At 75.6% G+C, this 56,246-nt stretch carries 52 protein-coding genes (2 of these 52 cut by a window edge); 24 read left to right on the top strand and 28 right to left on the bottom strand.

Translation table 11 applies throughout. From position 1 onward, the window contains the following. The 3 genes in view from WCD74_RS02100 to WCD74_RS02090 are tightly spaced (each overlapping or abutting the next) and all read left to right on the top strand, a layout consistent with a single transcriptional unit that may run on beyond the window. Positions 1–166, top strand: partial view of a GDP-L-fucose synthase family protein gene (locus WCD74_RS02100; protein ID WP_337693161.1) — the end only. The gene continues 785 nt to the left of window position 1, outside the view; only the last 166 of its 951 coding nucleotides appear in the window; its start codon lies beyond the left edge, outside the window; the stop codon is at positions 164–166. Then, positions 166–1,140, top strand: coding sequence for a GDP-mannose 4,6-dehydratase (gene gmd, locus WCD74_RS02095; RefSeq protein ID WP_337693160.1), 975 nt, complete (start codon positions 166–168; stop codon positions 1,138–1,140). Before WCD74_RS02100 ends, gmd begins: the two co-directional genes overlap by 1 nt. Further along, positions 1,137–2,417, top strand: coding sequence for a lipopolysaccharide biosynthesis protein (locus WCD74_RS02090; RefSeq protein ID WP_337693159.1), 1,281 nt, complete (start codon positions 1,137–1,139; stop codon positions 2,415–2,417). The genes gmd and WCD74_RS02090 overlap by 4 nt, the downstream gene beginning before the upstream one ends. A 286-nt stretch (positions 2,418–2,703) precedes the next feature. Here the strand turns inward: WCD74_RS02090 and WCD74_RS02085 are convergent, their stop codons facing one another. From WCD74_RS02085 to WCD74_RS02075, 3 genes are all read right to left on the bottom strand, one after another. Further along, positions 2,704–4,902 (bottom strand): cellulose synthase operon protein YhjQ/BcsQ, encoded by a 2,199-nt coding sequence (locus WCD74_RS02085; RefSeq protein WP_337693158.1) that lies wholly within the window; start codon positions 4,900–4,902, stop codon positions 2,704–2,706. Next, positions 4,899–6,308, bottom strand: coding sequence for a hypothetical protein (locus tag WCD74_RS02080; RefSeq protein WP_337693157.1), 1,410 nt, complete (start codon positions 6,306–6,308; stop codon positions 4,899–4,901). Before WCD74_RS02080 ends, WCD74_RS02085 begins: the two co-directional genes overlap by 4 nt. A 69-nt stretch (positions 6,309–6,377) precedes the next feature. Continuing rightward, positions 6,378–7,343 carry a glycosyltransferase family protein gene (locus WCD74_RS02075; RefSeq protein ID WP_337693156.1) on the bottom strand — a complete coding sequence of 322 codons (966 nt, stop codon included), beginning with the start codon at positions 7,341–7,343 and terminating at the stop codon, positions 6,378–6,380. 163 nt (positions 7,344–7,506) lie between these two features. Between WCD74_RS02075 and WCD74_RS02070 the strand changes: the two genes are divergently transcribed. After that, entirely contained in the window at positions 7,507–8,652 is a 1,146-nt protein-coding gene (locus tag WCD74_RS02070; protein WP_337693155.1) for a glycosyltransferase, read from the top strand. A gap of 3 nt (positions 8,653–8,655) precedes the next feature. Here the strand turns inward: WCD74_RS02070 and WCD74_RS02065 are convergent, their stop codons facing one another. Then, a complete protein-coding gene (locus WCD74_RS02065; protein ID WP_337693154.1) occupies positions 8,656–9,894 on the bottom strand; it encodes a right-handed parallel beta-helix repeat-containing protein in 1,239 nt (412 codons plus the stop codon). 17 nt (positions 9,895–9,911) lie between these two features. Beyond that, a complete protein-coding gene (locus WCD74_RS02060) occupies positions 9,912–11,213 on the bottom strand; it encodes a sugar transferase (RefSeq protein WP_337693153.1) in 1,302 nt (433 codons plus the stop codon). Positions 11,214–11,679: 466 nt separating this feature from the next. On the opposite strand from WCD74_RS02060, the gene WCD74_RS02055 reads away from it, so the two are divergent. Both WCD74_RS02055 and WCD74_RS02050 read left to right on the top strand, forming a co-directional pair. Continuing rightward, positions 11,680–14,715, top strand: coding sequence for a helix-turn-helix transcriptional regulator (locus WCD74_RS02055; protein ID WP_337693152.1), 3,036 nt, complete (start codon positions 11,680–11,682; stop codon positions 14,713–14,715). An 83-nt stretch (positions 14,716–14,798) separates the two neighbouring features. After that, entirely contained in the window at positions 14,799–16,322 is a 1,524-nt protein-coding gene (locus WCD74_RS02050; protein WP_337693151.1) for a DUF4397 domain-containing protein, read from the top strand. Here the strand turns inward: WCD74_RS02050 and WCD74_RS02045 are convergent. Continuing rightward, positions 16,283–17,188, bottom strand: coding sequence for a glycosyltransferase family 2 protein (locus tag WCD74_RS02045; RefSeq protein ID WP_337693150.1), 906 nt, complete (start codon positions 17,186–17,188; stop codon positions 16,283–16,285). The genes WCD74_RS02050 and WCD74_RS02045 overlap by 40 nt on opposite strands. Before the next feature lie 263 nt (positions 17,189–17,451). Here WCD74_RS02045 and WCD74_RS02040 point away from each other — a divergent pair, with 263 nt between their 5' ends. Beyond that, positions 17,452–18,723, top strand: a complete 1,272-nt coding sequence (locus WCD74_RS02040; protein ID WP_337693149.1) for a glycosyltransferase family 4 protein — start codon at positions 17,452–17,454, stop codon at positions 18,721–18,723. Here WCD74_RS02040 and WCD74_RS02035 read toward each other — a convergent pair. The 3 genes from WCD74_RS02035 to WCD74_RS02025 all read right to left on the bottom strand — a co-directional run bounded on the left by WCD74_RS02035 (position 18,703) and on the right by WCD74_RS02025 (position 21,855). Next, positions 18,703–19,605, bottom strand: coding sequence for a helix-turn-helix domain-containing protein (locus tag WCD74_RS02035; protein WP_337693148.1), 903 nt, complete (start codon positions 19,603–19,605; stop codon positions 18,703–18,705). The genes WCD74_RS02040 and WCD74_RS02035 overlap by 21 nt on opposite strands. Positions 19,606–19,825: 220 nt before the next feature. Further along, positions 19,826–20,875 carry a cellulase family glycosylhydrolase gene (locus tag WCD74_RS02030; RefSeq protein WP_337693147.1) on the bottom strand — a complete coding sequence of 350 codons (1,050 nt, stop codon included), beginning with the start codon at positions 20,873–20,875 and terminating at the stop codon, positions 19,826–19,828. Between the two features lie 128 nt (positions 20,876–21,003). Then, positions 21,004–21,855: a hypothetical protein gene (locus WCD74_RS02025; RefSeq protein WP_337693146.1), complete on the bottom strand. Its 852-nt coding sequence runs from the start codon at positions 21,853–21,855 to the stop codon at positions 21,004–21,006. Between the two features lie 131 nt (positions 21,856–21,986). Between WCD74_RS02025 and WCD74_RS02020 the strand changes: the two genes are divergently transcribed. Together WCD74_RS02020 and WCD74_RS02015 are read left to right on the top strand one after the other, a co-directional pair. Further along, positions 21,987–25,130, top strand: a complete 3,144-nt coding sequence (locus tag WCD74_RS02020) for an ATP-binding protein (protein ID WP_337693145.1) — start codon at positions 21,987–21,989, stop codon at positions 25,128–25,130. Between the two features lie 369 nt (positions 25,131–25,499). Beyond that, positions 25,500–26,240 (top strand): hypothetical protein, encoded by a 741-nt coding sequence (locus WCD74_RS02015; protein ID WP_337693144.1) that lies wholly within the window; start codon positions 25,500–25,502, stop codon positions 26,238–26,240. Positions 26,241–26,530: 290 nt separating this feature from the next. On the opposite strand, the gene WCD74_RS02010 is transcribed toward WCD74_RS02015, so the two are convergent. Then, a complete protein-coding gene (locus tag WCD74_RS02010; RefSeq protein WP_337693143.1) occupies positions 26,531–27,238 on the bottom strand; it encodes a hypothetical protein in 708 nt (235 codons plus the stop codon). Positions 27,239–27,421: 183 nt separating this feature from the next. On the opposite strand from WCD74_RS02010, the gene WCD74_RS02005 reads away from it, so the two are divergent. The 5 genes from WCD74_RS02005 to WCD74_RS01985 all read left to right on the top strand — a co-directional run bounded on the left by WCD74_RS02005 (position 27,422) and on the right by WCD74_RS01985 (position 32,565). Beyond that, positions 27,422–28,861, top strand: a complete 1,440-nt coding sequence (locus WCD74_RS02005) for a sugar transferase (protein ID WP_337693142.1) — start codon at positions 27,422–27,424, stop codon at positions 28,859–28,861. A gap of 9 nt (positions 28,862–28,870) precedes the next feature. Then, positions 28,871–30,490, top strand: a complete 1,620-nt coding sequence (locus WCD74_RS02000) for a hypothetical protein (RefSeq protein ID WP_337693141.1) — start codon at positions 28,871–28,873, stop codon at positions 30,488–30,490. Between the two features lie 31 nt (positions 30,491–30,521). Beyond that, positions 30,522–31,097, top strand: coding sequence for a hypothetical protein (locus WCD74_RS01995; RefSeq protein WP_337693140.1), 576 nt, complete (start codon positions 30,522–30,524; stop codon positions 31,095–31,097). A 155-nt stretch (positions 31,098–31,252) separates the two neighbouring features. Continuing rightward, on the top strand, positions 31,253–31,909 hold the full coding sequence (locus tag WCD74_RS01990; RefSeq protein WP_337693139.1) for a hypothetical protein: 657 nt from the start codon (positions 31,253–31,255) through the stop codon (positions 31,907–31,909). A gap of 56 nt (positions 31,910–31,965) precedes the next feature. Then, positions 31,966–32,565 carry an Rv1733c family protein gene (locus tag WCD74_RS01985; protein WP_337693138.1) on the top strand — a complete coding sequence of 200 codons (600 nt, stop codon included), beginning with the start codon at positions 31,966–31,968 and terminating at the stop codon, positions 32,563–32,565. Here WCD74_RS01985 and WCD74_RS01980 read toward each other — a convergent pair. The 5 genes from WCD74_RS01980 to WCD74_RS01960 form a co-directional block, all read right to left on the bottom strand. Beyond that, entirely contained in the window at positions 32,562–34,634 is a 2,073-nt protein-coding gene (locus tag WCD74_RS01980) for a xanthine dehydrogenase family protein molybdopterin-binding subunit (protein ID WP_337693137.1), read from the bottom strand. The two genes, WCD74_RS01985 and WCD74_RS01980, sit on opposite strands and share 4 nt — an antisense overlap. Continuing rightward, a complete protein-coding gene (locus WCD74_RS01975; RefSeq protein WP_337693136.1) occupies positions 34,631–35,635 on the bottom strand; it encodes an FAD binding domain-containing protein in 1,005 nt (334 codons plus the stop codon). The genes WCD74_RS01980 and WCD74_RS01975 overlap by 4 nt, the downstream gene beginning before the upstream one ends. Further along, positions 35,632–36,135 carry a 2Fe-2S iron-sulfur cluster-binding protein gene (locus WCD74_RS01970; RefSeq protein WP_337693135.1) on the bottom strand — a complete coding sequence of 168 codons (504 nt, stop codon included), beginning with the start codon at positions 36,133–36,135 and terminating at the stop codon, positions 35,632–35,634. The genes WCD74_RS01975 and WCD74_RS01970 overlap by 4 nt, the downstream gene beginning before the upstream one ends. A gap of 105 nt (positions 36,136–36,240) precedes the next feature. After that, positions 36,241–36,924 carry a DUF4190 domain-containing protein gene (locus tag WCD74_RS01965; RefSeq protein ID WP_337693134.1) on the bottom strand — a complete coding sequence of 228 codons (684 nt, stop codon included), beginning with the start codon at positions 36,922–36,924 and terminating at the stop codon, positions 36,241–36,243. 371 nt (positions 36,925–37,295) lie between these two features. After that, positions 37,296–37,787, bottom strand: coding sequence for a thermonuclease family protein (locus WCD74_RS01960; RefSeq protein WP_337693133.1), 492 nt, complete (start codon positions 37,785–37,787; stop codon positions 37,296–37,298). A 220-nt stretch (positions 37,788–38,007) separates the two neighbouring features. Between WCD74_RS01960 and WCD74_RS01955 the strand changes: the two genes are divergently transcribed. Both WCD74_RS01955 and WCD74_RS01950 read left to right on the top strand, forming a co-directional pair. After that, positions 38,008–38,151 carry a hypothetical protein gene (locus WCD74_RS01955; protein WP_337693132.1) on the top strand — a complete coding sequence of 48 codons (144 nt, stop codon included), beginning with the start codon at positions 38,008–38,010 and terminating at the stop codon, positions 38,149–38,151. Beyond that, positions 38,148–38,735: a hypothetical protein gene (locus tag WCD74_RS01950; protein WP_337693131.1), complete on the top strand. Its 588-nt coding sequence runs from the start codon at positions 38,148–38,150 to the stop codon at positions 38,733–38,735. Before WCD74_RS01955 ends, WCD74_RS01950 begins: the two co-directional genes overlap by 4 nt. 4 nt (positions 38,736–38,739) lie before the next feature. Here the strand turns inward: WCD74_RS01950 and WCD74_RS01945 are convergent, their stop codons facing one another. Continuing rightward, the gene (locus WCD74_RS01945) at positions 38,740–39,330 is read right to left on the bottom strand and encodes a hypothetical protein (RefSeq protein ID WP_337693130.1); all 591 of its coding nucleotides are present in this window, start codon (positions 39,328–39,330) and stop codon (positions 38,740–38,742) included. A 105-nt stretch (positions 39,331–39,435) separates the two neighbouring features. Between WCD74_RS01945 and WCD74_RS01940 the strand changes: the two genes are divergently transcribed. Together WCD74_RS01940 and WCD74_RS01935 are read left to right on the top strand one after the other, a co-directional pair. Beyond that, positions 39,436–40,317 carry an SDR family oxidoreductase gene (locus WCD74_RS01940; RefSeq protein WP_337693129.1) on the top strand — a complete coding sequence of 294 codons (882 nt, stop codon included), beginning with the start codon at positions 39,436–39,438 and terminating at the stop codon, positions 40,315–40,317. 142 nt (positions 40,318–40,459) lie between these two features. Continuing rightward, the gene (locus WCD74_RS01935) at positions 40,460–41,920 is read left to right on the top strand and encodes a DICT sensory domain-containing protein (RefSeq protein WP_337693128.1); all 1,461 of its coding nucleotides are present in this window, start codon (positions 40,460–40,462) and stop codon (positions 41,918–41,920) included. A gap of 17 nt (positions 41,921–41,937) precedes the next feature. On the opposite strand, the gene WCD74_RS01930 is transcribed toward WCD74_RS01935, so the two are convergent. Further along, a complete protein-coding gene (locus WCD74_RS01930; protein WP_337693127.1) occupies positions 41,938–42,159 on the bottom strand; it encodes a hypothetical protein in 222 nt (73 codons plus the stop codon). Positions 42,160–42,222: 63 nt separating this feature from the next. On the opposite strand from WCD74_RS01930, the gene WCD74_RS01925 reads away from it, so the two are divergent. Further along, complete coding sequence (locus WCD74_RS01925) at positions 42,223–42,720, top strand: hypothetical protein (protein ID WP_337693126.1); 498 nt, start codon at positions 42,223–42,225, stop codon at positions 42,718–42,720. Between the two features lie 3 nt (positions 42,721–42,723). Here WCD74_RS01925 and WCD74_RS01920 read toward each other — a convergent pair whose 3' ends face one another. The 4 genes from WCD74_RS01920 to WCD74_RS01905 form a co-directional block, all read right to left on the bottom strand. Then, positions 42,724–43,212 carry an Asp23/Gls24 family envelope stress response protein gene (locus tag WCD74_RS01920; RefSeq protein WP_373696019.1) on the bottom strand — a complete coding sequence of 163 codons (489 nt, stop codon included), beginning with the start codon at positions 43,210–43,212 and terminating at the stop codon, positions 42,724–42,726. A gap of 131 nt (positions 43,213–43,343) precedes the next feature. Further along, positions 43,344–43,934, bottom strand: a complete 591-nt coding sequence (locus WCD74_RS01915) for a TetR/AcrR family transcriptional regulator (protein ID WP_337693125.1) — start codon at positions 43,932–43,934, stop codon at positions 43,344–43,346. 14 nt (positions 43,935–43,948) lie between these two features. Next, positions 43,949–44,158, bottom strand: coding sequence for a hypothetical protein (locus WCD74_RS01910; protein ID WP_337693124.1), 210 nt, complete (start codon positions 44,156–44,158; stop codon positions 43,949–43,951). Between the two features lie 89 nt (positions 44,159–44,247). Further along, entirely contained in the window at positions 44,248–44,571 is a 324-nt protein-coding gene (locus WCD74_RS01905; RefSeq protein ID WP_337693123.1) for a hypothetical protein, read from the bottom strand. A gap of 100 nt (positions 44,572–44,671) precedes the next feature. Here WCD74_RS01905 and WCD74_RS01900 point away from each other — a divergent pair, with 100 nt between their 5' ends. Further along, positions 44,672–47,812: an ATP-binding protein gene (locus WCD74_RS01900; RefSeq protein WP_337693122.1), complete on the top strand. Its 3,141-nt coding sequence runs from the start codon at positions 44,672–44,674 to the stop codon at positions 47,810–47,812. Between the two features lie 22 nt (positions 47,813–47,834). Here WCD74_RS01900 and WCD74_RS01895 read toward each other — a convergent pair whose 3' ends face one another. Further along, positions 47,835–48,692 (bottom strand): LLM class flavin-dependent oxidoreductase, encoded by an 858-nt coding sequence (locus WCD74_RS01895; protein ID WP_337693121.1) that lies wholly within the window; start codon positions 48,690–48,692, stop codon positions 47,835–47,837. Positions 48,693–48,714: 22 nt separating this feature from the next. Next, positions 48,715–49,686 (bottom strand): aldo/keto reductase, encoded by a 972-nt coding sequence (locus tag WCD74_RS01890; protein WP_337693120.1) that lies wholly within the window; start codon positions 49,684–49,686, stop codon positions 48,715–48,717. An 85-nt stretch (positions 49,687–49,771) separates the two neighbouring features. On the opposite strand from WCD74_RS01890, the gene WCD74_RS01885 reads away from it, so the two are divergent. Then, the gene (locus WCD74_RS01885) at positions 49,772–50,605 is read left to right on the top strand and encodes a helix-turn-helix transcriptional regulator (RefSeq protein WP_337693119.1); all 834 of its coding nucleotides are present in this window, start codon (positions 49,772–49,774) and stop codon (positions 50,603–50,605) included. A 61-nt stretch (positions 50,606–50,666) separates the two neighbouring features. Here WCD74_RS01885 and WCD74_RS01880 read toward each other — a convergent pair whose 3' ends face one another. Then, positions 50,667–51,770 (bottom strand): FAD-dependent oxidoreductase, encoded by a 1,104-nt coding sequence (locus WCD74_RS01880; RefSeq protein ID WP_337693118.1) that lies wholly within the window; start codon positions 51,768–51,770, stop codon positions 50,667–50,669. 79 nt (positions 51,771–51,849) lie between these two features. On the opposite strand from WCD74_RS01880, the gene WCD74_RS01875 reads away from it, so the two are divergent. Continuing rightward, the gene (locus tag WCD74_RS01875; RefSeq protein WP_337693117.1) at positions 51,850–52,527 is read left to right on the top strand and encodes a TetR/AcrR family transcriptional regulator; all 678 of its coding nucleotides are present in this window, start codon (positions 51,850–51,852) and stop codon (positions 52,525–52,527) included. Between the two features lie 81 nt (positions 52,528–52,608). Here WCD74_RS01875 and WCD74_RS01870 read toward each other — a convergent pair whose 3' ends face one another. After that, positions 52,609–53,121 (bottom strand): hypothetical protein, encoded by a 513-nt coding sequence (locus WCD74_RS01870; protein ID WP_337693116.1) that lies wholly within the window; start codon positions 53,119–53,121, stop codon positions 52,609–52,611. A 159-nt stretch (positions 53,122–53,280) separates the two neighbouring features. Here WCD74_RS01870 and WCD74_RS01865 point away from each other — a divergent pair, with 159 nt between their 5' ends. Continuing rightward, complete coding sequence (locus tag WCD74_RS01865) at positions 53,281–54,024, top strand: SDR family oxidoreductase (protein WP_337693115.1); 744 nt, start codon at positions 53,281–53,283, stop codon at positions 54,022–54,024. A gap of 31 nt (positions 54,025–54,055) precedes the next feature. Continuing rightward, the gene (locus WCD74_RS01860; protein ID WP_337693114.1) at positions 54,056–54,544 is read left to right on the top strand and encodes a VOC family protein; all 489 of its coding nucleotides are present in this window, start codon (positions 54,056–54,058) and stop codon (positions 54,542–54,544) included. On the opposite strand, the gene WCD74_RS01855 is transcribed toward WCD74_RS01860, so the two are convergent. The 3 genes in view from WCD74_RS01855 to WCD74_RS01845 are tightly spaced (at most 22 nt apart) and all read right to left on the bottom strand, a layout consistent with a single transcriptional unit that may run on beyond the window. After that, a complete protein-coding gene (locus WCD74_RS01855; protein ID WP_337693113.1) occupies positions 54,519–55,343 on the bottom strand; it encodes a cytochrome c biogenesis CcdA family protein in 825 nt (274 codons plus the stop codon). The genes WCD74_RS01860 and WCD74_RS01855 overlap by 26 nt on opposite strands. A gap of 3 nt (positions 55,344–55,346) precedes the next feature. Further along, positions 55,347–56,033 carry a DsbA family protein gene (locus WCD74_RS01850; protein WP_337693112.1) on the bottom strand — a complete coding sequence of 229 codons (687 nt, stop codon included), beginning with the start codon at positions 56,031–56,033 and terminating at the stop codon, positions 55,347–55,349. 22 nt (positions 56,034–56,055) lie between these two features. After that, on the bottom strand, positions 56,056–56,246 hold the 3' end of the coding sequence (locus WCD74_RS01845) for an SAM-dependent methyltransferase (RefSeq protein ID WP_337693111.1). 412 nt of this gene lie beyond the right edge of the window; only the last 191 of its 603 coding nucleotides appear in the window; its start codon lies off the right edge, out of view; the stop codon is at positions 56,056–56,058.

The following is a 56,246-nucleotide window of genomic DNA, read 5'->3' as shown; positions in this document are numbered from 1 at the left end:
CGGGGAGATCGTCTACGACACGTCGCGGCCGGACGGGACGCCGCGCAAGGTGCTGGACGTCTCGAAGATCGCCTCGACCGGGTGGAAGCCGCGGATCGGGCTGGCCGAGGGGCTCGCCTCCACCTATCGCTGGTACCTGGACAACTACGTGAGCGAGGGGGCTTGATGAAGCGGGCGCTGATCACCGGGATCACCGGGCAGGACGGGTCGTACCTGACGGAGCTGCTGCTCTCGAAGGGCTACGAGGTGCACGGGATCATCCGGCGCTCGAGCACGTTCAACACCGGTCGCATCGAGCACCTCTACCAGGACCCGCACGACCCCGACCAGCGTCTGGTGCTGCACTACGGCGACCTCACCGACTCCAGCCGCCTGGTGACGCTGATCGAGAAGGTCCGCCCGGACGAGGTGTATCACCTGGCGGCCCAGTCGCACGTGCGCGTCAGCTTCGACGAGCCGGAGTACACCGGCAACACCACCGGCGTCGGCACCGCGCGGCTGCTCGAGGCGATCCGGATGGTGGGGATCGAGACCCGCTACTACCAGGCGAGCTCGTCGGAGATGTTCGGGGCGACCCCGCCCCCGCAGAACGAGGAGACCCCGTTCTACCCGCGCTCCCCGTACGGGGCGGCGAAGGTCTACGGCTACTGGATGGCACGGAACTACCGCGAGGCCCACGGCATGTTCGCGGTCAACGGGATCCTGTTCAACCACGAGTCCCCGCGCCGCGGCGAGACGTTCGTGACCCGCAAGATCGCCCGGGCGGCGGCGGCGATCGCGCAGGGCAAGGAGCAGTTCGTCTACCTCGGGAACCTGGACGCGATCCGGGACTGGGGGTACGCCGCGGAGTACGTGGAGGGCATGTGGCGGATGCTGCAGGCCGACCAGGGCGATGACTACGTGCTGGCCACCGGGACCGCGACGACGGTGCGCGAGTGGGTGCAGTACTGCTTCGACCACGTGAACCTGGACTGGGAGAAGCACGTCCGGTTCGACCAGACCTACCTGCGGCCCACCGAGGTCGACGCCCTGATCGGCGACGCCACGAAGGCGGAGAAGGTGCTGGGCTGGAAGGCGCAGACCATGCCCGACGAGCTCGCCCGCATCATGGTCGAGGCGGAGCTCACCGGTAGCCGATGACCCCCCGCACGTCCGGGGGCGGCGCCCTCTCGCTGCTCCTCGGGCGGATCGGGGGGGTGGCAGGGGCGCTCGTCGTCGGGCAGCTCGTCCTCGGCGTCACGTACATCGTCGGGGCGCGGTCCATCTCGCCGGCCACGCTCGGCCTGGTCGCGACCTGTGCGGCGATCGGGCAGGTGGCCGGGACGGTCGTCGACGTCGGGATGATCAACTACCTGGTGCGCGAGAGCGCGGCCGGACGGATCCCCGAGTCCCGCGCCCGCGCGATCATCGCCGGCAAGCGCCCGTGGGCGACCGCGGTGCTGCTCGCCGTCGGGATCGTGACCGCCGTGTTCCTGGCGCCGGACCCGGCGTCGGCGGTCCCGCTCGCCGTCGTCGGGATCGGCATGTACGAGGCGCAGACCGCGAACGGGCTGCTGCGCGCGCAGGAGCGGTTCGCGACGGCGTCCACCGCGCAGCTCGCGGGCCGGGTCGGCGGCCTGGTGATCGCCTTCGTGCTGGCGATCAGCGGGATCGGCGCGCTCGCCCTCGCGGTCGCGATCCCGGCGTCGTTCGTGCTCGAGGCGATCGTCGCGCGCGTGTTCCTCGGGCCGCCGGGAGAACGGCGCCGGCCGGCCGGCGAGCTCGTCGGGCACCACCGGGAGTCGCTGGGCTTCGGGCTGGCCAACCTCGCCGCCAACGCCCAGCAGCTGGACACGCCGCTGGTCACGGTGGGCGCGGGCGCTTTCCAGTCCGGGCTCTACGCCGCGGGTGGCCGGCTGATCGGTCCGCTGACGTTCCTGGCGAACTCGCTCGGGATGGTCGCCGCGCCGTGGCTCGCGCGAGCGGGTGCGGACGAGGAGGCACTGCGCGCCGAGGAGCGCCGGGTCCTGCGGGTCGGCGCGGCGCTGTGCCTGGCGCCGCTCGTGGCCGCGCTCGTCGGCCCGCCGCTCATCCCGTGGCTGCTGGGCGAGGAGTACGTGGCCTCGGGCGGGGTGTTCGCGATCCTCGCGATCGGCGCCGCGATCGTGACCCTCAACCAGCCGTTCGCCGTCATCGCCCAGAACCGGGGGCGCCAGCACGCGGTGGCGGTGGGCATCGCGGTGGGGCTGGTCGTCGGCCTCGTCCTCACCGTGGTCCTGGCCTGGCTCGGCGGCGCCGTGTGGGCGGCCGTGGGCTACGTGGCCAGCCAGGTCGTGATCTTCGTGCTGCTCGGGTTCGCCGCCCGCCGCGCGCGGCGGGACGGGGTGGCCGGCGTGACCCCGACCGGCCCGGTGCCCGAGGGCCCCGAGATCAGCTGATCCCAGGGCCCTCCCGAGTGCGACCTGACGCAGGATCCGGAGCCCGGGGACCTGCGTGCCGTCGCACTCGGCGGGGCGGGTCAGGCGGAGGCGCTCTCCAGGGTCGGTAGGCGTCGGCTTGCATCTCGAAGGGCGCGCCGAGTGCGACGTAGCGCAGGGCTCGGCGGTCTCCGACCTGCATGGTGTCGCACTCGGTGGGAGAGGGTTCGGCGGGCGCGTACCGAGTGCGACAGGGGGCAGGTTCCTGGACTCGCGAACCTGCGCGGTGTCGCACTCGGTGGGTCGGTCAGCTCCCGGACGTCGGCGACAGACCGTTGCGGGCGGGCCGGACCGGGCTCGCGGTGGCCGGCGGCGCGGACTCCGGCCGGACGGGTGTCGACCGGCTCGCCCGCCGCGGCGACCGCGACCGGGAGGTGGGGCCGGTCGTGGGACGTGACCCGTTCGTCTCCGTCCGAACCTCGGGCTCCGACTCCGACTGCTCCGCTGCCGGCACCGCCGGCTCGGCGACCTCGGGAGCGGGGGCCGGCTCGGCGGTGGCCTCCGGGGTGGTCGGGTCTGCCGGGGTGGCCGTCTCCGTCGACTCCGGCGTCGCGTCCTCCGCCGCCGGGACCGCCTTGGCCCGGCTCGCGCGCTTCTTCGGCGTGCTGGTGGTCGGGGCGTCCGACTCCTCGGTGGCCGCGGCCTTCGTGGTGCGGGTCCGGGTGGTCTTCGCCGTGCTCGCCGACGACGCGGCACGCGGCTTCCGGGTGCCGTTCGTCGAGGCGGTCCCGGCGACCGGCTCCGCGGTGTCGTCGGTGGCCGCCGCGGCGGTCTTCGACGTCCGCGCGGCGCGGGGCTTCGCCGTCGCGGCCTCGCCCGTCCCGGCGGTCGCCGCCGTGGCACGAGTCCGGCGGGGCTTCGCCGGGGCCTTCGGAGCCGCCGGGGTCTCCGGGGTCGGCTCGGCCACCGTCGGCTCGGCCACCGTCGGCTCGGCCACCGTCGGCTCGGCCACCGGCGCCACCGCCGGCTCCGTCGCAACCGGCTCCGCCGCCGGCTCCGTCGCCGGCTCCGTCGCGACCGACTCCGTCGCGACCGACTCCGGCTCCGCCGCCACGTCCGCGCTCCGCCCCGGCGGGAGGGCCCGCTGCGCCTCGGCCGGGGTCGACGGGACGTCGGCGGCGAAGGTCAGGACCGCGCCGATCACCGGGACGCCCACGACCGCGAATGCCGAGGCGGTCGCGTCGAGGTCCTCCGGGCGGGCCGAGCCGCGCCGCGCGACCACGAGGGCGCCGTCGGTCAGCGCTGCCAGGTCCGCCGTTTCCGGGTGCCCCGGCGCGTCCGCGGTGTCGAGGAGGACCCACGAGTACCGGGAGCGCAGCGCCGACACGACCGACCGCGCGTCGGACGTCCCCCACACCTCACCGGGCCGTTCGACCTGCGGCCCGGAGGCCAGCACGTCGAGCCGCCCGGGCGCCCACCGCTGGACGAGCCGGTCCGGTTCCGCGGCGCCGACGACGGCCGCGGCCAGGCCGGGCGCCGGGTCGAGCCCCAGCCGCGACGCGACGGACGGGCGGCGCAGGTCGGCGTCCACGAGCAGCACGGACTCGCCGGCCGCGCTGAGCGCCACCGCGAGGTCGACGGCCACCGTCGTCGCGCCCTGGCCGGACCGCACCCCGGTGACGACGAGGCAGCGCCGGGTCCCGGCCGTGGCCCAGGTCGCCGTGCGCAGCCGCCGGACCGCGGCGGCGCGCTCGCGGGCCAGCGCGGCCCGACGACCACGACGGCCGGCGGCGGGCTCGGCGAGCAGCGCGGGACGCTCGGGACGGCGGGGCAGCGCGGGCACGGACGCGAGGACGGTGGTGCCGAGTCCGGTGCCGAGCAGTTCCGGCGTGTCCACGGCCCGGCGCAGCGACCGTCGGGCGAGCGCCGCCCCGACGCCGAGCACGATCCCGGCGAGCAGACCCGCCGCCACCAGCATCGTCGTGCCGGGCCCGGCCGGGTAGACCGGCAGCGTCGGCGGATAGATCACCTCGGTGGAGACGATCGGGCGGTTCACCGGCTGCCCGGTCGACTCGATGGAGTTGACCAGGCGCGTGAACGACGTCGTCACCGCCTGCGCGACGAGCTGCGCCTCCTCCGGCGTCGGCTGGGTCACGCCCACGGTCAGCACGACCGTCTCCGCGACCGCGTCCGCGCTGACCGAGTTCTGGATCTCGTCCGCGGTGGGCCGGCCGCCGAGCAGGGCGGCCGCGTCCGCGGCGACCCGCGGCCCGGTGACCAGCTCGGTGTAGGACTTCACGCGCTCCGTCGAGAGCTGCGCGCCCTGGTAGGAGTCCGTCGAACTCGTGGTCGTCTGCGGTGACGCCACGTAGAACACGGCGGACGAGGTGTACGTGCGGGGCAGGAGGACCGCGACGGCCGCGGCGATCGCCACGCACACCACGACGACGGCACCGACGAGCCAGCGGTCCTCCCGCAGCACGGTCCAGTACTCGCGAGCGTTCACGACGATGCCTCTTCCTCAGACGGGGCGGGCGGTGACGAGGAGGGGAGCGACCGGGTCGACGGCGACCGGTCGACGGGGACTCCGAGCCACCGCTGGAGGCGGTGGGGGAGCAGCGCGCCGGGCGCGGCGCGTTCGGCGTCCGTGAGCTCGTCGCAGGCCAGGGCCAGGGCGACGAGCACGAACACCCAGGTGGACGCGGCCGCGGGCTGGGACACCAGCAGCGTCGCGAACACGACGAGCGCGATCGGGGCGGCCCGACCCCGGGCGGACCCCGGACGGCGCACGAACAGCAGCGGCAGCAGGAGGGCGGCCGTGACCAGCAGGACGAAGGGCAGCCCGTTGACGGCGATGTCGGAGATCAGGTTGATCCCGGCCTGCTTCTCGTTGCCCTGGCCGCCGAAGGGTCGCTGCGTGATCGCCCGCAGGCCCTCCTCGGTGGCGTCCGAGCGCTCGTCCAGCGACGCCTCGTTGGAGGTCTGCTTGGCCTGCAGGCCGAACACCGGGGCGTACAGCGCGACCCAGGCCGCACCGAGCCCGGCGCCGAGCCCGGCGATCTGGCGGAGGAACCCGCCGAGTCCGATGCCGCCGCGCGGGCGGAGGAAGACGTCGATCGCGAGCACGACGACGAACACGCCGAAGCCCGCCGTCGAGAGTGTCCCGACCAGGCCGGCGAGCAGCAGGACCTTGACCCTCCGCGACCGGTAGCCGACCGCGTCGGAGAGGAACCAGCCGACGGCGCAGAACATCGCCATCCAGCCGGACTCCCGCCCGACGCCCGTCAGGCGCGGCACGTCCATCCCGAACACCGACGAGGTGGAGTAGCTGATCGTGAAGGGGAAGTAGACCGGCTGCGGGCCGACCGTCCCCACCGGCACCATCGCGATCTGGCCGGTGCCGACGCCGGCGACCGCCCACCACGCGACCGTCACCAGCCAGAGGGCGCCGATCGCGCAGAGCAGCACGACGAAGCCCCGGCCGAGCGCGAGCCGGGCGCGCGGGTCGGAGATCACGAGCACCGCCGCGACGACGGAGCCGATCGTGAGCACGAAGTCCTGGAACTGGCTGCGGATGCGGAGCAGGTCGTCGACCCACACCGAGTGCAGCACCACCCAGACGTACGCGGCGACCAGCAGCGCGAGGAACACCGAGACCGCACGGACCGGCCGCGCCGGGGCGTGCTCGCGGCGCAACATCGCAGCGACCCCGGCGGCCAGCGCGAGCCCACAGCCCAGCAGCGCGGTGTACTCCCCGAAGGTCCCCGGCCGCAGCAGCGGCAGCGACGCGAGGAGCAGGCCCGCCGGGACGGCGACCGGGAGGCGGGGGGTCGTCGCCGAGCCACGGAGCGTCACGAGCGTCGTCGGAGAGGCGGTCATGGCGGGGTCGGCCACCTCCTCCCGGTCGCTCACAGGCGGTGTCATTGCGCCGGACAGCCTAACGCGTCCGTGAAGATCCCGGGAACCCGAACCGGTGAACGGTTACGTCACGTCGCCGAGCATCCCACTCACGAAGTCCTGCACGCCCAATCGGGTGGCGGCCCGTCGGGTCGCGGCCACCCGGCGCTCGCGGGAGTCGATCAACCGGGTCAGCGCGGCCCGCACCTCGCCGACCGGGTCGGGCGCGCCCAGGTCGGCGACCTCCCCGATCCCGGTGCCGGTCACCATGCTCGACGCCCACCCGCGCGCGGGTCCGAGCACCGGGACACCCCGCGCCGCAGCCTCGGCGACGATGCCGCTGGGGGCGTCGTTGTCGTGCATCACCGCCACGGCGTCGACGCCCGCCACGGCCGCGTCGAACTCCTTCTCGGCGAGCAGCCGGTCGTCGACCTCCAGCCGCCCCACGAGGGAGGACTCCGCGAGGGCGGCCGCGACGGCGGGGTCGCAGCGGCCGGCGACGACGAGCTGCACCGTCGGCAGCTCGGCGAGGGCCTCGAGGAGCAGCGGCACGTTCTTCCGGGCAGTGACCACGCCGAACACCCCGAGCCGGAACGGCCCACCGGACGCACGGGGCGCCGGGATCCCGTCGGGCACCGTCACCGGGTCGCGCACCGGCAGCACCCCCGGGAACCCTCGCCGTCGCACGACGACCCCGAACGCGTCGGTCAGGAACCGCATCCGCACCCCGGGCAGGCGGGCGAGCAGCCAGGTCAGCGGCGGCTTGACGACCATGCCAGCGGTCGCACGCTCCGGCCCGCCGGGCAGCGTCGTGCGCATCAGCAGCACCGAGACCGGTGGGCGCCGACGGCCCGCCCGCAGGAGGGCGAGAAGCAGCGGGGCGACGTTCTTGTCCCCGTCGGGCACGACGAGCCGGGCGCCCGCCGCGGACGCGGCCTCCACGGCGGCCGGCACGGCCTCGCGGCGGCCGGCGGGCAGGACGACGAGCCGTGCCTCGAGGTCCGCGAGGTGCTCCGCGAACTCGGGGGAGTCGCGGACGGACTCGGGCACGAGGAGTAACCGATCGGGGGGTGCCACGGCGGCCATCAGGAGCCGGACGTACCTCAAACGGTGGCCCAGTGGGTCGAGCTCCATCACCGCTACGGGTTTTCTCACAGCCTGATGACCCACATTCCCATGGTCCGTGTCCCCCAGACGAACGATACTGCTCCGTGTGGGAACGACCGTAGGTCACGACGCGCACGGCGTCGGCATGAAGATCGCGTGGCTCACGGACGCGCAGGCCCCCTACCGCGAACCGCTGTTCTGCGAGCTGGCGGCCCGCTGCGACTTCCACGTGCACTTCCTGTTCGCCGAGGAGCCGGAGCGGCACTTCGTCTACCGCCCGCACCCCGGCTACTCCTCGGGGGTGCTGCCGTCGCGGCGGCTGCCGCTGCCGAAGCGGATCGCCCGCCGCCTGGACTCCTACCAGGCCGTGCTGCGCCCCGGGCACACGCGCCGGCTGCTGGCCGCGGCCGACCTCGTCGTCATCCCCACCTGGGCGCAGGCCGCGAGTGCGTGGACCATGCTGCGTGCCCGCCGGGCCGGGGTCCCGTACGTGATCTTCTCGGAGTCGACGCTGGACTCCCGCCAGTTCGACCGCGGGCCGGTGGCCTGGCTGCGGACGCGGCTGTTCACCCGCGCCGGCGCGGTCGTCGTGCCGGGTCCGTCCGCCCGCGACGCCGCCCTGCACACCGGCGTGGAGCGCGACCGGATCGTCGAGTCCGTGAACTCCGTCGACCTCGAGGCCTTCGGCACGCGGCCGCGGGAGCTCCGCGCGGGCGCCGGGACCGGGCCGGACGCCGAGCACCACCGCTACGCCGTCGTGGGTCAGCTGATCCCGCGCAAGAACGTGCACACGCTGCTGGACGCGTTCTCCCGGCTCCCGGGGTCGCCGACCCTCGACGCGGCGGGCGACGGCGTCGAGCGCGGACCGCTCGAGGACCAGGCCCGCGCGCTCGGGGTGCTCGACCGGGTGCGCTTCCACGGGTTCCTCGACGAGCCCGGGGTCGTCGAGGTCCTCGCGCAGGCCCAGACCCTGGTGCTGCCCTCCACCGAGGAGGTCTACGGCTTCACCGCGCTCGAGGCGCAGGTGGCCGGGCTGCAGGTGGTGGTGTCCGCGCGCGCGGGCATCGCGGAGAACCTGGTGGACGTCGACGGGGCCTGGGTCGTGGAGCCGGACGCGGAGGGTGTGCGCGCCGGGATGGAGGCCGCCCGTGCCGCGTGGACCGGCTGGAGCGAGGACGTCCCCGAGGACGCCGCGTCGCCCAAGCGCACCGCGGACGACGTCCTGGACGCGGCCCGACGCGCACTGGCCTGACGGTCAGCCGACCGCGTTCGACGCCACGGTGATGCCGGTGGAGCCGGTGACCTCGACGGCGTCCTGCGCCGCGAGTCCGCTCACCCGGTTCCCGGTGACCGAGCCGCCGGAGACGCCCTCGAAGCTCACCGCGCGCACGGCCTCGGAGCAGCGGAACTCGTTGCCGGTGACGGTGACCGCGGTCGGCGGCACCACCGGCCGGCCGCCGGCGGAGAGCCCGCGGCCGCCCGCGAGGGCGTGCACGACGGCGATCGGCTCGGTGTTCGCGGTCGCGTCGAAGACGTTGCCGCGCACGACGATGCGGGTGACGCCCTGGATGAGCTGGACGAACGCGAACTCGGTCAGCCCGCACGCGGTCATGGTGTTGCCCTCGATCGTCACGTCGGACGACCAGTCCTCGACGTGCAGCGCCTCCATCCGGTAGTTCGTCATCCGGTTGCCGCGCACCTCGACGCGCGCGCAGTAGGCGACGCCGACCGCGAACCCGGGGGAGTCGTTGTCGCGGAAGGTGCAGCCGGTGACCCGCACGTCGCGGAACGAGCCGGACGGGCTGTTGAACTCCAGGTCGGTGTTGGCGTTGCGGGCGAACGTGCAGCCGGAGACGTCGACCCCGACCGTCACCGCCGGCGAGTCGTTGGCCTGGTAGAGCCCGTAGGTCAGCCGGTGGAAGAGCGAGTCGCGCAGCGTCAGGTCGGTCGAGGTGTCCCCGGCGACGCCGAGCTGGATGCCGTGGCAAAAGGCGTCGTAGGTGTCGGTGGCGCCGGAGAACACCAGGCGCGAGAGCGTCAGCCGGTCGACCCGGCCCACCCGCAGCAGCACCGTCTCGACGTCGCCGGCGCGGGCGAGCTCGAGCCCGTCGAGGGCGGCGTCGGCCCCGGACACCTCGATCGCGGCGACGCCCCGCGGGGTCATCCGCAGCACCGAGCGACCGGGGACTCCGGCGAGCATCACCCCGGCCGGCAGGCGCAGCGGCCGCTCCGGGACGAGGTGGTAGGTCCCCGCGGGCACGAACACGGTGTCCCCGGGTGCCGCCGCGGCCAGGGCCCGGGTGAACGCGGCCGCGTCGTCGGTGACCCCGTCGCCGCGCGCCCCGGCGACCCGCACGTCGTGCACCGTCCCGCGCGTGGTCGGGGTGCCGGACGGGCGGGGCAGGTCGTCGTCGGCCTCGGGTGGCCCGGGCGCGGCCCCGCAGGCCGCCATCGCCGCGACCGCGGTGCCGAGCGCGGCCCCCGCGCCGAGCACCCGCCGTCGGGACGTGGTCAGCGGCCCCGGGCGAGCACGACCTCGCCGACCGTCCGGAGCAGCACCTTCACGTCGAGCCACAGCGACCAGTTCTCGATGTAGTAGTTGTCGAAACGGGCGCGGTCCGAGATCGGCGTGTCCCCGCGCAGACCGGACACCTGGGCCAGGCCGGTGAGCCCGGCCGGGACCCGGTGCCGCTGACCGTAGCGCGGGTGCTCGGCGGAGAACCGCTCGACGAAGTGCGGGCGCTCCGGGCGCGGCCCGACGATCGTCATCTCGCCGCGCAGGATGTTCCACAGCTGGGGCAGCTCGTCCAGCGACATCGCGCGCAGGATCCGCCCGACGGGGCCCACGCGGGGGTCGCGGGCGACGGTCCACTGCGTGGCGGACTCGGTATCGGACGCGGGCCGCATGGAGCGGAACTTCAGGCACTGGAACCGCCGGCCGTCCCGGCCGATGCGCTCCTGGCGGAAGAGGATCCCGGGCCCTCCCTCCCAGCGCACCGCGGCGGCGCAGACCGCGAGCACGGGGGAGAGCACGACGAGGGCGGTGGCGCTCGCGAGGATGTCGAACAGTCGCTTGGCCGCCCAGGCCGGCCCCTCGAGGGCGGGCGTGCGGATGCGCATCACCGGGAGCGAGCCGATGTGGTCGGTGTGGCCGTTCTGCGTGGCGAAGGCGTGCAGGCGCGGGACGACCAGCAGGTCGCAGTGCGCGGCGGCGGGCGTGCGGACCCGGTCGAGCAGCTCGCCCTCGTCCAGGCCGCCGTCACCGACGATCAGGACGTCGACGCGGTGGTCGGCGATCAGGTCGTCCAGGACGTCCAGCCCGCCCAGCCACGGGACCCGCGCGGAGGCGGGCCCGGGCGCCGCGTCGATGTAGCCGACGACCGCGAGCCCGTAGCGGGCGTAGCGCTCCAGCAGCGTCGCGACCTCCCCGGAGAGGTCGCCGCCGCCGAGCAGCACCGTGCGGTGCGCGACGATGCGGCGCCGCCGCGCGGTGAGCACGACCGCCGTCGTGAGGATCCGCCCCACGACGACGAGGCCGACGGAGGCGAGCGAGGCGATGACGAACTCGGTCACGCCGACGTCGTCGTGCCGGACGGCGAACACGGCCGCGACCAGCGCGATCGCGACGAGCATGCGGCCGAGCAGCCCCGGCAGCTCGTCGAGCACGGACAGGTGGAGCCGGGCGCGGTACCGGCCGCCGCCGCAGACCAGCGCGACGGTGAGGACCGCGAGCGCGGCGAACGCCTTCCACGAGTCCGGGGTCCACAGGGCCGGCGCGGCGGCGGCGAGCGCGTCGACGGGCAGCACCAGCATCCACGCCTGGATCGATCCCGCCCGGCGGAGCCCGAACAGCGGGCGTGCCGTCGGCGGGTCCAGCGGGGCGGCCGGGCGCCGGTGGTCGGCGGTCGGTCGCGGGAGCGGGACGGGCGCACGGGTCGGTGCCGGGGCCGGGGGCGCCGGAGGTGTCGACGCCGTCCCTCCCGAGAACTCCGATGTCGTTGTCGACGACATCAACGGACCACCCCTCCGAGGAACGCCGTGCCCGGACTACCGCCGGGGAGGATCGTGGTCGACCGGTTCGGGCCTGGACCCTGGGAAGAGTTCCCAGGGTGTGTCCCGGCTGCGTCACTCCATCGTGAGGACAAATGTGTCGCAGTGGTCCGTTCGTGTGAATATCAGCTACCCTACGGAGATAGCTCGATCTCCACGGTCCGGCTAGTGTCGACTTGTCGGTCCGCCGATCGTGGGACCGGTAGCCGAGCGTGACGGGGAGGCCGGGGTGGCGGGGACGGGCGTGGCCGAGCCGGAGCTGACGACGACCACCCCGGTGCGGGTCGGTCACGGCGACGAGATCGCCCGCCTCCACGACGAGCTGGACCGTGTCCGCCGGGGCCGTGCCGCCCGCGTCCTGCTCACCGGCGAGGCCGGGATCGGCACCACCACCCTCGCGGACGCGTTCTGCGCCCAGCTCGCCGGCACGCACGACGACGCCGTGGTCGTCCGGATGACCCCGGCCGAGGCGGTCCCGGCCCGCGCCGCGACCCCGGTCGCGTTCGCCGCGGTGGACCAGCTGGCCCGGGCGCTGGACGCGCAGACCGCCGGGCCGCGCACGACGGCGGCCCGCTCCGCGATGGCCCTGCACGACGCGGTCCTGGCGATGCGCCGCCCGCTCGCGGGCGACCGGCCGCGGCCGGTGGTGCTCGCCCTGCACGACCTGCAGCACGTCGACCCCGCCTCGGCCGAGGTGCTGACCGATCTCCTCCGCCGCCTGCACGCCGGCGGCATCCTCGTGCTCGCCACCGCGACCGAGCCCGCCCGCCTGCCGGAGGGCACCCGGGCCTGGTGGCCGCGGCTGTTCGCCCCGGACGCCGTCGGGGGCGAGCTCCCGGGCCGGCGCCCGACGGAGGTCCGCACCGTCACGGTGGGCGGGCTGGACCCGCGGGCGGTCGCGGCGCTGGTCGCCACCCGTCGTCCCGCGGCTCCCGTCCCCGGCCTGGTCGTCGCCGAGCGGCTCGCCGCCGCCACCGGCGGCCACCCGGTGCACCTCGAGCTGCTCCTGCGCCAGGTCCCGGACGAGGTCCTGGCGGGCACCGCGCCCCCGCCGCCGCCCCGCAGCCTCGCCACGGAGGTGGCCGGAGCGCTGGAGGGTCTCCCGCCCGGCACCCGCCGCCTGCTGGGCGCGCTCGCGGTCGTGGGGGAGCCCGCGACGGTCGCGCTGCTGGAACAGGTCGCGGAGTCCGACCCCGGGTCGACCGCGCCGGAGACGGTGGACGCCGCCGTCGAGGCGGGGCTCGTCGTCGCGACCGCGGACGGTCCGACCCTGGTCCTGCGCTTCGTGCACCGGCTGGTCCGCGACGCGGTCTACCGCCGGCAGTCGCCGGGGCGGATCGCGCAGCTGCACTGCACGGCCGGGTTCGTCGTCGGCGGCCGGACGGCACTGGCCCACGCGGTCGCGGGCGCGGCCGGGCGCCCGTACCCCGCGATGGCCGACGCCCTGGAGGAGTCCGCCCGCGCGGAGGTCGCCGACCACGACGAGGCCGCGACCCGCCTGTTGTGGGCGGCGGAGCTGTCCGCCGTCGGGGCGGACCGGCAGGCGCGCCTGCTCGAGGCCGGGGTCCGGCTGGTGCGCTCGGGGGCGGTCGCCCGGCTGCGCGAGCTCGAGCCCGAGCTGCGCCAGGCACGGGCGTGCGCCGCCCGCGACCTCGCGCTCGGCGTCCTCGCCTCGGAGGCCTGCGACCCGGACGCCCACGTCGTGCTGCAGGCCGCGGTGGACGACGCCGACGGCCCCGACGACGTCCTCGCGCTCGCCGCGGTCCGGCTCGGGTACGACCACGTCCAGCACGGCCGGGGCGCGCGGGCGGTCGAGGTGGTCGCGCGGGTCCCGTCGCTGTCCGACGACCCGCGGGTCCTGGAGGAGGCCGCGGTCGTCGAGGCGAGCGGGCGGGCCCAGCAGTGGGGTCCGGCGGCGGGGCTCGACGTGCTGACCGACCGGCTCGCCGGGGCGTACGGCCCCGACCCCGCGATCGTCGCCGGCCGCCTGAACCTCGCCGACGGCCGCATCGTCGAGGCGTACGCGCGCCTGCACGAGGGCCTGGACCGGATCCGGGGCGGCACGGCGACCACGATGGGCCGGCTGGTGCACCTCTACCTGGCCGAGGCGGCGTTCCGGCTCGGCCGCTGGGACGAGGCCGAGGCCGAGGCCCGGGTGGGGGCGACGACGGACGCCGAGCCGGGCGCGGCCTGGATCGGGCCGTCCGCACGGGCCACGTGGGCGACGATCGTGGCGGTGCGCGGCGGCGCGGAGGCGCAGGCCCACCTCGACCGCGCCCGCGCCGACCTCGGGCGGTCCCCGCACGCGCTCGGCCTGTTCACGGTGACCGTCGGGGAGGCGCTCGTCGCGCACGCCCAGGGCGACGCCGAGCGGGCCCACCGCCTGCTCACCGGGCTGGCCGACGACCCGGTCCCGCCGCTGCTGTCCAGCCCCACCGCACCGTGGCGCGCCCTGCAGGCCGAGGCCGCGCTCGACGTCGGGTGGGTGACGGTCGCGGACCAGATCGTGCACGGCTGGCCGGTCGGCGGCACCCCGCTGTGGTTCGTGCTGGCCCGCCACCGGCTGCTCGCGCGCATGGCCGAGGCGCGCGGCGACATCGACGGGGCACGGACGATCTACCGGGGCGCGCTGGACCTGGTGGCCGCCGACCCGGAGGGCGCGTCCACCTGCCCGGTCGAGGTCGGTGCGCTGCACGCCGCGGCCGGGGCGCTGGCCCGCCGGCAGGGCTGGACGACCGCGGCCGAGGACCTGGCGGCGGCCCGGAGGCTGTTCGCGGCCCTCGGGGCCCAGCGCTGGGTCGTGGCGGTGGACGCGGAGATCGACGCGGGCGTGCCCGGGGTCTACGGGCCGCCGTCGGAGACCCGGGGGTCCGAGCGCCCCACCGCGACCACGGACGACCTGGTCGAGGGCCTCCTGGCCGACGACGAGCAGCCCGACGAGGGACGGGCGGCCCAGCTGGCCCACGGCGAGCCCGCGACGACCGGCCCGATGCTGCCGCAGACCACGCCCGTCCCGGTCCGCCGCACCCCGGACACCCTCCCGGCCGCCTCGGTGGAGGCCGTGTCGGCCGCCTCGGCGGACCACCACACGCTCACCCCGCGTGAGCGCGAGGTGGTCAAGCTGGTCGCCCAGGGCCTCACGAGCCGCGAGGTCGCGGCCGCCCTCTACGTCACGCCGAAGGCCATCAGCTACCACCTCGGCAACGTCTTCGCGAAGCTCGGCGTGACCTCGCGGCGGCAGCTGTGGGGTCGGACGTTCGAGTAGGGCTGCCGGGAGACGGAGCGCAGCGGAGCTCGACCCGAGGACTCAGCCACATAGGTGTCGCCCGGATGGGGTAGAGGAGCGTCATGGCAGGAGCTTCCCGACGGCGGGTCTGGTGGGTTCTCGGGGCCGCGGCGGCGGCCGTGGTGGTCGCCGTGGGCGCGGTGACCGTCGTCGGGGTGCGGGAGGCCACGGCCGACCCGGGCACCGGCATGCTGCGCCTCGCGCACCTCTCGCCGAACACGCCCGCGGTCGACATGTACGCGCAGGGCCCCGACCTGCCGCTGACCAAGGTCGCGGGCGACGTCGCCTACCGCGCGGTGAGCCCGTACCTCACCGAGCCGGCCGGCAGCTACCGCATCCAGGGCCGCCCCGCGGGCGCCCCGGCGAGCGCGCCGCCGCTGTTCGACGTCGGCGTGGACGTGCCCGCCGGCTCGGCGCAGACCGCGACCTTCGTCGACATCGGCCCGAACGGCGCCACCCAGGCCCAGGTGCTCGACGACGAGACCGCCCCGGCAGCGGCCGGCTCCGGCGGGCTGCGCATCGTGCAGGCCGCCGCGGAGGTCGGGCCGGTCGACGTCCTCGCCACCGACCCGTCCGGCGACTCACCGCAGATCCCGCTCGCCCGCACCCTGTTCTACGGCTCGGCGACCCCGTACGCGACCGTGGCCGCGAAGCCGTGGGAGCTGCGCATCTCCAGCCGCAGCGGGAAGTCCGCCACCCTCGAGGTGCCGGTGACCAGCACCTCCGTCGCGACCCTGGTCGTCACCCGCGGCGCCGACGGCGGGCTCGCCACGCAGGTCGTGGCCGACGCCGCCTCCGCCGCGTCCGCCCCGGCGCCCGCCCCCGGCGCGCCCGCCCCCACGCCGAGCGAGGCCCCGCGCACCGCGGAGTCCTCGGTGCCGCCGGTCGCCCCCGGCACCCCGGAGCCGCCGCAGCCCTCGAGCGCGGAGACCACGTCCGCCGCGCCCCCCGCGCCGAAGGCGCCCACCCCGCCGGCCGGTGGGATCGGCGCCGGGCTCGGCGGGCTGGCCCACTCGGGGCTCGCCGCCGGGGGCATCTGGGACACCGTCTCCGGCTGGTTCTCCGACGACGACGACGCGCTCGCCGGTGTCGCCCCCGCCGTGAAGATGCCGCTGGCGATCGCCACCGCCCCGCCGCCCGACGGTCCGCGCCCGACGTCGCTGTCCATCCCCGCGATCGACCTGGACGTCGAGGACCCGGTCGACCTGCGCGTCGACTACCGCGGCGCCCTGCAGGTGCCCACGGACTTCTCGAAGGTCGGCTGGTTCTCGTCGTCCGCGGTGCCCGGCGATCCCGGCTCGTCGGTGATGGTGGGGCACATCGACACCCGCCGCGGCCCGGCCGTGTTCGGCGCGCTGGACGACCTGAAGCCCGGCGACGTCATCGAGGTCGGCCGGTCCGACGGCGGGACGGCACGCTTCGGGGTGGACTCCGTGGAGACCTTCGCCAAGGACGGGCTGCCCACCGAGCGGGTCTACGGCCCGACGACGGCGCCGACGCTGCGGCTGATGACCTGCGGCGGCCCGTTCGACGACGGGACGCTGAACTACCGCGACAACGTGGTGGTGTTCGCGACGCCGCGCTGACCCCGCTGCGGCCGCCGGCCCAGCGCCGTGGTCGCCAGGTGGTGGCGCCACGACGTCGGGTCGGTGGACGCGGCCGCGATCAGCTGCGAGCGCAGCCAGGTCAGCGGCTCGCGGGCCAGGCCGAGCGCGATGTCGCGGCGGCGCACGACCCCCGCGTGCTCGCGGCGCAGGGTGCGCAGGAAGCGGTGCTGGGTGCCGGTGTTCGCCCGGCGGTGCGCGGAGGTCATCGAACCGGACGCGAGCCGGAACGACGCCAGGCTCTCCGGCATCCCGTAGAAGCCGCCCTGCGTGACCAGGCGGGCCGCGAGCCCGACGTCGAGCACGTAGGTGTCGGCCGGGAAGCCGCCGCAGGCCTCGTAGGCGGCGCGGCGGAACAGCATGTTGCCCGGCGCCCCGATCGGGTTGCCGCGGTGGCGCACGATGCGGCGCAGCACGGTGGCGCCGTCGCGGCGGCCGAGCAGGTCGGCGGCGCCGAGGGCGCGGCCGCGCACGATCACGCGGTCGTCGTCGTCCACCAGGTCGTGCCGGCACGACACGAGCGCGAGCGCGGGGTCGGCGTCCATCAGCGCGACCTGCTCGGCGAGCAGGGTCGGGGCCACGAGGTCGTCGGCCATGAGCACCTTCACCAGCGGTGCCCGGGCGAGCCGGACCGCGCGGTCGAAGTTCTGCGGCGCGGGCACCGTGGCCTCGTTGCGCTCCACGCGGATGCGCGGGTCGTCGAACGCGGCCACCACCTCCGCGGAGCCGTCCGTGCACGCGTTGTCCAGCACCACGACCTCGAAGTCGGCGAAGGTCTGGTCGAGCACGCTCGCGATCGTCCGCCCGATGTACCGCTCCTTCTGGTAGAGCGGGACGACCACCGACACCCGCGGAGCGCGGTCGGGCTCGGCGTCACTGCGTGTCGTCGGTTCAACGGTGGTGGAGCGTTCGGGCGACACCACGCCATCCTCCGCGTCATCGCGCGTCACCGTCAACGGACCTATCGGACACGTGGCGCATCGGACAGCGTTCTCGTGTGGCCCAGCCCTGGCAAACCTGGGATCCATGACCAGGGTGCCGCTCTGTCGTGCCGCCGATCATCGGGACCCGGATCGGTCGGTGTCGGCGGACGAGGGAGAGCGGGAAGACGATGGTGTTGGCCCCGGGCCGTCCCGGCGCGCGGGAGCAACCCCGCCCGGTCCCGACGACGGGTCTGGACGTGTGCGTGATCGGCATGCACTACGCCCCGGAGCACACCGGCAACGCCCCCTACACGACCGGCATGGTCGCGGCGCTGCACGCGGCCGGGCACCGGGTGCGGGTGGTCACCGGCTACCCGCACTACCCGGCGTGGGAGGTGACCGAGGGCTACACCGGGCTGCGCCGGCACGAGGTGCTCGACGGCGTGCCGGTCACGCGGGTGCGCCACCCGGTCCCCGCCGTCCCCGACGCGCGCCGCCGCATCGTCATGGACGCCGCCTTCACCGCGCACGCCGCGGCGGTCGGCGGTCCGCGACCCGACGTCGTGATCGCCGTCAGCCCGGTCCTGCTCACCGTGCTGGCCGGCCTGCGGTGGAAGCGCACCGGCCGGACCGCCCTCGGCGTCGTCACCCAGGACCTCTACTCCCGCGCGCTGACCGAGACCGGCATGACGTCCTCGCGGATCGCGTCGCTGGGGGCGCGGCTGGAGGGGTCGCTGCTCTCCCGGGCCGACGGCGTCGCGGTGGTGCACCCGCAGTTCTCCTCCACGCTCACCTCGCTGGGCGTGGCGGCGGACCGGATCACGACGATCCCGAACTGGTCGCACATCGCGCCGCCCACCGGCGACCGCGCCGCGGTGCGCCGTGAGCTCGGGTGGCGCGACGACGAGCTGATCGCGCTGCACGCCGGGAACATGGGCGTGAAGCAGGGGCTGGAGAACGTGGTGGAGGCCGCGCGGCGCGCCGACGCCGCCGGATCCCCGGTGCGGTTCGTGCTCCTGGGCGACGGCAACCAGCGCGCCCGCCTCGAGGCCCTCGGCGCCGGGATCGAGCGGTTGACCTTCCTCGACCCGCTGCCCGGCGACCGCTTCCCCGACGCCCTCGCCGCGGCCGACGTGCTCGTCGTCAACGAGGCCGAGACGGTGGCCGAGATGAGCGCGCCGTCGAAGCTGACGTCGTACTTCGCGGCCGGCCGTCCGGTGGTCGCCGCGTCGTGGGGCCACTCGGCCGCCTCGGCGGAGCTGGCGCGGGCCGACGCCGGCGTGCGGGTGGATCCGGGGGAGCCGGAGGCGCTGCTGGCTGCCGTCGTCGCGACGGCCGGGGACGACGTCGCAGGCGCGCGGGGTCGGGTGTACGCCGAGGACGCGCTGGGCGCCGGCCGGGCGCACGCGGCGTACGTCGCGTGGGTCGAGGGCCTGGCGTCAGGGCGTGCAGCGCGGTAGTCCGCGTCCGCCGCGGTCCCCGCGCACCACGTAGACCTCCGAGAGGTAGCCGGTGCGGCCGTCGGGGAAGCTCGCGCGGTACCAGAGGTCGGACTGCACGCGGTCGGGGTTGCGCGCCTGGTCCGGGTCGGCCAGGTCCACGTTCCACATCATCTGTCCGGTCGTCCAGCAGCTCGCGACGACCGCCGCCCCGGACACCATCTCCGTCCCCGGCACCTTGCACGACCGGCTCGGCGACGCGCAGTACGACAGCGCCTCCGTGGACAGGTAGGCCGGCGTGCGGTCCTCGACGAGCCGGTCGGCGCCCAGGGCCACCTTGTTCTGCACCTCGATCGCCTCGACGGTCTGCGGGGCGGCCTCCGGCGCCGGCACGGTGACCCAGCCCAGCAGGAAGCCCAGCGCGATCCCGATGACGGCGGTCGCGGCGACCAGCAGGACGGTGCGGCGGCGTCGTGTGGGTTCCCGGGGTGTCAGCGGTGGCACACGGCTGCCGTCGGACGTCAGCAGGTCGCCACGCTCGTCGGGTGCGGCGTCCCCGTCGGGTGGCAGTCGTGTGCCACCGCTGACCTCCGGTGGCAGCCGTGTGCCACCGCTGACATCCGGCCCCGGCTCCACCACGGCGCCCGTCCGCAGCGCCTCCCACCGCGCCCGCCACGGCTCCGGGTCCGCGTCGCAGGCCCGGACGTAGTCCTCCACGGTCTCCCAGCGCGGCAGGTGCCGTCCGGCCGAGGCGTCGGCGAGCGCGGTCTTGGAGCGGCCGGTCCGCCGGGCCATCGTCGTGAACTTCGGGCTGCCCGCCGCCTCGCGCAGGGCGCGCAGGTCCCGGGCGAACTCCACGAGCGGGCCGCCGGCGGGGTCGAGCTCACGCTGGGGTCGCGGCACGCTCGGTCATCGCCCCCCAGACCCCCGGCCGTTACCCGTCCAGGTGACCACTCCCGCCCCGTCCGCCTGCTCCGGGGTGCCCCTCGAGACCTCGGAACTCCGGCCCCGACGCGGGCGCGGGAGTGGTCACCCGAGAAGGGATACCGGGCGGAGATGATCTCGGGGAAGGGTTCCGGACAACCCCGGTTCCGCCGTCCTATCCCGTCCGTCCGCCGGACAACTACAACGTGGGGGCGTTCGTCGTGAACGTCGTCCACGCCGGTTTCGGCTGGTCGGAGAGGGTGCGCAGGCCGAAGTGCTGCTCCCGGCTGCTGGTCGGCAGGCCGTCGCGGAGGTTGTAGACGAGGAACGTCCGGACGTAGGGCCACTGCGCGACGAGCCGGAACGCGTCGGCGAGGATCGCGGCCTGCTGCTCGTTCGTGACGACGCCCGGCGCGGGCAGGGTGGGCGACCCGAACTCAGTGATCCAGATGCCCTTGGCGGAGTCCCCGCGGGAGACCATGTAGTTCCGCAGGGTGGGCACCGCCGCGAAGCCGGTGGACCCCGTCCTCGACGGCAGCGTCGGGAACGAGTACGGGTGGAACGAGATCCCGTCGAAGGACGACTGGGCGCCGCTCTGGTAGAGCGCGTAGATCCACGCCGAGGTCGCGTAGTGGCCGGGGGCCCCGTCGTCACCGTCGGAGGAGATGCCGCCGGAGAGGATCGTCGAGCCCGGGTCGGCCGCCCGCAGCGACGCCGCGACCGGCTTGAGCAGCTTGACGTACTGGTACGGGTCGGGGGACGGGTTCCACGCGCTCGCGAGGTTCGGCTCGTTCCACACCTCCCAGACGTTCACGTACGGGCCGTAGCGCTTCGCCATGACCGTCGCGAACGCCGCCATGTCGGCCGGGTTCGTCGGCGGACGGCGGTTCGACGTGCCGGAGGGTCGCGCCCACGACGGGGTGTAGCCGATCAGCCCGATCACCTGCAGGCCCCCGGTGACGGCGGAGCGCACCGCCTGGTCGGTGCGGGTCCAGTCGTAGGACCCCCGGGAGGTCTCGATCGCGGACCAGTCCACGTCCAGCCGGATCCAGCGGGCGCCGGCCGCCTTCATCGTCGACACCTCCCGGGACTGGGAGGCCGCGTCGGCGAAGAGGAACGAGCCGCCGGGGGAGAAGCCGGCGCGGCCCGCCGGGGCCGCGGTCGCGGGGGTCGGCTCGGGGGTGCCGTGCACGAGCGAGGCCAGCACGATCGCGACGACGGCGGCGATCAGCAGGGGGAGGCGACGCACGGTGCGCTCGTCCTTTCGGTGGAGTGCCGGGGCACCCCAACGTACGAGCGCGGCCCGGCGTCACCACGTCAATCCACCCCATCCGGTACGACTGCGCCGAACGAGGTAACGGTCGCGCCTCCGGAAGGTCACACCGGCGTCGGCGGCGGGGGGAGCGGGGCGCCGGGACCGTCGATGCGGTCCACGTGGTCGGCGGTCCACGGGGCGTCGAGCAGCATCCGCGGCGTCACCAGCCCGAACGGCAGCCACGGGCCGAGCACCGAGTCCGTGCGCGTCGCCGGCGTGAACCGGCCCTGGTGCAGCGCCGGCCCGCCGCGCGGCAGGAACGGGCTGAGCAGGATGTCGACGGCCGCCTGGTCCAGGAACGTCGGCATGGCCTTCTCGACGGCGGCCAGGAGCCGGTCGTAGGGCGCCTGCAGGTCGTCCTCGGTGAGCCAGCCGAGGGTGCGGACCAGCAGCGAGTCCAGGAACCCCTCCTGCGCCTGCGGCCCGGTCGCGGGCCGCTGCGGGTCGACGGGGGCGAGCGCGTCGACCGGGAACCGGCGGTCGTAGAGGCGGGCGATCAGCTCCGCGCAGTAGAACTCGCGGCGGTCCGGCACGCCCTCCCACGCCCCGGCCGCGTCGACGGCGAGCCGACGGACCTCCTCGGCCTGCGCCGGCGCGAGGTCGTGGGCGAACGTGGCCAGCGCGATCGCGACGATGACGATCTTCGGGACCGAGAACGTCCCGTCGTCGTCCGGGCTGCGCAGGGTCTCCAGGCGCTCCAGGGCGGGCCCGCGCGGCACGTCTGGGCGCAGGGCGAGCCGGTAGACCGACTGGCCGAGATCCCAGAAGTGCGAGACGTGGTCGGCGCGGATGCCGCCCAGGTCGAACGGGCGGGTCCGGCAGAACGACATGTGGGCGGACGTCATCTGCCCGTCGCCGTCCCCGGTCGCGATCGCGGAGTGCGAGAACGCGGACCCGTCGAGCCGGGTGATCATGTCCCCAAGCGGTTCGCCGGGGATCGGCGTGACCAGGAGTATGTCGCCTGCGGCGACCTGCTCTATGGCGATGACCGCTTCGGACGTATGGTCGGCGTACGAGGTCACGGGCGGTGACTCCTGGGGGAGTGGTGACGGACGTTCGTCTGCTCGGTGCGGTCGAGGTGGTGGGCACGCCGCCGGTGCGCAGCACGATCCTGCGCTCGCTGCTGGCCCACCTCGCGCTCGATCCCGGTCGGCCGGTCGCGACGACGACGCTGATCGACGAGCTGTACGACACCGCGCTGCCGAAGAACCCGGCGGCCGCGCTGCACGTCCAGGTGACCCGGCTGCGCAAGTGGGTGTCCCCGGCGCTCGTCGAGAGCACCGGCGGCGGGTATGCGCTGCAGATCCCGCGTTCGGCGGTGGACCTGTGCCGCTTCCTCGACGCCGCGGGCCGCGACCCCGCCGGAGCGCTCGTCGAGTACGGCGGCGAGGCCTTCCCCGGGTGCCGCCCCGGACCGCGGCTGGCCGCCGAGAGCCAGCGGGTGCGGCGCTCGCACCGCGAGGTCGTCCGCGAGCACGCCCAGCGGCTGCTCGACGAGGGCCGCGCCCGCGAGGTCATCGCCCTGACCGCCCCGGTGCTCGACGAGGACCCCGACCACGAGGGCATCGCCGCCGTCGCCGCCCTCGCCCTGCACGCCGAGGGGCGTACCGGCGAGGCGCTGAAGCTGCTCGCGGCGACCCGGGCGGTGCTGCGCGCGGAGCACGGCGTCGACGCCGGGGAGGCGCTGCGCGCCGCGGAGCGCGCGGTCCTGGACGTCGAGCAGCGCCGCCGGCGCGACGTCGTCGGGCGCGGCGCACCCCTCGCCGCCATCCGCGACGCCCTCGACGACACCCGCGCCGGCCACGTCGTCGTGGTCGCGGGGGAGGCGGGCATCGGCAAGTCGACCCTGCTCCGGGCCGCGAAGGACGAGGTCGGACGGCGCGGCGGCACCGTCGGGCACGGGCTGTGGGAGCACGACCAGGCGCCGTTCGCGGCGTGGGTGCAGGCCCTGCACGCGGTCGGGGTGGCGCCGCCGTCGCTGCGCGACCCGACCCCGGGCCGCACCCTGCGCCGCCGGCTCGCGGCGATCGCGGCGGAGGGCCTGGTCCTGGTCGTCCTCGACGACGCCCACCGGGCCGACCCGGCGTCGCTGCACGTCCTGCGCGGGCTGGGCCAGGCGGGGCTGCCCGCCGGGGTGGTCGTGCTGGTCGCGGCGCGCGAGCCGGGCACCGTGACCCACCCGACCTGGAGCGACACCGCCGCCGACCTCACCCTGCTCGACGGCGTCCTCCGCCTGCCGCTGACCGAGCTCGACGAGGCCGGCACGCGGGCGATGGTCGTCGACGCGATGGGCTGCGGGGAGGCGGGGGACCGCCTCGTCACCACCCTCTGGGAACGCACCGGCGGACACCCGCTGCACCTGTCCGCGCTGCTCGCGGAGCTGAAGGACCTTCCCGACGAGGCCGCGCGCGAGGCCGCGACGCGGCGCGTCCCGGAGCGGCTGCGGCCCCTGCTCGAGCACCAGCTGGGCGGGCTGCCCGAGCCCTGCCGGCAGGCGCTCGAGGCCTTGGCCGTCCTCGGGCCGCTGCCGGTCTCCGAGCTCGCCGCCGCCGTCGGCGTGGACGAGCGCACCCTGACCCGCGACCTGCGACCCGCCGTCGGGATGACCCTGGTGGAGTCCACCGGCGACGGCTTCGCCTTCCGCCACGACCTCACGGCCACCGCCGTCCTGGACACCGTCCCTGCGGTCGTGCGCGCCCAGCTCCACCGCGCCCGCCTCGCCGCCCTGGACGGGCGCGCCGAGCCGTTCACGGTGCTGCGCCACGCCGTGGGGGCCGCGGTGCTGCTGCCGGCGGTCGAGGTCGCCGACGCGCACCTGCCCGCCGCCTTCGCCGCCTACCGCGACGGGGCGCTCTCCACCGCGCTCGAGCTGCTCGACGCCGCGGCCCCGGCCACCTCCCGCCCGGTGCGCGTGCGGTTGCTGCGCGGCCTGGTGCGCGAGGTGCAGGGCCGGGTGGACGAGGCCGCCGACCTGTTCGACGCGGTCGTCGCCGATCCCGGGGCCGAGGTCGCCGACGCGGTCGCCGCCGCCCTGGGGGACGACGCGCTGGGGCCGTCGGTCGCCGGCCGGCCGCGACGCCTGGAGCGGTTGCGACGGGTGCACGCGCTGCCGCTGACCGACCTCCAGCGGGCCCGGGTGCTGCGCGGCCTGGTCGTCGAGGAGCAGCAGATCGACGGCGGCGGGACGGCCTCGCTGGTCGGCGAGCTGCTCGCGATGGGCGACGGCGGCGCCGAGCCGGTGCTGGCGGCCGAGATCGCCGTCACGCGGGCCTACCTGCAGATCGGGGTGTCCGTCCCGGCCGCGGAGCGGGTCGCGACCGCCCGCCGCGCCGCGGCCCTCGCCCGCACCGCCGACGAGGTGACGCTGCGCCTCGAGGCCGACGAGCTGCTCGTCGCCGCACTGGTCGGGGCCGGCGAGCTGGACGAGGCCCTCGCGCTGCAGGCGGAGCTCGGTCCCGAGGCCGAGCGGCGGCACCGCCCGCGGACGATCTGGGCGGTCGGCCTGGTCGAGGCGTCGGCGCTGCTGGCGTCGGGCAAGGTCGAGGAGGCCGACCAGGTGGCCCAGGACGCGTTCGGGCGCGCCCACGAGTTCGGCATCGCCGACGCGCTCGGCGCCTTCGGGGCGCACCTGGTCATCCGACACCTGCTGACGGGGAGCCTGCCGACCCTCGGCGGCCTGCCGGCGCAGACGGCCGTGAACTACCCGCGCGAGCCGGCGTGGCCCGCGTGCGCCGCGGTCGACGCCGTGCAGGGGGGCGACGGGGACGGAGCCCGGGAGCACCTCGCGGAGTTCCACCGCCGCCGTCACGGGCGCGAGGGCGGGCTGTTCGACCGGGTCGGGCTCTGCCTGGCGGCGTGCGCCGCCTACGCCCTCGACGACCGCCCGACCGCCGACCTCGTGCTGCGCGCCCTGCCCGACGACCCCGGCTCGACGGTGGTCGTCGGCATCGGCGCGGCGTTCCTCGGGCCGCTGGACCTCTACCGGGGCCTCGCCCTCGCCGCGCGCGGCGAACGGGCCGAGGCCCACCGGCGCTTCCGGGCGGCTGCGGCGACCGCGACGGCGCTCGGCTGGTACCCGTGGGCGGATGCGGCGGACGGCTTCGCGGAGGACCTGGACGAACCGGTCCCGGGGCGGCCCTCCGACACCCCGGGGCCGGTCCTGCCCCTGGGACTCCGCCGAGCGCTCTGAGAGCGTCCCCTCCCGGCCGGTGTCCACCATCCGCATTGGATCGGTCCCGGCTTTCCGCAACCTTTCCGCACGCCGGGTCCGGGCTCCGTCCTCGTCGTCGAAATGGGCTCACCCGATCGTGCATAGGTCCGACCGAGTTCGGGTACGGCCGATCGAGTTCCACGCCGGTGACATTTCGTCAGTGTGCAGATCGTGCCGTTCCTGCAGCTCAGAAGGCGTTCTAGGAATTCTCGGAGATGGTGGCGTCACCCGTCCGTGATGACTTCGTTATCGGTGTAGGGCGACGGTCGGTGACCGCGCCATCCCGGTTCGGGGGGCGCCGGGTCCTCCTGCCGTGCGTTCATCTCACGATCGAGGAGGGACCTCACCATGGGTGCACACAGCGCTCCCCGCCGTCGCGACGGCAAGCTCCAGGGACTCGCCGGACGCGGTGCCTTCACCGCGGTCGCGGCGTTGACGCTGGTCGGCGGCGGCAGCACGGTCGCCTTCGCCGGCGACATGCCCACGTCGCACGAGAAGACGACCGAGAAGTCCGACGACCACGGCCAGAAGCACGAGCAGGACTGCGGCTGCGGTCACGAGCACGGCGACAAGCACGAGCACGGCGACAAGCACGAGCACGGCGACAAGCACGAGCACGGCGACAAGCACGAGCACGGCGACAAGCACGAGCACGGCGACAAGCACGAGGGCAAGCACGACGAGGGCAAGCACGACGACGGCAAGCACGACGACGGCAAGCACGACGACGGCGGCACGCTCCCGGTCATCGACGACATGCTCGGCGACGACGAGGCCGACGACGAGGCGGTCGAGGACGAGGAGATCACCACGCCCATCGCGGAGCCCGACGCGCCGGAGGGCGAGGACGACGAGAAGGCCGAGGACGTGGCGGCGACCACCCCGGTCGGCGAGCCGACCACCGAGACGGCGCCCGAGGACGTCACGGTCACCCCGGTCGAGCCCGAGGGCAGCAAGGACAAGGACAAGGACAAGGACAAGCCCGCCAAGGAGAAGGACGGCAAGAAGTCCGAGGACGGCAAGAAGTCCGAGGACGGCAAGTCCGACAAGGGCGGCAAGACCAAGGCCCCGGAGTTCCAGGTCTTCTGATCCCGTCGGCGGGCCGGTCGAGGGGGGCGGCCCGCCGGCACGGTCCGAACTTCTGTGGCGACACGCGCAAGATCCAGCGCGACACGCCACAGAAGTTCGGATCCACCGGCACGACCACGTCCCGCCGGCGCCGAGTGCTACGTCAGGCAGGAATCGCGGCCGGCGGACCTGCCTCACGTCGCACTCGGTGCCGGGACCTGGCGCCCCCATCGGCGAGTGCTACACCACGAAGGAATCGGAGCCCGACGACCTGCCCCACGTTGCACTCGGCGCACGCACGCACGCGGAGCTCACCCCACCTGCTGCCACACCCCGGGTCGCGTCTCCGTCCACACCGACGGCGCCGTGTCGGTGACCGCGTCGGGCACGGGCGTCGACAGCAGCGTCCCCCGCACCTCCGCCCCCGGCTCCAGCATCGCCCCGCCCGCCCCGCTGATCCGCGCCTCGAGCGTGCACGCCCCCGCCGGGAGGCCCGGGTACGACGCCGGGCCCGCCCCCAGCGGCGACACGGCGGGTCGGTTCTGGCACAGCACCGCCGACGGCCCCGTCGTCACCGACTCCGGCAGCGACCGCAGGCCGATCTGCACCCGCAACGAGGCCAGCGGGTTCGGCGCCGGCGCGCCCGCGGTGTTCCGCACGACGATCGGCGCCAGCAGCAGGTGCGAGCCCGCCGTCGAGCCTCGCGTGCTCGGCGCGAACGGGCCGACCCCGATCTCGTAGGACCAGCCGCCGAGCTGCACCGGGGTCCCCGGCGCCACGGACTCCGCGAGCACCGGCGGCGGGTTCCCGACGGCGGCCGTGCCCGACCCGGCGTCGGAGTCGGAGAGGAACGTCAGCGCCAGCACGACCACCAGCACCGCCGCGAGCGCCCCCACCACGACGACCACCGACGTCCGGCCCCGCCCGCCCCACGTGGTGCGCTGACCGGGCCAGTAGCCGTCGTCAGGGTCGTCGGAGTCGTCGGGATCCGGCAGCTCCCCGAACGGCGGCCGCGCCATGCCCACCCCTTCCCGACGACGGGTCACGACGCTAACGCACCCGCTGACACCGAGCGTGATGTCACGCAGCGTCTGGACGAACCCGCGTCATAGCCCGTTCGGGGCACCGTCGAGGTCCACGGCGAGAGCACGACGGACCAGAGTCGCTACGGGGGGCGACCGCGACGAGGGGATTCAGCGCGCATGGCCATCGATCCGGGCACCACCACGAGACCGGCCCCCGAGGTGATCCCGGCGCCGGGCACCTCCCGGGCGTGGCGCGCCCGCCTGCGCCGCGCCGTCGTCGTGACCGACCTGGCCCTGCTGGTCGCCGTCACCGCCGCGGTCGCCGCCGTCGGCGTGCTCACGCGGGAGTGGATCGCCGTCGACGCGGTCCTCGGCAGCACCGTCGCGGTCGGGGTCGCCCTCGCGTTCCTGGCCGCGCTCCGCGCGTGGGACCCGCAGGTGCTCGGGCAGGGCACGGAGGAGTTCAATCGGCTCGCCCGCGCGTTCGTCCGCGCGACCCTGGTCCTCGCGTTCGTCGGCTTCGCCGTGAAGGCGGAGTGGCTGCGGCCGTGGGTCGTCGGGGTGCTGCCGGCCGCGGGGCTGGCCGTGCTCGTCGGGCGCTGGCTGGTGCGGCGCGTGCTGCACGCGGCCCGGCGCGACGGGCGCGCCATGGCCCGCGTGCTCGTCGTCGGGACCCCGGAGGCGGCCGCCGACCTGGTCGCCCGCACCGAGCGGGTCCCGTGGCACGGGTGGCGGGTCGTGGCGGCGTGCACGCCCGGCGCCGACGGTCACGCCGCCACGGCCGTCGTCGGGGACCTCGACGACGTGCCCCGCCGCGTGGCCGAGCTCGGGATCGACGTCGTCGCCGTCGCACCCGCCCCCGGCTGGTCCCCGCGACGGCTGCACCGCCTGGCGTGGGACCTCGAGGGCACCGGCGTGGACCTCGTCGTCGACCCCGGGCTGATGGAGGTCGGGGGGCCGCGCCTGCACGTGGCGCCGGTCGACGGACTGCCGATGCTGCGGCTGACCGAGCCGCGGTTCTCCGGGACCGCCCGCGCGGCGAAGGTCGTCGTCGACACGCTCGGCGCCGCCGCCCTGCTGCTCGTCCTCGCGCCCGCGCTCGCCGTCATCGCAGCGCTCGTGAAGCGCGACGGCGGGCCGGTGTTCTACCGGCAGGAACGCGTCGGCATCCACGGCCGGACGTTCCGGATGGTCAAGTTCCGGTCGATGGTCGTCGACGCCGACCGGCACGTCCCGCAGCAGCGCAACGAGGGCGCCGGGCCGCTGTTCAAGATGCGTCGCGACCCCCGGGTCACCCCGGTCGGCGCGGTGCTGCGACGGCTCTCCCTCGACGAGCTGCCGCAGCTGTTCAACGTGCTCGGCGGGTCGATGTCGCTGGTCGGGCCGCGCCCGCCGCTCGCCCGCGAGGTCGCGCAGTACGCGGACGACGCCCGCCGGAAGCTGCTCGTCCGCCCGGGGATGACGGGGCTGTGGCAGGTGAGCGGACGGAGCGACCTGAGCTGGGAGGAGTCGGTGCGTCTCGATCTCCGGTACGTCGAGAACTGGTCACCGGCGCTGGATGCCACGATCCTGTGGAAGACCGTCGGCGCGGTCCTGGGATCGCGAGGCGCCTACTAGGGGAGGGCCATGGGCACGCTCTACCGCGCGATCTGGTCCTCCGACGACCCGGCCGCCGTCGAGCTCGCCGACGACGCCTTCACCCGCTGGGCCGAGCGCGCCGCCGAGCGCGACCACCGCCCGCTCGCGCCGGACGGCCGCATCCGCACCAGCAAGCAGGACCGCTACACGCTGCGCCGCGACGTCCACCGCGACCCGACCGACACGAAGATCACCGCGATCGTCCGCGCGGTGTTCATCGCGAACCGCCGCGACGGGATCCGGTGGACGACGACCCTGCGCGCCTGGTCGGGCGGCACCGTCGAGCACGAGGGCGCGGCCGCCTGGGTGTGGGTCGACGTCGACGCGTCCTCCCACCACCCCAACGAGCCGATCGTCCCCCGACCGCCGATCTTCGTCAGCGAACTGCTCACCAGCACGAAGGCCACCCGGCACGGCGTCGTGCTGCGCTCGGCGCCGATGCGCTACCGCGGGCACGACGGCGCCGAGGAGCTCGCCGACCTCGTCACGCACGCCGACCGCGACGTCCCGGTCGTCGTCCTCGCGGACCTCGGTGACGACGTCCCGGTCGACGACGGGCGCGTCCTGGACGCCGTCGTCCGCCGCACGGTGCGCGACGTCGCGGGCCTCGCACCGGTCGCCGTCATCGATCCCGACGGCGGGTCGGCGCTCGCCGGGGCGCTGGGGGAGGACTCCCCGATCTCGCCGGGCGGGCTGCGGGTGTACCTCCCGGGGTTCGACCCGGCCGCCGACGCCACCGCCGACGACGCCACGGCCGACCGCCGTCTCGACGTCCGCGCGGACCGCTACTGGACCAAGCCGGGGCTGGCCGGCCGGATCGTCGCGGGCCTCGTCGCCCCCGCCTCCACCGGGCGTCGCCCGCCGGACTCCTACGACCGCGCCCGCGCGCACCTCGACGCCCAGGCGCCGGCGGAGGTCGGGGCGACCCTGGAGAAGGCGACCGCCCGCATCGCCGACCTGGAGCAGGACCTCGCCGACGAGCGGTCGCTCTCGGAGGGCGTGATCCAGGAGTACGGCGACCTGGAGCACGAGGTCGCGAGCCTGCGCGACCAGCTCCGCGCGCTCACCGCCGACCTGGCCCGCCTCCGTGGGGAACGCGCCGACGCCGGGCTGGAGGACCTCGACGTCGCGCCCGTCCACGCCCGCGACTGCAGCGACGCCGCGGCGCTCGCCCGCAAGCACCTCGGCGACCACCTCGAGTTCCCGACGACGGCGGGGGTCGACCTGGAGCTGCTCGACCGCCAGTCCGCGGGGGCGGCGTGGGGCGAACAGGCGTGGCGGGCGCTGCGGGCCCTGGCCTGGTACGCCCGGGCCCGCATCCGCGACGGCGTCGAGGCGGACTTCTTCCAGTGGTGCTGGAACTCCGGGCACCCGATGGCGTGGCCGGCGAACCCGCGCAAGCTCGCGATGCGGGAGTCGAAGTCGGTGATGGACCGCTGGCCGGACACCCGGACCTTCGACGTGGACGGCGAGCCGCGCGTCGTGGAGTCGCACATCAAGATCTCGTCGGCCGGGCTGGCGCCGCGCATCTACTTCACGTGGGTGGAACGCACCCGCAAGGTGCACGTCGTCTATTTCGGCAGGCACCTGCGCAACACCATGACCTAACGTCGAGGGCACCTTGCTCGGGGGAGGCGCCATGACCCAGGTCGACCGCACCACGCCCGCCGTCACGCACATCCCGGCGCCGCGCCGCCCCCTGGAGCCGTGGACCCCGACGCCCCCGAGCGGGATCCGCTGGATGGACGCGGGCGGTGCGCCGGTCCCGCCGTCGCCCCGCCGCTCGCGGCGGCCGTGGTGGATCGCGGCCGGCGTCGTCGTGCTGCTGGCGGTGAGCGGGCTGATCGCCTCGTCGGTCGTCGCGGCGAACCGGACCATGTCGGTGCAGGGCTCGGTGGTGGTGAGCACCGCCGGGCTGGGGCTGCCCGGCGTGCCGTGCGCCCCGCGGTCGGTGACGGGCAGGTCGGTGTCCGTCTTCGGCTCCGACGGCCGGCTCGTCGCCACGGCCCCGATGCCCGCGACGGGGTACGCCGTCGACCGCTGGCGCTCCAGCCGGCCCTACGCCGACGGGTGCCGCTTCGACGTGCTGTTCACCGACGTCCCGGCGAACGACACCCTCTACCGCGTCGGCGTGGGCGGCAGCATCGCCGACACGGTCGGCTTCACCCGCGAGCAGCTCACGACGACGGGAGCCCAGGTCACCGTGGGGCGGTAGGCCGCGGGGGGCGTCGTGTCAGCGGTGGCACACGGTGGACGCCGAGCGTCAGCAGCTCGCCACGACCAGTAGCCGGGGTCCTCGACCGTGCCGCGACGCGAACGGCATACTCCGCCGCACACGACAGCCGCTCGGACGAGCCGGAGGAGGTGCCGGTGGTCGAACAGCGTGGTCCGCAACTCGGGAGCCCGCCCACCGCGCCGCAACCCGCCGTCGTCGAGAAGCGCCGCCGGCCGTGGCCGCTCGTGCTGCTCGGCGTGCTCCTGCTCCTCCTCGGGGGAGCCGGGGGATGGCTGGCCCGGGGCGCGGTGCCCACGCCGGAGATCGCGCCCGTCGCCGCCGCCCCCACGAGCACGGCCCCGCCCACGCCGCCGCCGGTGCCGGTCGCGGGCCCGCCGATCGTGCCCACCACCAACACCGCGCCCGGCGACGGGCCGTTGCTCGGCCGCGCGGGTGCCCGGCCGGGACGGGGCATCGGCGTCGCCCGGCCGGCCGAGATCGACGGCGAGGACGGGGCCGTCGTCACGGGCGTGACCTGGGAGGACTGGGGCGAGGACCGGGCGACCGGCCGCGGCACCGCCCTCTACCGACCCGGCGACGAGCCGGACGCACCCGGCGTCCAGGACCGCGCCACCGTCATCGCCTTCGACCTCGGCTCCTGCGGCGACCGGAACGGCGACGACGGCGACGACGACGGTGACGACGGCGGCGACGACGACAGCGGCGACGACGCCTACCAGCGGGTGACCTGGTACTTCCCGCAGCACGGGGAGTCGTTCCGCGAGTCGCGGGCCATGGACGTCTGCGGCTGACCCGGTTGGGTCACACCCCCGCGTGGAGTCCCCGGACGGCGGGAATCTCCCCTGACATGGGGATGGGCACGGGGGTCGACCGACTCCGGACCACGATCTTCCCGCGCCGCAGCGCGCTGCGGCGCCGATCGGACCGGGTGGAGACGACGGTCCTGCGGCTCGCCGTCCTGGCGCTCCTGCTGCTCGTGCCGTTCCTGGTGGTGCTCGGGAACCACGGCGCGCGGGAGGCCGCCGCCGAGGCCGAGCGCACCCGGGCCGTCGCGCACCCGGTCACGGCGACGATCCTCGCGACCCCGCCCGGCACCGGCCCGGCCGCCGCCTACCCCGGAGGGCTCAGCACGGTCGACGTGGCGTGGGTCGAGCCCGACCTCACCCGGCACACCGCGACCGTCACCGCGCCGCCGACCATCCAGGCCGGCGAGACCCTGCCGCTGTGGATCGGCCCCGGTGACCGCCCGGTCGTGCCGCCAGCCGGCGCCACCGACGCGGTCGTCGAGGGGATCGTCGACGCGGTCGGGGCGCTGGTCGCGGCGACGGCGCTGCTCACCGGCCTCGTCCTCGCGGTGCGGTTCGCCCTCGACCGGGCCCGCATGCGCGAGTGGGACGCCGACTGGTGGGCCTTCGTCCACCGCCGCGACCGCGGCACCACCGGTTAGCCCTCCAGGAACGCGTCGCAGGTGAGCGGCAACGACCGGACGCGGACGCCCGTCGCGTGGTACGCCGCGTTGGCGATCGCGGCGGCCACCCCGACGATCCCGACCTCCCCGATGCCCTTCGCGCCCATCGGGTTCACGTAGGGGTCGTCCTCGTCGATCCACACGGCCTCGACGTCGCGCACGTCGGCGTTCGACGCCACGTGGTAGTTCGCGAAGTCGTGGTTGATGACCTCGCCGAACCGCGGGTCCACGACGCTCTCCTCGTGCAGGGCCATCGACAGCCCCCACACCATGCCGCCCTGCAACTGCGAGCGCGCCAGCGCCGGGTTGAGGATGCGGCCCGCACCAAACACGCCGAGCAGGCGCGGCACCCGGACCTCGCCGGTGTCCGCGTGCACCGCGACCTCCGCGAACTGCGCGCAGAAGGCGGCCATCGCGTACTCCTCGGCCCACGGGTTGTCCGGGGTCGCGGCGTCGGCGTGGTCGCCGTCGTCGGGGGAGTCGCCGTACTTGTCGCGGAACCGGTCCGCGGCCTCGACGACCGTCGAGCCCCACGACGCCGTCCCCGCCGACCCGCCGGCGATCGACCCGACCGGCACCTCCGTCGACCCGATCTCCACGGCGATGGACCCCACGTCCACCCCCAGCGCGTCCGCCGCGATCTGGGTCAGCACCGTCCGGGCGCCCTGCCCGATGTCGGCCGCGCCGATCGCGACCACGTACCGGCCGCCCGTGAAGGTGATCTCCGCCGTCGAGCCCGGCATCCGGAAGGCCGGGAACGTGCCGCAGCCGACGCCGACCCCGTGCCACCAGCCGTCGACCAGCCGGCTCCGCGGTGCCCGGTCCCACGTCGACCAGCCGAACCGCTCCGCGCCGGTCCGCAGGCACTCCACCAGCCCGCGCGACGAGAACGGCAGCCCCATCTCCGGGTGCACGTCGGGCTCGTTGCGGACGCGGAGCTCGATCGGGTCCATCCCGAGCTCCACGGCCAGCTCGTCCATCGCGCACTCCAGCCCGAAGCTGCCCGGCGCCTCGCCGGGGGCACGCATGTAGGTCGGGGCGTCGAGGTCGAGCGCCACGGCCCGGTGCGAGGTGCGGCGGTGCGGCGCGGCGTACATCGACCGGGTCGACCCGCCGGCCGGCTCCACGAACTCCTTGTAGCGCGCGGTCGCCCCGACGACGTCGTGCGCGACGACCTCGAGCGTCCCGTCCGTCGACGCGCCCAGTGACATGTGCTGCACGGTCGCGGGCCGGTAGCCGACGGTCTCGAACATCTGCCGCCGCCCCAGCGCGAACCGCACCGGCCGCCCCGGGACCGTCCGCGCGGCGAGCACGGTCAGCACCGACCCGGCGTGCAGGAAGCCCTTCGTCCCGAACCCGCCCCCGACGTGCGGCGAGCGCACCACCACCTCGGCGTCGAACAGCGTCGCCAGCGTCTGCCGCGCGAGCTCCGCGCCCTGGCTCGCCTCCCACACCTCGGCCCGCCCGTCGACCCACGTCGCCGTGGTCGAGTGCGGCTCCATCGGATTGTGGTGCTCCATCGGCGTGGAGTACGAGGCCTTCATGACGACGGGTGCCGCGGCCAGTGCCGCGTCCGGGTCGCCCACCGAGGAGTCGGCGGGTTGTCCGTTGCCCAGCACCGACGGGGCGTAGGTCTCGCCGTCGGGGTCGAACGCGGTGCTCGACGGGGCCTCGGCGTAGGTCACGACGACGAGCGCCGCGGCCTGCGCGGCGACCTCCCGGCTCTCGGCGAGCACCGCGGCGACGAACTGGCCGCGGTGGTGGACCGTCGTGTCCTGCAGGACCCGGTGCTCCGGGTCGTCGGTCTCGACCAGCCGCGGGGCGTCGGCGTGCGTCAGCACCGCGACCACCCCGGGCAGTGCCGCGGCCGCCGCCGTGTCGATCCCGGTGACCTCGCCGCGCGCGATCGTCGCCTGGACCGGGTGCAGGACCAGCGCCTCCCCGGCGACCGGGGTGTCGCCCGCGTACGTCGCGGTGCCGGTGACCTTGTCCGGGCCCTCGATCCGCCGGACCGACGTGCCCAGGCTGCGGGCGTCCATCGTCGTCATGCCGTCCCCCCGCTCAGGGCTCGCAGTGTGCTGACGACCGTGCCGGTCACCAGCGGGATCTTGAACGCGTTCCCGCCGAGCGGGCTCTCGACCGCCTCCGCGGCCTCCAGCTCCGCCGCGATCGCCGCCCGGAACGCGTCGTCGGTCGCGGGCTGCCCGCGCAGGGCCGCCTCGGCCGTCGTCGCGTGCCACGGCTTGTGGGCGACGCCGCCGAGCGCGAGCCGCACGTCCGCGACGACGCCGTCGCGCACCTCCAGCCCGGCCGCCACGCTGACCAGCGCGAACGCGTAGGACGCCCGGTCGCGCACCTTCCGGTAGGTCGAGTTCCGGACGGCGGGCGTCGGCGCCGGCAGGTCGACCGCGGTCACCAGGTCGCCGTGTTCCAGCACCGTGTCGCGCGTCGGGTCGTCGCCCGGGAGCCGGTGGAAATCCCGCACCGGCACCGTCCGCGCCCCGTCGCGCCCGAGGACCTGCACCTGCGCGTCCACGGCGACCAGCGCGACCGCCAGGTCCGACGGGTGCGTCGCGATGCAGTGCTCCGAGGCGCCCAGGATCGCGTGATAGCGCGCCCACCCCTCGCGGGCCGAGCACGCCTGGGAGAGGTCGCGCTTGGTGCACGGCGTGGTCGCGTCCGCGAAGTACGGGCAGCGGGTGCGCTGCAGCAGGTTGCCGCCCGTCGAGGCCATGTTGCGCAGCTGTCCGGACGCGCCGGCCAGCACCGCCGCCGCGACGGCGGGGTGGTCGCGACGGACGCGCTCGTCCGCCGCCAGGTCGGAGTTCGCGACGCCCGCGCCGATCCGGAGCCCGCCGTCGTCCAGCTCGGTGATCTCGGTGCTGGTGACGCGGTTGACGTCGACGAGCTGGGACGGCTCGACGACGCCGAGCTTGAGGTGGTCGAGCAGGTTCGTCCCGCCCGCGAGGAACCGCGCGTCCGGGTCCGCCGTCAGCGCCGCGACCGCGGCCGGAGCATCGTCGGGACGGGCGTAGGTGAACGGCTTCATCGGGTCGCCGCCTCCTCGACCGCCGTCACGATGTTCACGTAGGCCGCGCAGCGACACAGGTTGCCGCTCATGCGCTCGGCGATCTCGGCGCGGTCGAGCTCGACCGGCCCGGTGAGGTCCGCCGTGGCCGCGCTCGGCATGCCGCGGCGTGCCTCGTCGAGGGCCCCGACCGCGGAGCACACCTGGCCGGGCGTGCAGAAGCCGCACTGGAACGCGTCGTTCGCGAGGAACGCCTCGCTCACGGGGTGCTGCTCCCCGAGCCCGTTCGCGGTGACGACGTCCGCGCCGTCCTTCGCGACGGCGAGCGTCAGGCAGGAGAGCACCCGGCGTCCGTCGAGCAGCACGGTGCACGCGCCGCACTGGCCGTGGTCGCAGCCCTTCTTCGGGGTGGTGACGCCCAGCCGGTCGCGCAGCGCGTCCAGCAGGGTCGTGCGGGGGTCGACGGCGAGGTCACGCTGCTCGCCGTCGACCGTGATGGACAGGGGGATGGTGGTGGTCATGCCCGCCTCGGGTTCACGGCGTACTTCCGTCGGAGACCACCGTGGCACGTCCGCGCCCACCGAGCCTGGCAGCACCGCTCCCAGGCTCGGCGGGAATACGCCCGCTCAGTTCTCCCGGGCGATGTCGATCGACGCCTCGGAGCCGGTCACCGCGGTGACCGTCGCGCGGTAGCGGGCCGATTGCCCCTCGGCGGTGCCGTCGCACGTGGACGACGCCTCGACCTGCGCGGGCAGGTAGCCGGGGCAGATGACGTCCTGCGCGCCGGTCTGCGCGCCCACCTCGGCGGCGAGCGCGTCCGCCGGCAGCTCGGGGCCGTAGTCGCCGTCGGCCACGGCGACCGTGCCCGACCCGGCGGGCCCGGTCACGGCCGGTGCGCTCACCCCGGGGACGTCCGGCAGGCCGGACGGCGTCGTCGGGATGCTGCGGGCGAACTGTGCCGCGACCACGGTCAGGTACACCGCGACGGCGATCCCCAGCAGCAGGAACACGACCGACAGCACCAGCCCCGTCGTCGCGAGCCCGCGGCCGGGCTGGCCGGTGCGCCGCGTCTGGCGACGCCCGATCACGCCGAACACGATCCCGAGCGGGGAGAACACGAACGCGAACACGACCGCGAGGATCGCCATCACGTTGGTGCCGCTCGGACGCTGCTGCCCGGGCGCGGCCGGCGGGCCGGGTCGCATCGGCGCGCCGTGGCCGGCCGGCGGGTAGCCGGGCGGTCCGGACGGCGGCCCCCACCCGCCGGGCTCGGGCGCGGAGTACGGGTACGGCGGCACCTGCTGGCTCATCGCGGACCTCCTCGGCGGAGCGGGGGATCGGGGTGCCGCGACGCTACTGCGGCCGTGATCACCGGCGAAGGTCCCGCGGCCCGGTGCAGTAGTGCCGGCGCGGCCGTGCAGTAGTGGGCGGTCGCGCTGTTTGGCGCCCGTGAAGGCCGGGCCGTTGCGTCGCGCGCACGGTGGTCCCGGAGCCCGACCCCTCGCGAGTGCGACACGAGGCAGGTCTTGAGCGCCGGGAAGCTGCGTCGTGTCGCACTCGGTGGAGCAGGTCGGCGCGGTGCGAGCAGAGTCCACGACGAGTGCGACACGAGGCAGGTCTCGGCGGCCCGGCAGCTGCGTCATGCCGCACTCGGGTGTGGGCACGCACCGAGACCGCGTCCTCAGCCGCAGGTGCGGCCGTTCGAGTCGTCGTCGCGCAGGCTCGAGACGTACTGCCGCCCCGCTCCGTTGGAGGCGTCCGGGCGGGTGTGGGCGTAGGACACCATGAAGTCGCCGTAGTCCCCGCCCTGGGCGAGGTCGACGTAACGCAGCAGGCGGCCGGTGGCGTCGCGGTCGACGCCGGACTCGGCGCGCAGGGACACCTGACGACCGTCGAGCATCGACTCCGCCATCCGCTTGGCCTCGGCGCCACCCGGGGTGGCGACGTCACACGTGTCGATGCCGAGCACCCGGATGACCTCGTCGCCGGCGAGCAGCGTGTCGCCGTCCACCACGCCGGTGATCGTCACGGTGCTCCGCGCGGGAGCCTCGGCGGCGGGCCGGCTCACGGCGAGCTCGGTGGTGGCGGTCGTCGACGGCGTCATCGCCGCGACCCCGACGAGGCCGAACACGGCCGCCCCGATCCCCGACCACACCTTCTCTGCCGTGCGCACGCTGCTCCGTCCCCGACGTCGTCGTCCGATGTCGCGGATGTCGGCACGCACTGCTCCGGCGTTACCACCCGGTACTCCGATCGGGTGGCGCCCAACGTCGGCGGCGTGCGCGGACCCGCTCCGCCTCGCGGTGCCGGGCTGGTGTGGCGGTCTTTACCGGGTGCGGTTCGGGACGAGACGGCTCTGGATTACGGCCCCACGACGTGGAAGCGTTGCGGGCATGGACATCGGACGCGTGCAGCGTCGTTTCACCTCCGAGCCGATCGACTCCCCGGTTCCCGGCACCCCCGAGGCCCCCGTCGAGCAGATCGACGCCGACGAGCACGCGCAGCCGACGACCGTGACGGCCGACGCCCGCTCGTGACCGCACCGCACCGCACGGCGGCGGTGCCGGACGTCCCGGCCGCCGTCCTCGGCTGGCGCACCTGGCGCGTCGGCCGGCGGGCGCAGCAGCGTCACGCCCTGTTCTCCCCGCTCACCGGCACTCCGTGGCCGGCCGGGCGCCCGATGGTCGCCCAGTGCGCGAGCCCGCGGCACACCCCGCCCGGGACCAGCTGCCCCTGCGGGCTCTACGCCGTCGACGACACCGCGACGCTCGGCTGGAGCCCGTCCGACCACGAGGTGCTCGGGGTCGTCGCGCTGTGGGGCGACGTCGTGGAGGGCGAGCGCGGCTGGCGGGCCTCGCACGCCTACCCGCGGTTCCTGGTCACCGGGCCCGGCGTCTCCGAGGAGCAGCGCGCGGTGATCGCGCGGCGCTACGGCGTCCCGGTGCACCGCAGCGAGCTCGCGCCGCGCACGATCGCGAAGCGCCTCGACCGGCCCACGGCCGATCGGCTGCGGGACACCCCCGACCCGACGGCGCTGCTGCTGGACCTCGCCCGACGCCGGGTCGACCCGCCCGCCGTCCCGCGGCGGCGCGGCTGGCGGGGCTGGCTGGCCGCGCGCTGACCGGTCAGGCCGCCGGCCGGAGCAGCGTCCCGACGACGTGGGCGCCGAGGTGGCGGCCGAGCTGCCGGTAGACCTCGACCTGCCCGTCGTCGAGCTCGGTCGCCTCGTGCGGGAACGCGGGGTGGCCCGCGGCGTACCCGAGGACCTGGTCGGGCGCGTCCGCGGTCAGCCGCGGCATCGCGAGCACGAGCCGCCCGCGGTGCCCCGAGGGGTAGGTCAGCCGCCCCGTCACCACCGCGGTGCTCGCGAGGCGCGCGGGGAACCGGCCGTCGGGATCGGTGCCGGGCTCGAGGTGGGACACGTCCTCGACCTCGACGCCGCGGGGGAGGACGGGGGCCGCCTGGTCGCGGTCGCCGGCGTCGATCACGACGACCGTGGCGCACTCCTGCTGCAGCGCGGCCGCTACGCCGACCTGCTCGTCGACGTAGCAGAGGTAGGTGTCCGGGCCCAGCCACCCGGTGGCGCGCAGTACCTGCAACGTCCTGAGGCTGACGGCGGCGGCCCGGGTGCTGCCGCCGGCCGCGCAGATCCCCAGGGTGCCGACGGCCGCCCGCCGACGGGGGCGCGGGCGGCGGGCGGGTGTGCGTACCGCCATGGGGTCCTCCGAGGTCCGGTGTGCCCCCAGGGGACCCCGACCGGCTTTCCGGCCCCTTTCACGCGCGGGGTGTGACCCCGCCGCCGACGGGCCACCCCACCGCCCATGAGCTCGCCCGTCACGCCCGCCCCGTCCTTCGCCGTCACCGGCGCGACCGGCCACCTCGGCCGGCTCGCGATCGACGACCTGCTGCGCCGCGGGGTCCCGGCCGGCAACGTGTTCGCGCTGGTCCGCGACCCGAGCCGGGCCGACGACCTCGCCGCGCTCGGCGTCGGCGTCCGGCTCGCGGACTACGACCGCCCGGAGACCCTGGAGCCCGCCTTGCAGGGCATCGAGCGCCTGCTGCTGGTCTCCGGCTCGGACCCGGGCGACCGCGTCCGCCAGCACACCGCGGTGATCGACGCCGCGAAGGCCGCCGACGTCGGGTTCGTCGTCTACACGAGCGTCCTGCACGCCGACGAGACCGAACTGGTCCTCGCCCCGGAGCACGCCACCACCGAGGACGTCCTGCAGGGCTCCGGGCTGCCGTTCGCGGTCGCTCGCAACGGCTGGTACGTCGAGAACTACACCGGGCGGCTGGAGGACCACCTCGCGCGCGGCGAGATCGTGGGGGCGGCGGGCGACGGGCGGGTGTCCGCGGCCACCCGCGCCGACTACGCCGAGGCCGCCGTCAGCCTGCTCACCGGCGACATCGTCGACCAGCAGGGCTACTGGGAGCTCGGTGGCCCGGCGTTCACCATGACCGACCTGGCGGCCACGATCACGCAGGTCACCGGCACGAAGGTGGTCTACCGGGACCTCGCGCCGGAGGAGTTCACCCGCGCGCTGGTCGACGCGGGCGCCGACGAGGCCACCGCGCAGTTCGTCACGGCACTGGAGCTCTCGACCGCGCGGGGCGAGCTGGAGACCGACAGCCCCGCGCTGGAGAACCTCCTCGGGCGGGCGCCCACCTCGCTGGAGGACGCCGTGCGCGTGGCGCGCATCTGAACCAACCCCCTGCGCCGTCCGCCGCCGGGAGGAGACCGCTCGACTCCCGGCGCGGCGCGGTACGGCTCGGTGCCCCCCGATCGGGGGACGGGTTCCGGGAGTGAGGGCGGTGTCGCCCTCCCACCGAGCCCAGGGAGTCGCCATGGAGGGTCCGCTCGCCCACGCCGCCCGGACCCGGGTGGAGCGGGCCTTCATCGACAACCTCACCGACCACACCCGCGTGGCCCGCGACCGGGCCGCCGGGTCGCGTCCGGAGCGGTTGTCGAAGCGGCTGCTGGTCGACGTCTCGCACGCGGTCGAGAAGGCCGTGATGGCGAGCAGCGTCGAGCCGCCCACGGTGGTCGTGTCGCTGTTCCAGCGGCTGGCGCACTTCGACCGCGAGCGCGCGGTCTACGAGCGGATGGCCGAGGCCGGGGTCACCGTCGTCGTCGGGTTCGTCGCGGGGGAGGGGCACGCGCCGCCGGAGGGCGTCACCGTCGTCGAGCTCGACCCGGCCGAGCCGCTCGGCGACGAGTGGACCGTGGTGGCGCTGGGTCCGCGGGCGGGGGCGTTCCTCGTCGCGACCGACCAGCACACCTACGACCCGGCCGAACGCGCGGTGGAGCCCGGCCGCATCTTCGACGGCCGCTGGGGGTTCTCCCGCGCCCAGGCCGCCACCGAGCTCGCGCGGCTGCGCTTCGCGCTGGGGAGCCGGCTCGCCCCCGACGTCGTCCGGACGGTCGACGACCTCCTGGCGTCGACCATGCCCGCGGGCGGCGACGCGGCCGGGTCGGCCGGCAGCCCGGGGGAGATGTGGGCGACCACGTCGCTCTACCACATGATCGACCGCATGCGGGACGCGCACGCGGGCACCCGCGAGCTCCGCGACCAGCTCGCGGACGTGCACGCCGCGACCGGAGCCCGCGCGGCCTCCGGCACGGACGCCGACAGCGGGCTGCCCGACGCGGGCTTCCTGGAGCGCTGGACGCCGCGGGTCGGCCCGGGTGCGCTGCAGGTCGGGGTCGCGCTGTTCGACATCGCCGCGTTCGACGACGAGGCGCTCGCCTCGCCGCGCGCGGCCTACCACGCCGGGCACCGGGTCGCGGCGGCGTTGACCGAGCCCCTGGGACCCGTGGACGTCGCGGTGCGGCTGGACGCCCGGACCTTCGTGGTGCTCGTGCCGGGCGCCTCGGCGGTGCACCTCGGCGACCTGGCCGACCGCATCGGCGAGGGCCTCGCGCTCGCGTCCGAGGGACATCCCGGAGTGGCACTGACGGCGCGGGTGGCGACCACGACCACCCGGGGCCGGCCCCTGCCGATCGACGACCTGCGCGCCGCCCTCGACCACGCCGACCCCTCGACCGACCCGGTCGACGCCGGGCCGTCGCCCACGGGCGCGCACATCACGGTCGCCGTGAACGGCGTCGCCCCCGGCGAGCCCGAGCCCGGACCGGAGCTCGTCGAGGCCGGCCGGCACGTCCGCCTCGTCGACGACGGCTGGGGTCGCGACGACGAGGCCCGGGTGCCGCGGCCGAGCCCCCTCGGCTCGGCCCTCGCGCGCCCGCCGGCTGCGACGCGGGCGACGCCGCCGACGTTCGACGGGCTGCGCGGGTACCGCGGCTGATCCCGCCCGACCCGCCGTCAGGAAGGCTCGTCGCCGGGGCGGAGCGGGACGACCAGGACGATCACGTCCTCGAGGTCCTCGGCGTCGAACTCCTCGCGCCGCCGTGAGGCCTCGGACAGCGCGACCTCGTAGGGATAGGGGCCGTGCGAGTCGACCTCGTCGGTCACCGGGTCCACGACGACCACGACGAAGCGCGTCGTCCCGCCGTTCCGACGGCGGGTCGTCCTCGACCCGGGCACCCGGAGAAAATACCGACCGAACGGTCTGACGGAAGGTCTGGACGCGCCGGGCAGAATGCCGTCGTGGCCGCGTACGACGCCGATGCCTGGACCGACTTCGCCGTCGCGACGGCGGGTGCCTCCGCCGCGCTGGCAGGTCTCGTCTTCGTCGCGGTGTCGCTGAACCTGCAGGTCATCCTCGGGAACCCGAACCTGCCGGGGCGGGCGGCCCAGACGCTGGCCCTGCTCGCCGTGCCGCTCTTCCTGGCGCTGGTGGTCCTGATCCCCGAGCAGGGCGACGTCGCGCTCGCGGTGGAGCTGGGGGTGATCGGACTGCTGGTGGGCGGGATGCTGGTGCACCGGGTGCTGCCCGGGCGCCGTGCCGCCGAGCAGCCGGTGGCCGCCTGGATCGTCACCGGGTGGGTCCCCGCGCTGGCGGTGCTCCTCGCCCCGGTGATCGCCGGGATCGGGCTGCTGGTCGACGGCGCCGGCGGCCTGTACTGGCTGCCGGTCGCCGTCGTGCTCGCGCTGCTCGGCGGGCTGGAGAACGCCTGGGCGCTGCTCGTCGAGATCCTCCGGTAGGCGCTACCGCACGCGCGCGGGCGTCGGGGCCGGGGCGGGCTCGTCGTCGCGGTCGTCCTCGCTGGGCAGGTGCAGGTCGACGACGTTGACGTTGACCTCCACGACCTCCAGCCCGGTCATCTGCTCGACGGCGGTGATGACGTTGCGGCGGATGGCGCGGGCCAGCTCGGCGATGCCGACGCCGTACTCGACGACGATCGTCAGGTCGATCGCCGCCTGGCGCTCGCCGACCTCGACCGCCACGCCCTGCGACGACGACGACCGCCCGCCGGGAATGCGCTCGGTGATGGCGCCGAAGGCGCGGGCGGCGCTGCTGCCGAAGCCGTAGACGCCGGACACCTCGCGGGCGGCCAGCCCGGCGATCTTCGCGACGACGCCGTCGGCGATCGTCGTCTTCCCCTGCGGGCTGTCCAGGGCGGACCCGGCGGTGCCGGTGGTGGCGACCTTGGCCGAGGTGGCGGTGCTGGCGGCGGTGCCGGTGGGGGTGCTCACGGAGTTCCCTCCTCGTCGTCGACGTCCTGCGCGCCGCCCCTGCTGGACGGCGCCGTCCGTCGTGCTCATCGGTGGGACGCGATCCGATCGCGGATCCTCACGCCCGAGCGGGAGTGGCGCCCGTCACACGGTCACACGCGCAGGGCGCACTCCGCCAGGCGCTGCAGCCGGGCCACCGCGAGCTCGCGGTCGACCTCGGGCGCCGTGAGGTGGCTCAGGGTCGCGCGGACGAGGACGTCGGCGGCGTCGTCGAGCCGGGGCCGCGGCAGCCGCGGGTGGTGCGCGCGCAACCACGTGGACAGCATGAGGCGGGCGCGGGCGATGATCGGCGTGCTGCCGGTGGTGAGCTGCGGGAGCAGGGTGACGTCCGCGTGCCGGCCGCCGAGGACGGCGCCGAGCAGCGGGTGCGTCTCGCGGGCCGCGAGGGCCGTCCGCAGCGCCGCGCGCATCCCGGAACGCCAGTCCGGCGACTCGAGCAGCACCTGCCCGACCTCGGCGATCACGCGGTCGGACTCGTGGGCGACCAGCGCGTCCGCGACCGCGTCCTTGTCCCCGAACTCCCGGTGGATCGCCGAGCGCGACACCCCGGAGCGCCGCGCCAGCTCGGCCATCCGCACCTGCGCCCAGCCCTGCTCGGTCACCGCCCTCGACGCGGTCTCCAGCACGCGCTCGCGCAGCGTCTCGCGGAACTGGGCGCGCAGCCCCCGTGGCAGCGGAGCCACGGGTCGTACGGCGGTCACCGGTGCTCGCCGCGGTCGCCGGGCTGCGCGCCGTGCAGCGGGCAGAGCGGGTTGACGAACGCGGAGTCGGCGGAGTCGGCGGAGTCGGCGGTTCCGGCGGCGGGGTCGGCCGGCTGGAGCAGCACCGAGCAGTCACAGCCCTGCTGGAGGGCCTCCGGACTGCCCGGAGAGGTGTTCGGAGGGGTGGTCGGTCTCGCGTCGTTCACGGTGGGCCTCCCGTCGGGGTCGACGTCGGGCGGTCGGGTACGTCCGTGGGTGTATCGACGCGGAGGCCGGGTCTGTTACCGATACGTGATCAAGTGGTCCGGACATCTCCCGGATCGGTGTGCGCGCTGCGCTCCGACCCGCCGCGCTCGGCGGCCGCCTGGCGGACGTACGCGTCCAGCGGCGCGCGGGCGCGCAGCACCGAGTCGGTGAGGCTGCCGACCCGGTCCTGCACGTGCACGTTCAGCGCCTCGTAGATCTCGGGTCGCCCGCACACCGCGAGCAGCTCGATGATCCGGCGCCGGCCGTCCTGGTCGAGCTCGTCGCCCTCGCGCAGGGCCTCGGCGGCGCGTCGGGTCCGCTCGGCCTGGCGGGCGAGCGCCGCGCGGAGTCGGGAGTTCGGGGTCCGTGCCACCCCGTCATGTTCGCACACCTGTTCGAACGGCGGAGTTCGCTTGCGGCACTCCGTGTGCTGGGGGAATCTTCGGGACGTCACGGCCGGGGGGAGGCGCGGCATGGGCCGGACGGCCGTGCGTCTCCTGGGCGACGTCGCGGTACTGCGGGACGGCGGCGTGCACGCCACCCGCAGCCACCGCCTCCGGACCCTGCTCGCGCTGCTCGCCCTGCGCGCGGGCGAGCCGGTCGCCGGGGACGTGCTCATCGACGAGGCGTGGGGCGAGGACCTCCCGCAGAACCCGCGCGGCACCCTGCAGGTGAACCTGACCCGCCTGCGTGACTGGCTCCGCGACGTGCCGCTCACGGTGGCCGACGGCCTGTACACGCTGCACCTCGACCCCGCCGACGTCGACCTCCCGGCCTTCCTGACGGCGGCCGACGCGGCCCTGGGCACCCGCTCGCCCGAGCTCTTCGCGACGGCGGCCGCACGCTGGCGCGAGCCGGTGCTCCCCGGGCTGGAGACGCCGCGGCTGGCCGCGGCGCGGACGCACGCCGCGGAGCGGTACCGGGCCCTGACCGTCCGGCACGCGACGCTGCTGCTGGAGCTCGGGCGCCCCGACGAGGCCGTCGACCGGCTCGCGGACGCCGACCGGCTCGACGAACGACTCGCCGCGCTGCTCGTCCGGGCCCTGCGCGACGCCGGCCGGCCGCGCGACGCGCTCGCCGTGTCGCTCGACGTCCGGCGCCGGCTGCGCGAGGAGGTCGGCGCCGAGCCCGGGGAGGAGCTGGCGCGGCTGCACGCGTCGCTGGTGCGCCGCTCCGCCCCGGCCCGGCGGGGACCGGACGGCCTGGTGGGTCGGGAGGACCTCGTCGACGACCTGGTGGCGCTCCGCGAGGCCGACGGACGCATCGTCGTGCTCGAGGCACCGGCGGGCGCGGGCAAGACGGCCGTCCTGCGCGCCGTGCTCGCGACGGCCGCCCACCGCGGTGCACGGACGGCGGGCTCGGCCTGGGGCGCCGGGGGAGCACCTGCGGAGCCGTGGCACGAGCTCGCGGACGACCTGGGATCGGCCGGCCGGCCGGGCCGCTCGCTCGGGCCGCGGCTGCACGACCACCTCGTCCGGCTCGCCGCCGCCGGCCCCGTGGTGCTCGCGCTCGACGACGCCCACCGCGCGGACTCGGCGTCCCTGGACGTCCTGCGCGTGCTGGCCCGCCGCGGGCTCCCGGCGGGCGTGGTGCTCGTCGTCGCGGCCCGCGCGCCGGACGCGGTGGCCCGCCCGGCGTGGGAGGAGGCCGTCGCGGACCTGCTCGCGGAGCCACGCCTCGAGCGACGGGGCCTCGGGCCCCTGTCCGCGGACGCGGTCGCGCGGCTGACGACGAGCCGGCTGGCGCACCTGCCGGTCGACGACGCGCTCGTCGCGACCGTCCGCGCCCGCACCCGGGGGCACGCCCTGCACCTCGCCGCGCTGCTGGAGGTGGTCGCCGCCGCGACCACCCCCGACGAGGCCCGCCGGGCCGCGGACACCGTCCCGCCGCAGGTCCTGGGGCTGCTCGACCACCAGGTGAGCCGGCTCCCGGACGCCACCCGCGGCGCGCTGGAGGCGCTCGCGGTCCTCGCCCCGCTCGCGCTGGCCGACCTGGCCCGCGTGCTCGAGGTGCGCCCGCTGCAGCTCGCGGACGACCTCGCGCCCGCCGCCCGCGCCGGCCTGGCCACCGCCGAGCCCGACCGGTTCGTGCTCCGCCACGACCTGGACACCGACGCCCTGCGCGCCCGGGTCGCACCGGTGCGCGCCGCCCACCTGCACCTGGCGCGCCTCGAGACGGGCGGGATCACGGACGTGTTCACGGTCCTGCGGCACACCGAGGGCGCGGCCGCGGTCCTCGAGCCCCCGCGGGTGGCGGCGGCCCGCGTCGCCGCGGGTGTCGAGTCCTACCGGCGGCGGGCCCTGCCGGAGGCCCTCGCCCTGCTCGACGCCGCCGACGCGGCCCCGGACGAGCTGGTCCCGACCCTGGTCGTCCACCGTGCCCTGTGCCGCTCCGCCCTGGGTGAGCGTCCGTCCGACGACGAGCTCGACGCCGCCGTCGACCTCGCGCTGGCCGCGGGCGAGGACGAGCTGGCGCTCCTGGTGGCCGTCGGTGACGAGCCGCTGGGCCTCGTCGTCGACGGCGACCCGCGGCGGTCGGCGCGGCTGCAGCGGCTGCTCGACCGCCCGCTGCGGCCCCGCCACCGGCTCGACCTGCTCGCCGCCTACATCCGCGAGGAGAGTGCGACGGCCCGCCGGGGTGTCCCGGCCCTGATCGCCGAGGCCCGGGAGATCGCCGTGATCGCGGTCGAGGAGGACCCGACCGCGCTGGCCCGGGTGCGCGCGCTGGAGGCCCGGGACGTCGTCGACGGCGGGGTGCCGGCGCTGGAGCGGCTCGCGATCGCGACCGACGCGCACCGGCTGGCGTTCGGCACCGACGACCCCGCGCTGCACCTCGACGCGGTGGAGCTGCTCATGGGCGCGGAGCTGGCGGCCGGTCGCGTCGAGCAGGCGCAGAAGTGGCGCCTGGAGCTGGAGCGGGCGGCGGCGCGCTGGTTCCGGCCGCGCTCGATCTGGGGCGCCGCCGTCGCGGAGGCGGCGATGCTGCTGGCCGAGGGCGATCCCGACGCCGACGTCGCGGCGCAGCGGGCGGCGGCACGCGGGACCGAGCTGGGGCTGCCCGACGCCGGGACCGCACTCGGCGCCCACATGCTGGTCGCCCTGCTGCTGCGGGGTGCGGTCGACGGCGTCGCCGACGTCGCGGCCGCCACGTCCGGGCGGGCGCTGAACACCGCGGCCTGGGCAGCCGCCGCTGCGGTCGCGGAGCTGGTCCGCGGCCGGCCGGACGCCGCCCGGGCGCACCTGGCCGAGTACCGCCACCGCGCCGTGAACCCCTCGATGTGGTTCAAGCGGGTCGCGGCCGCGCTGGCCTCGACGGCGGCGCTCGGGCTGGCCGACCGCGCGGCCGCGGAGCTGGTCCTGGCGCGGCTCGGCGGCGATCCGGACGCCGCGGTCGTGGCCGGGTTCGGCGCGGCGGTCCTCGGCCCCGAGGTCCTCTGGACGGGTCTCGCCGCGTGGACCCTCGGGGACATCGACCGGGCCCGGGAGTGCCTCACGACTGCGGTCACCTACGCCGAGCGCGCCGGCTGGCGCCCGTGGGCCGACGCGGCGCGGAGGTTCCTCGCGGCGCTCGACGACCCGTCCGCGCCCCTGCCGTTCGGCCTGCCCCGCGGATGAGGTGCCGCCCCAGGTCCCGTCGTCAGGCGCGGAGCGGAGCGATCACCTGCTCGGCGAAGCGCAGCACCGGCTCAATGGAGCGTGGGTGGCCGAAGTCCATGAGGACGTGGTCCACGCCCAGATCGCGGTGGCCGGCGAGCTCCTCGACCAGCCGGGCCGAATCGTCGTCGGACTCCGGCAGGGCGCGCTCGAGGGTCACGGAGACCTCGACGGCGTCCGGGTCGCGCCCGGCCTGCTCGGCGGACGACCGGACGATGTCCCGACGGCGGGTGAAGCCGTCCCCGGCCGGGCCGTTCCAGCGGTCCGCGAGCCGCCCGACCAGCGGCAGCCCGACCTTCTCGCCCGCCGCCCCAATGCACACCTTCGGCGGCGGGTCGGTCAGCGGAGGCGCCGAGGCCTCGGTGATCGACACGTACCGGCCCTCGAACGACGGGAACTCCTGCGTCCACATCCGCCGGCAGACCTCGACCGTCTCCTCGAGCTGCGCGAACCGCACCGAGGGCCTCGGGAACTCGTACCCGTAGGCCTCGTACTCCTTCTCCCGCCACCCGGCCCCGATGCCGAGCACGAAGCGGCCGCCCGACAGGTACTGCAGCGTCGCGGCCATCTTCGCCAGCAGCGGCGGGTGCCGGTAGCCGACGCCGAGCACGTGGTGGCAGAGCTCCACGGAGTCGTGCCGCGCGGCGAGCCACGTGAGCGTCGTCCACGCCTCGAGGAACGGGTCGGTCTTCTCGTCGAACCCGTAGAAGTGGTCCGCGATCCACAGCGAGTCGAAGTGCGGCAGCGCCGTCGGGAGGATCTCCGTGTCCTGGTACGCCGCGATCGGCACCTGGTCGCTCCACCGGTTGCCGATGACGGGGGACAGCCATCCGAATCGCACGCGGCGATCCTGGCAGGACGGGTCAGCGCTCGCTGTCCAGCTGCGCCATCGCCGCCGCCGGGTAGCGGTCGCCGGAGACCGAGCCGGCGGGCACGAGCCGGCCGATCTCGGCCACGTCCTCGGGTGTCACCGTGACCTCGTCGAGCATCGGCGCCACCTGCTCCACGCGGCGCGCGCCCACCGTGGGCACGATGTCCGCGCCCTGCGCGCTCACCCAGCCGATCGCCAGCTGCGCCACCGAGCAGCCCTTCTCGACGGCGAGCGACTCCAGCCGCGCGACGAGCCCCTGGTTGTGCTCGAGGTGCTCTCCCTGCCAGCGCGGGGTCATCGCCCGGCCTCCGGTCACGGCGCCGCTGCCGCCGATCAGCCCGCGCCCGAGCACGCCGTAGGCCGTGACGCCGATCCCGAGCTCGCGGCACGTCGGCAGGATGTCGGCCTCGATCTCGCGGCTGAGCAGCGAGTACTCGATCTGCAGGTCGGCGATCGGGGCGACCGCGGCGGCCCGGCGCAGCGTGGCGGAGCCGACCTCGCTGAGCCCGACGTGCCGGACGTAGCCCTGCTCGACGAGCTCGGCGATCGCGCCGACCGTCTCCTCGATCGGCACGTCCGGGTCGAGCCGGGCGGGGCGGTAGACGTCGACGTGGTCGGTCCCGAGGCGCTGCAGCGAGTAGGTGAGGAAGTTCCGGACGGCGGCCGGGCGCGCGTCGACCCCGACCAACCCGCCGTCGGGACCCCGCATCGCCCCGAACTTCACCGAGAGGACGACGTCGTCGCGCGACCGGTCGGCGAGGGCGCGGCGCAGGAGGAGCTCGTTGTGGCCGGAGCCGTAGAAGTCGCCGGTGTCGAGCAGGGTGCCGCCCGCGTCGAGGTACGCGTGGACGACGCGGACGCCTTCGTCGTCGGCCACGGGGCCGTAGACGCCGGACAGGCCCATGGTGCCGAGGGCCGGGGAGGAGACGACGGGGCCGGTGCGGCCGAGCTGGCGCTGTGACATGCCCCCACCCTGCGCCGACGCCGGGACGTCAGGCAGGGACCGCTCGACCCTGGCTGGGCCCGCCGCCCGCGCGGATGCTGAGACCGTGATCGACCGCGCCGGCCTGGGGGACTTCCTGCGACGACGGCGGGAGCTGCTGCACCCGGCGGACGTCGGGCTCCCGCCCGGCGCGCGCCGCCGGACGCCGGGTCTGCGCCGCGAGGAGATCGCCGCGCTGGCCGGGATGTCGAGCGACTACTACACCCGCCTCGAGCAGGCCCGCGGGCCGCACCCGTCGGAGGCCGTCGTCGCGAGCCTGGCGCGGGCGCTGCGCTGCGACCTCGACGAGCGCGACCACCTCTACCACCTCGCCGACCTCACTCCGCCGCCGCGCCGTGGCGGGCGGCACCTGTCGCCGGGCCTGCTCGCCCTGGCCGACCGGCTGGGTGACGTGCCGGTCAGCATCCACACCGATCTGCAGGACGTGCTCTGGCGCAACCCGCTCGCGGCGGCGCTGTTCGGAACGGCGCGGGAGAACCCGGTCCGGGCGTGGTTCACCGACCCGACGATGCGCGCGATGGCTCCGGAGGAGGACCGGGCGGCGCTCGCGGCGACGCACGTCCGCGACCTGCGCGCCACGGCCGCGCGCCGGGCCGGCGACCCCGACGTCACCGCGCTGGTCGACGACCTCCTGGCACGCAGCGCGGAATTCCGCGATCTCTGGCAGCGCCACGAGGTCGGCGTCCGGCGTCTGACCCGGAAGCGGTTCCACCACCCGGAGGTCGGGCTCGTGCACCTGACCTGCGAGGTCCTGCTCACCCCCGAGGCCGACCGGACCCTGGTCGTGCACTTCCCCACCGAGGGCACCGACGCCCGGGAGAAGCTCGACCTCCTACGGGTGATCGGGACCCAGGACCTGGATCCGGTCCCGCGGCGCTAGGTCGGAGATCCGCGTGTGTGGTGCAGAGGATTCCTGTGCGCCACACACGGCGCTCATCGCCCTAGCGCTGGAACGACGCGAACATGGCGACCAGGCTCTGCGGCGCGTCGGGGCCGAACATGAGGCCGTAGAGTTCGGCGCCGTCGGCCGTGGCCGCCTCGGCCCGCGGGAACAACGCCTGCTCGTACGCGGCGAGGGCGGTCTCGACGTCGTCGGGGTGCGCGGCCAGGGCGAGGCCGAGCTCGGCGCCGTCCTGCATGGCGAGGTTGGCGCCCTCGCCGTTCGGTGGGGCGAGGTGGGCGGCGTCGCCGACGAGGGTCACGCCCGGGACGCGCTCCCAGCGGTGGCCTGCCGGCAGCGTGTGCAGGCGGCGGACGACCGGCTCGACGTCGGTGTCGGTGAGCAGCGCGGTGAGCTCCGGCGCCCAGCCGTCGAACTCGCGCAGGACCCGCGGGACGTCGACGTCGTCGAACCAGTCCAGCGGCTTGGTCAGCGCCACGTAGGTGTGCAGGGTGCCGCCCGCCTCGCGGTGGGCCTGGATCCCCTTCTCCGGGGCGACCGCCATCATCGACCCGCCGCCGACGACGGCGGCCGCGGCCGGGTGGCGGGTGTCGCTGTCGTGGAGCCAGGTCTCCACGAACGACCGGCCGGAGTAGGTCGGCGTCGCGTCGGAGACCAGCGGGCGGATGCGCGACCGCGCGCCGTCGGCTCCGACCAGGACGTCGGTCTCGATCGTCGTCCCATCGGCGAACGTGATCTCGTGCCGCCCGCCCAGCGGGCGAACCGCGGCGACCTTGTGGCCCCACCGCACGGTGCCCTCGGGCAGGGAGTCGAGCAGGAGGCGGCGCAGGTCGGCGCGCTGGATCTCCGGGCGGCCGCCGGTGCCGTCGGGCTCCTCGAGGAGCACGGTGCCGTGCTGGTCCAGCACGCGCATCGCCTCGCGGCCCTCGAGGACGAGCGCGCGGAACGGCTCGGTGAGCCCGGCGGCCTCGAGGGCGGGCTGGCCGTTCTCCTCGTGGATGTCGAGCATCCCGCCCTGCGCGCGGGCGGTGGCGGACGGTTCGGCCTCGTACACCGTGGCGCGGATCCCGTGGACGTGCAGAACTCGGGCCAGGACGAGGCCGCCGAGGCCGGCGCCGACGATCGTGACGTGGGTGGTGGGCATGGCGGACTCCCTCGACTCGGTTGGAATGACGTTCCAATGCAGCTTGGAACGTCGTTCCATCCGTGTCAAGATGGCCTCCATGACGCGGGCCCGACGGAGTGACGCGCTCTCCCGGGAGCGGATCGTGGAGGCGGCCGTCGAGCTGCTCGACGCGACGGGGGAGGCCGGACTGACCTTCCGGGCGCTGTCCGAGCGGCTGTCGACGGGTGCCGGCGCGATCTACTGGCACGTGGCGAACAAGGACGAGCTGCGCGGCGCGGCCACGGACGCCGTGGTGGCGTCGGCGCTGGCCGGGGTCGGTGCGGCGGCGCCGCGGGAGGTGCTCCGGGCCGTCGGGCTGGCCCTGTTCGACGCGATCGACGAGCACCCGTGGCTCGGGACGCAGCTCGGAGCGCAGATGTCGCGGACGCCGCAGGGTCCGACGACGCCGCGCCTGCTGGAGGCGATCGGGCGGCCGGTCAGCGCGCTGGGGGTGCCGGAGGCGGCGTGGTTCACCGCCACCTCGACGGTCATGTACTACGTGCTCGGCGCGGCGGGCCAGAACGCGGTCAACGGCCGGGCCGGGAGTGCGGAGCTCGACCGGACGGCGTTCCTCGACGCGGCGGCGACGGCGTGGGAGGAGCTGGACGCGGACGACTACCCGTTCGTCCGCCGGGTCGCGGCTCAGATGCGCGACCACGACGACCAGCGCCAGTTCGTGGACGGCCTCGACGCAGTGATCGCCGGCATCCTGGCGCTGCATCCGCCGGGGCGGTGATCGACGGCCCCCCAGCCACAGAACGACGGGCGAACCGTGTCCTGGGGACACGGTTCGCCCGTCGCGGTGTGTGCTGTGGACCTACTCGTTCGACAGCGAGCCGTGCCCGCCGGTGCCGGTCCCGCCCGTGCCGCCGTTGGCCTGGGCGTCCCCGCCGGAGGAGGAGTTCTCGCTCGGCGCGGACTTGCCGAGCAGGGCGAGGTTGCTGCCGGAGAGGACGTTGATGCCGCCCTGACCGCCGGTGGCGAGCCCACCGTTGCCGCCTGCGCCTCCGGTACCGGCTCCGCCGTTGCCCCCGGTCAGCGTGGTGACGCTGCTGGTGATGTCGGTGACCGACGAGCCGCCGTGCTTGCTGCCGCTCTTCGAGCCGTGCGAGCCGTGCGAGCCGTGGTGGCCGCCGTCGGACTGATGGCTGCTCTTCTCGACCGAGTGGCCGTCCTGCTCATGGCTGCAGGAGCCTCCGGTGCCGGCCATGGCGGGCGCGGCGGCGGCCAGCAGGCCCACCCCGACGGTCCCGGCGACCATCACCGTGCGGCCCGCGCCACCCCGGACGTCGAGACCGATGCCCCCGGCGGCGTTGCTGTGCTTGCCCATGTCTCGTCTCCCATCTGGGTCCTGCCCGGCACGTCTGGTGCGCCGAGCGCGACGGGTGTCCCCTGACCGGGACGCTGCATAACGTCGATCGAGACATTGTCGTGACCTCACCGTGACCAAACGGTGGAGATCCGCACCTCGAACGGGTAGCCGTCGATCATGAGTGACCTACTGCACGGTGTCGTCGCCGCCGTCACCGGAGCGTCGAGCGGCATCGGCGAGGCGACCGCCCGCGCGCTCGCCGAGCAGGGCGCCACCCTCGCCCTCCTGGCTCGCCGCGAGGACCGGCTCCGCGCCCTCGCCGACGAGCTCGGCGGCGCGACCAGCGTCCACGTCGTCGACCTCGCCGATCCCGACGCCGCGGCCCGCGTCGTCGGCGAGGTCGTCGACCACCACGGCCGGCTGGACGTCCTGGTCAACAACGCCGGCTACGGCTCGCTCGCGCCCGCCCGCGGCTCCGAGTTCGCCGACTGGCGGGCGACGACCGCGATCAACCTCGACGGCCTGCTCGCCGTCACGCACGCCGCCCTGGAGCCGCTGGTCGCCGCCGCGACCGGCCCGCGCGGGGTCGCCGATCTCGTCAACGTCAGCTCCGACGCCGGGCGGCGGGTCCTGCCGGTCGGCGCGGTCTACGCGGCGACGAAGCACGCCGTCGGCGCCTTCTCCGAGTCGCTGCGCCAGGAGCTGGCGTCGGCCCACGTGCGGGTCGGCGTCGTCGAGCCCGGCATCACGCGCACCGAGCTCCCGGACAAGGGGGAGGGCGACACCCCGGACCTCTCCGCGCTCGGCGAGCTGGGCGTGCTGGAGGCGGCCGACATCGCGGACGCGGTCGTGTACATGGTCACCCGGCCCGCGCGGACGGCGGTCAACGAGATCCTCGTCCGGCCGGTGGAGCAGGACTGAAGCTGTCCGCCTCGCAGATCACCATGGACGCATGGCGATCAGCACCCTGACCCACCTCAACTTCACCGGCGACGCCCGCGCGGCGCTCGAGTTCTACCACTCGGTCTTCGGCGGCCGGCTGGTCGTGAACACCTACGGGCAGGGCGGCGTGCCGCAGGACTCGCCCGACTCCGATCAGGTCACCTTCGCGCCGGTCCCTGCGGACTCCCCGAACGCCGACCTCGTCGCCTTCGGCATGGTCGTGGCCGAGAACGGCTTCCGGATCGCCGCCTACGACGTCTTCGACGCGACCGGCCGCGGCCTCGCCGGCGCCGGTCGTCGTCGGGCCGACAGCCTCGTCCACGACGAGTCGCTGTTCGTGATGCTGAACGGCGAGACGCTCGAGGAGGTCACGCCGTTCTGGAAGGCGCTGGCCGAGGGCGGGACGATTCTGCAGGCGCTCGCGCCGACGCCGTGGGGGACGCCCTACGGCATGGTCACCGACCGCTTCGGCGTCACCTGGATCGTCGCGACGAGCTGAGCCGCCACCCCACGACGGCGAGCACCAGGGCGGCGACCACGCCCAGGACGACGAGGTCGGGCACCGGGGCGCCGAGGGCGACGGCGGCGTTCTCGGCGCCCGCCGCCGTCGCCGCGTCGGCGCCGACCAGGCCCGCGGTGCCGTCGTAGACCAGGAACAGCGCCCCGATCGCGACGAACAGCAGCCCCGAGACCGTCGACGTGGTGTGCAGGTGCAGCGGACCGAGGCGGAACGACCGCCCGCGCAACCACGAGCGCCGCCCCAGGTCGAAGCGCTGCCAGAGCAGGGCCAACACGAACAGCGGCAGCGCCATCCCGACGGCGTACACCGCCAGCAGCGCGGCGCCGCGCACTGCCTGCCCGCTCGCCGCGGCCACCGTCAGGACCGCTCCGAGGATCGGCCCGGAGCAGAACCCCGCCAGGCCGTAGGCGGCGCCGAGCCCGAGCGTCGCCAGCCACGTCCCGCGCCGGGCCATCCGCGACTGGAACCGCGCGGCAGGCGCGAAGGCCCACCCGCCGCCGAGGATCTGCACCACCCCGAGCACGACGATCACGGTCCCCGCCACGAGCACGACCTCGCTGCGGTACCGCGTCAGCACGCCCGCCAGCGCGCCCGACCCGGCCCCGAGCGGCACCAGGACCGCGGCCAGCCCGAGCAGGAACACCGACGTCCGCGCGACCAGTTCCGTCCGCCCACTCACGGCGTAGGTGAAGAACGACGGCAGGAGCAGGGCGCTGCAGGGGCTGAGCAGGGCGAGGACCCCGCCGAGGAAGGCCGCCGCGTAACCGAGGTCGGGCACGCCTCAGCGGCTCGTCGCGAGCGCGGTGTCGAGGGCCCGCTGGAAGGTCGGCAGCGGTTGCGCACCGAAGATCAGCTGGTCGCCCACGACGAAGCTCGGCACGCCGCCGACCCCGAGGCGCGACCCGAGCGCCTGGTCGTCGGCGACCGCCTGCGCGACGGCCGGATCGGCCAGGTCCGCCCGGAAGCGCGCCACGTCCAGCCCGAGTTGGGCAGCCTCGTCGGTGAGCGTCGCCTCGGTGACCTCGCCGCGGTTCTCCGGACGCTGGTCGCGGTAGAGGGCGGCGTGGAAGTCCCAGAAGCGGTCCTGACGAGCCGCGGCGCGGGCCGCGCGGGCCTGGAGCACGGACTCGGGGCCGAGGTAGGCGAAGTCGTGCCACTCGATGCGCACCTGCCCGCTGTCGACGTACTGCCGGATCAGCTCGGGCTCGGTCGTCGTCGCGTACAGCCGGCAGAACGGGCACTGGAAGTCGCCCCACTCCGTTATGACCACGGGCGCGTCCGGGCGCCCGAGCGCGAGCGGGTCGTCCGCGGCGCGACGCGGCACCGCGAGCCGCGCCTGCGCCACCGGGTCCTGCGAGGTGGGCGCGCCGGTCCCGCCGTCGCGCGAGCTCGTCAACGTGACCACGGCCAGCACCGCCAGGACGACGAGCACGAGCCCGGCGCCGACGAACGTCCTCGTCCGATTCACCGGGTCGGTTACCCCGGTGGGCTCAGGGCAGACGTGCGACGAGGCCGTAGCCGCCGGCGCCGGAGGTCCCGGGCTGCGGGTCGGGCCAGTCGCGGACGTCGACGAGGCCCGGGGGCACGAGCTCCAGGTCCCCGACCAGGGAGCGGAGCTCGGCGCGGCTACGCAGGAGCAGCGGGGTGGCGCTGTTCGCGTAGCCGGCCGCGGCGCCGCGGA

The sequence above is a fragment of the Actinomycetospora aurantiaca genome (genome assembly GCF_037401875.1).
Classification (GTDB): Bacteria; Actinomycetota; Actinomycetes; order Mycobacteriales; family Pseudonocardiaceae; genus Actinomycetospora; species Actinomycetospora aurantiaca.
The sequence above is the reverse complement of the archived record's forward strand: the minus strand, read 5'-3'. Positions and strand labels throughout refer to the sequence as shown.

Excerpts from the sequence above, each read along its gene's own strand:
- gmd (WP_337693160.1), top strand. The coding sequence starts at position 166 with ATGAAGCGGGCGCTGATCACCGGGATCACCGGGCAGGACGGGTCGTAC.
- WCD74_RS02090 (WP_337693159.1), top strand. The coding sequence starts at position 1,137 with ATGACCCCCCGCACGTCCGGGGGCGGCGCCCTCTCGCTGCTCCTCGGG.
- WCD74_RS02060 (WP_337693153.1), bottom strand. The coding sequence starts at position 11,213 with ATGCTGGTGCTGCCCGTCGACGCGCTCGCCGCCGCCGCGCCGGCCCTG.
- WCD74_RS02050 (WP_337693151.1), top strand. The coding sequence starts at position 14,799 with ATGGCAGGAGCTTCCCGACGGCGGGTCTGGTGGGTTCTCGGGGCCGCG.
- WCD74_RS02040 (WP_337693149.1), top strand. The coding sequence starts at position 17,452 with ATGGTGTTGGCCCCGGGCCGTCCCGGCGCGCGGGAGCAACCCCGCCCG.
- WCD74_RS02025 (WP_337693146.1), bottom strand. The coding sequence starts at position 21,855 with ATGATCACCCGGCTCGACGGGTCCGCGTTCTCGCACTCCGCGATCGCG.
- WCD74_RS02015 (WP_337693144.1), top strand. The coding sequence starts at position 25,500 with ATGGGTGCACACAGCGCTCCCCGCCGTCGCGACGGCAAGCTCCAGGGA.
- WCD74_RS02010 (WP_337693143.1), bottom strand. The coding sequence starts at position 27,238 with ATGGCGCGGCCGCCGTTCGGGGAGCTGCCGGATCCCGACGACTCCGAC.
- WCD74_RS02005 (WP_337693142.1), top strand. The coding sequence starts at position 27,422 with ATGGCCATCGATCCGGGCACCACCACGAGACCGGCCCCCGAGGTGATC.
- WCD74_RS02000 (WP_337693141.1), top strand. The coding sequence starts at position 28,871 with ATGGGCACGCTCTACCGCGCGATCTGGTCCTCCGACGACCCGGCCGCC.
- WCD74_RS01995 (WP_337693140.1), top strand. The coding sequence starts at position 30,522 with ATGACCCAGGTCGACCGCACCACGCCCGCCGTCACGCACATCCCGGCG.
- WCD74_RS01985 (WP_337693138.1), top strand. The coding sequence starts at position 31,966 with ATGGGGATGGGCACGGGGGTCGACCGACTCCGGACCACGATCTTCCCG.
- WCD74_RS01980 (WP_337693137.1), bottom strand. The coding sequence starts at position 34,634 with ATGACGACGATGGACGCCCGCAGCCTGGGCACGTCGGTCCGGCGGATC.
- WCD74_RS01975 (WP_337693136.1), bottom strand. The coding sequence starts at position 35,635 with ATGAAGCCGTTCACCTACGCCCGTCCCGACGATGCTCCGGCCGCGGTC.
- WCD74_RS01970 (WP_337693135.1), bottom strand. The coding sequence starts at position 36,135 with ATGACCACCACCATCCCCCTGTCCATCACGGTCGACGGCGAGCAGCGT.
- WCD74_RS01965 (WP_337693134.1), bottom strand. The coding sequence starts at position 36,924 with ATGAGCCAGCAGGTGCCGCCGTACCCGTACTCCGCGCCCGAGCCCGGC.
- WCD74_RS01955 (WP_337693132.1), top strand. The coding sequence starts at position 38,008 with ATGGACATCGGACGCGTGCAGCGTCGTTTCACCTCCGAGCCGATCGAC.
- WCD74_RS01945 (WP_337693130.1), bottom strand. The coding sequence starts at position 39,330 with ATGGCGGTACGCACACCCGCCCGCCGCCCGCGCCCCCGTCGGCGGGCG.
- WCD74_RS01940 (WP_337693129.1), top strand. The coding sequence starts at position 39,436 with ATGAGCTCGCCCGTCACGCCCGCCCCGTCCTTCGCCGTCACCGGCGCG.
- WCD74_RS01935 (WP_337693128.1), top strand. The coding sequence starts at position 40,460 with ATGGAGGGTCCGCTCGCCCACGCCGCCCGGACCCGGGTGGAGCGGGCC.
- WCD74_RS01900 (WP_337693122.1), top strand. The coding sequence starts at position 44,672 with ATGGGCCGGACGGCCGTGCGTCTCCTGGGCGACGTCGCGGTACTGCGG.
- WCD74_RS01890 (WP_337693120.1), bottom strand. The coding sequence starts at position 49,686 with ATGTCACAGCGCCAGCTCGGCCGCACCGGCCCCGTCGTCTCCTCCCCG.
- WCD74_RS01880 (WP_337693118.1), bottom strand. The coding sequence starts at position 51,770 with ATGCCCACCACCCACGTCACGATCGTCGGCGCCGGCCTCGGCGGCCTC.
- WCD74_RS01875 (WP_337693117.1), top strand. The coding sequence starts at position 51,850 with ATGACGCGGGCCCGACGGAGTGACGCGCTCTCCCGGGAGCGGATCGTG.
- WCD74_RS01870 (WP_337693116.1), bottom strand. The coding sequence starts at position 53,121 with ATGGGCAAGCACAGCAACGCCGCCGGGGGCATCGGTCTCGACGTCCGG.
- WCD74_RS01865 (WP_337693115.1), top strand. The coding sequence starts at position 53,281 with ATGAGTGACCTACTGCACGGTGTCGTCGCCGCCGTCACCGGAGCGTCG.
- WCD74_RS01860 (WP_337693114.1), top strand. The coding sequence starts at position 54,056 with ATGGCGATCAGCACCCTGACCCACCTCAACTTCACCGGCGACGCCCGC.